General features: G+C 61.5%; 52 protein-coding genes and 5 tRNA genes (2 of these 57 running past the window's edge). 36 read left to right on the top strand and 21 right to left on the bottom strand.

The window, feature by feature from the left end:
• The 5 genes from ilvC to C266_RS14955 all read left to right on the top strand — a co-directional run.
• Window positions 1-400 carry the 3' end of a ketol-acid reductoisomerase gene (gene ilvC, locus C266_RS14975; protein WP_010806090.1) on the top strand. It extends 617 nt beyond the left edge of the window, so the window shows 400 of its 1017 coding nt (coding positions 618-1017); its start codon lies beyond the left edge, outside the window; its stop codon occupies window positions 398-400.
• Between the two features lie 389 nt (window positions 401-789).
• Complete coding sequence (locus C266_RS14970) at window positions 790-1425, top strand: phosphatidylserine decarboxylase (protein ID WP_010806089.1); 636 nt, start codon at window positions 790-792, stop codon at window positions 1423-1425.
• 157 nt (window positions 1426-1582) lie between these two features.
• Entirely contained in the window at window positions 1583-2461 is an 879-nt protein-coding gene (locus C266_RS14965; protein ID WP_010806088.1) for a phosphatidylcholine/phosphatidylserine synthase, read from the top strand.
• 192 nt (window positions 2462-2653) lie between these two features.
• Window positions 2654-3139, top strand: a complete 486-nt coding sequence (lysM, locus tag C266_RS14960) for a peptidoglycan-binding protein LysM (protein WP_010806087.1) — start codon at window positions 2654-2656, stop codon at window positions 3137-3139.
• Between the two features lie 423 nt (window positions 3140-3562).
• The gene (locus C266_RS14955) at window positions 3563-5107 is read left to right on the top strand and encodes a 2-isopropylmalate synthase (RefSeq protein ID WP_010806086.1); all 1545 of its coding nucleotides are present in this window, start codon (window positions 3563-3565) and stop codon (window positions 5105-5107) included.
• 107 nt (window positions 5108-5214) lie between these two features.
• Here the strand turns inward: C266_RS14955 and C266_RS14950 are convergent, their stop codons facing one another.
• A complete protein-coding gene (locus tag C266_RS14950) occupies window positions 5215-5718 on the bottom strand; it encodes a hypothetical protein (protein WP_036663201.1) in 504 nt (167 codons plus the stop codon).
• Window positions 5719-5939: 221 nt separating this feature from the next.
• Here C266_RS14950 and C266_RS14945 point away from each other — a divergent pair, with 221 nt between their 5' ends.
• The 7 genes from C266_RS14945 (at window position 5940) to C266_RS14915 (ending at window position 11090) form a co-directional block, all read left to right on the top strand.
• Window positions 5940-7214: a branched-chain amino acid ABC transporter substrate-binding protein gene (locus C266_RS14945; protein ID WP_051126346.1), complete on the top strand. Its 1275-nt coding sequence runs from the start codon at window positions 5940-5942 to the stop codon at window positions 7212-7214.
• A gap of 294 nt (window positions 7215-7508) precedes the next feature.
• The gene (gene rpsO / locus C266_RS14940) at window positions 7509-7778 is read left to right on the top strand and encodes a 30S ribosomal protein S15 (RefSeq protein WP_010806083.1); all 270 of its coding nucleotides are present in this window, start codon (window positions 7509-7511) and stop codon (window positions 7776-7778) included.
• A gap of 303 nt (window positions 7779-8081) precedes the next feature.
• Window positions 8082-10238 (top strand): polyribonucleotide nucleotidyltransferase, encoded by a 2157-nt coding sequence (pnp, locus tag C266_RS14935; RefSeq protein ID WP_036663129.1) that lies wholly within the window; start codon window positions 8082-8084, stop codon window positions 10236-10238.
• Window positions 10239-10423: 185 nt separating this feature from the next.
• Window positions 10424-10499 (top strand) — tRNA-Ala (locus tag C266_RS14930).
• A 164-nt stretch (window positions 10500-10663) separates the two neighbouring features.
• Window positions 10664-10739, top strand: a tRNA-Glu gene (locus tag C266_RS14925).
• A 98-nt stretch (window positions 10740-10837) separates the two neighbouring features.
• Window positions 10838-10914 (top strand) — tRNA-Asp (locus C266_RS14920).
• Between the two features lie 99 nt (window positions 10915-11013).
• Window positions 11014-11090, top strand: a tRNA-Asp gene (locus C266_RS14915).
• Window positions 11091-11330: 240 nt separating this feature from the next.
• On the opposite strand, the gene gudD is transcribed toward C266_RS14915, so the two are convergent.
• The 11 genes from gudD to wrbA all read right to left on the bottom strand — a co-directional run bounded on the left by gudD (window position 11331) and on the right by wrbA (window position 23632).
• The gene (gudD, locus tag C266_RS14910) at window positions 11331-12659 is read right to left on the bottom strand and encodes a glucarate dehydratase (RefSeq protein ID WP_010806081.1); all 1329 of its coding nucleotides are present in this window, start codon (window positions 12657-12659) and stop codon (window positions 11331-11333) included.
• A gap of 233 nt (window positions 12660-12892) precedes the next feature.
• Entirely contained in the window at window positions 12893-14245 is a 1353-nt protein-coding gene (locus tag C266_RS14905) for an MATE family efflux transporter (RefSeq protein WP_010806080.1), read from the bottom strand.
• A gap of 12 nt (window positions 14246-14257) precedes the next feature.
• The gene (locus C266_RS14900; protein WP_010806079.1) at window positions 14258-15988 is read right to left on the bottom strand and encodes a glycosyltransferase family 39 protein; all 1731 of its coding nucleotides are present in this window, start codon (window positions 15986-15988) and stop codon (window positions 14258-14260) included.
• A gap of 307 nt (window positions 15989-16295) precedes the next feature.
• A complete protein-coding gene (locus C266_RS14895) occupies window positions 16296-16562 on the bottom strand; it encodes a type B 50S ribosomal protein L31 (RefSeq protein ID WP_010806078.1) in 267 nt (88 codons plus the stop codon).
• 185 nt (window positions 16563-16747) lie between these two features.
• Window positions 16748-17599 (bottom strand): zinc-dependent peptidase, encoded by an 852-nt coding sequence (locus tag C266_RS14890; RefSeq protein ID WP_051126344.1) that lies wholly within the window; start codon window positions 17597-17599, stop codon window positions 16748-16750.
• Window positions 17600-17674: 75 nt separating this feature from the next.
• Complete coding sequence (locus tag C266_RS14885) at window positions 17675-19252, bottom strand: MFS transporter (RefSeq protein WP_010806076.1); 1578 nt, start codon at window positions 19250-19252, stop codon at window positions 17675-17677.
• Window positions 19253-19291: 39 nt separating this feature from the next.
• Window positions 19292-19813, bottom strand: coding sequence for a MerR family transcriptional regulator (locus C266_RS14880; protein WP_010806075.1), 522 nt, complete (start codon window positions 19811-19813; stop codon window positions 19292-19294).
• A gap of 201 nt (window positions 19814-20014) precedes the next feature.
• The gene (locus tag C266_RS14875) at window positions 20015-20395 is read right to left on the bottom strand and encodes a hypothetical protein (protein ID WP_010806074.1); all 381 of its coding nucleotides are present in this window, start codon (window positions 20393-20395) and stop codon (window positions 20015-20017) included.
• A 631-nt stretch (window positions 20396-21026) separates the two neighbouring features.
• On the bottom strand, window positions 21027-22448 hold the full coding sequence (locus C266_RS14870) for an FAD-binding oxidoreductase (RefSeq protein WP_010806073.1): 1422 nt from the start codon (window positions 22446-22448) through the stop codon (window positions 21027-21029).
• Window positions 22449-22517: 69 nt separating this feature from the next.
• Window positions 22518-22976 (bottom strand): DUF2069 domain-containing protein, encoded by a 459-nt coding sequence (locus C266_RS14865; protein WP_010806072.1) that lies wholly within the window; start codon window positions 22974-22976, stop codon window positions 22518-22520.
• A 68-nt stretch (window positions 22977-23044) separates the two neighbouring features.
• Entirely contained in the window at window positions 23045-23632 is a 588-nt protein-coding gene (gene wrbA, locus C266_RS14860) for an NAD(P)H:quinone oxidoreductase (RefSeq protein WP_010806071.1), read from the bottom strand.
• Window positions 23633-23788: 156 nt separating this feature from the next.
• On the opposite strand from wrbA, the gene C266_RS14855 reads away from it, so the two are divergent.
• On the top strand, window positions 23789-25150 hold the full coding sequence (locus C266_RS14855; protein WP_010806070.1) for a YihY family inner membrane protein: 1362 nt from the start codon (window positions 23789-23791) through the stop codon (window positions 25148-25150).
• Here the strand turns inward: C266_RS14855 and C266_RS14850 are convergent.
• Genes C266_RS14850 through C266_RS14840 form a run of 3 tightly spaced genes read right to left on the bottom strand, consistent with a single transcriptional unit; the run spans window position 25140 to window position 27615 of the window.
• Window positions 25140-25463 carry a DUF962 domain-containing protein gene (locus C266_RS14850; RefSeq protein ID WP_010806069.1) on the bottom strand — a complete coding sequence of 108 codons (324 nt, stop codon included), beginning with the start codon at window positions 25461-25463 and terminating at the stop codon, window positions 25140-25142. The genes C266_RS14855 and C266_RS14850 overlap by 11 nt on opposite strands.
• A 32-nt stretch (window positions 25464-25495) precedes the next feature.
• Window positions 25496-26311: an alpha/beta fold hydrolase gene (locus C266_RS14845; RefSeq protein ID WP_010806068.1), complete on the bottom strand. Its 816-nt coding sequence runs from the start codon at window positions 26309-26311 to the stop codon at window positions 25496-25498.
• On the bottom strand, window positions 26308-27615 hold the full coding sequence (locus C266_RS14840; RefSeq protein ID WP_010806067.1) for an O-acetylhomoserine aminocarboxypropyltransferase: 1308 nt from the start codon (window positions 27613-27615) through the stop codon (window positions 26308-26310). Before C266_RS14840 ends, C266_RS14845 begins: the two co-directional genes overlap by 4 nt.
• Before the next feature lie 401 nt (window positions 27616-28016).
• On the opposite strand from C266_RS14840, the gene C266_RS14835 reads away from it, so the two are divergent.
• The 3 genes from C266_RS14835 to aroC all read left to right on the top strand — a co-directional run bounded on the left by C266_RS14835 (window position 28017) and on the right by aroC (window position 31667).
• A complete protein-coding gene (locus tag C266_RS14835) occupies window positions 28017-28472 on the top strand; it encodes a CBS domain-containing protein (protein WP_010806066.1) in 456 nt (151 codons plus the stop codon).
• Window positions 28469-30388, top strand: a complete 1920-nt coding sequence (locus tag C266_RS14830; RefSeq protein WP_010806065.1) for an MFS transporter — start codon at window positions 28469-28471, stop codon at window positions 30386-30388. Before C266_RS14835 ends, C266_RS14830 begins: the two co-directional genes overlap by 4 nt.
• A 175-nt stretch (window positions 30389-30563) precedes the next feature.
• A complete protein-coding gene (gene aroC, locus C266_RS14825) occupies window positions 30564-31667 on the top strand; it encodes a chorismate synthase (protein ID WP_010806064.1) in 1104 nt (367 codons plus the stop codon).
• A gap of 96 nt (window positions 31668-31763) precedes the next feature.
• On the opposite strand, the gene C266_RS14820 is transcribed toward aroC, so the two are convergent.
• Window positions 31764-32078, bottom strand: coding sequence for an MliC family protein (locus C266_RS14820; RefSeq protein WP_010806063.1), 315 nt, complete (start codon window positions 32076-32078; stop codon window positions 31764-31766).
• Window positions 32079-32205: 127 nt separating this feature from the next.
• A complete protein-coding gene (locus C266_RS14815) occupies window positions 32206-33876 on the bottom strand; it encodes an electron transfer flavoprotein-ubiquinone oxidoreductase (RefSeq protein ID WP_036663117.1) in 1671 nt (556 codons plus the stop codon).
• 179 nt (window positions 33877-34055) lie between these two features.
• Here C266_RS14815 and C266_RS14810 point away from each other — a divergent pair, with 179 nt between their 5' ends.
• The 3 genes from C266_RS14810 (at window position 34056) to C266_RS14800 (ending at window position 36668) form a co-directional block, all read left to right on the top strand.
• Window positions 34056-34832 carry an SDR family oxidoreductase gene (locus C266_RS14810; protein WP_010806061.1) on the top strand — a complete coding sequence of 259 codons (777 nt, stop codon included), beginning with the start codon at window positions 34056-34058 and terminating at the stop codon, window positions 34830-34832.
• Between the two features lie 178 nt (window positions 34833-35010).
• A complete protein-coding gene (gene dctP, locus C266_RS14805; protein WP_010806060.1) occupies window positions 35011-36075 on the top strand; it encodes a TRAP transporter substrate-binding protein DctP in 1065 nt (354 codons plus the stop codon).
• A gap of 179 nt (window positions 36076-36254) precedes the next feature.
• A complete protein-coding gene (locus C266_RS14800) occupies window positions 36255-36668 on the top strand; it encodes a thioesterase family protein (RefSeq protein WP_256380705.1) in 414 nt (137 codons plus the stop codon).
• 60 nt (window positions 36669-36728) lie between these two features.
• On the opposite strand, the gene C266_RS14795 is transcribed toward C266_RS14800, so the two are convergent.
• Entirely contained in the window at window positions 36729-37274 is a 546-nt protein-coding gene (locus C266_RS14795) for a PAS and helix-turn-helix domain-containing protein (protein ID WP_010806058.1), read from the bottom strand.
• A gap of 231 nt (window positions 37275-37505) precedes the next feature.
• On the opposite strand from C266_RS14795, the gene C266_RS14790 reads away from it, so the two are divergent.
• Together C266_RS14790 and C266_RS14785 are read left to right on the top strand one after the other, a co-directional pair.
• Window positions 37506-38204, top strand: coding sequence for a CoA transferase subunit A (locus C266_RS14790; RefSeq protein ID WP_010806057.1), 699 nt, complete (start codon window positions 37506-37508; stop codon window positions 38202-38204).
• 23 nt (window positions 38205-38227) lie between these two features.
• Window positions 38228-38866 (top strand): CoA transferase subunit B, encoded by a 639-nt coding sequence (locus tag C266_RS14785; RefSeq protein WP_010806056.1) that lies wholly within the window; start codon window positions 38228-38230, stop codon window positions 38864-38866.
• 203 nt (window positions 38867-39069) lie between these two features.
• Here C266_RS14785 and C266_RS14780 read toward each other — a convergent pair whose 3' ends face one another.
• Window positions 39070-39861: a 3-hydroxybutyrate dehydrogenase gene (locus C266_RS14780; RefSeq protein WP_010806055.1), complete on the bottom strand. Its 792-nt coding sequence runs from the start codon at window positions 39859-39861 to the stop codon at window positions 39070-39072.
• Window positions 39862-40024: 163 nt separating this feature from the next.
• On the opposite strand from C266_RS14780, the gene C266_RS14775 reads away from it, so the two are divergent.
• The 15 genes from C266_RS14775 (at window position 40025) to C266_RS14705 (ending at window position 57178) form a co-directional block, all read left to right on the top strand.
• A complete protein-coding gene (locus C266_RS14775; protein WP_036663114.1) occupies window positions 40025-40903 on the top strand; it encodes an alpha/beta fold hydrolase in 879 nt (292 codons plus the stop codon).
• Between the two features lie 65 nt (window positions 40904-40968).
• A complete protein-coding gene (locus C266_RS14770) occupies window positions 40969-41325 on the top strand; it encodes a RidA family protein (protein WP_010806053.1) in 357 nt (118 codons plus the stop codon).
• A gap of 47 nt (window positions 41326-41372) precedes the next feature.
• On the top strand, window positions 41373-43670 hold the full coding sequence (locus tag C266_RS14765; RefSeq protein ID WP_010806052.1) for a bifunctional (p)ppGpp synthetase/guanosine-3',5'-bis(diphosphate) 3'-pyrophosphohydrolase: 2298 nt from the start codon (window positions 41373-41375) through the stop codon (window positions 43668-43670).
• A 188-nt stretch (window positions 43671-43858) separates the two neighbouring features.
• A tRNA-Val gene (locus tag C266_RS14760) sits at window positions 43859-43935 on the top strand.
• 237 nt (window positions 43936-44172) lie between these two features.
• The gene (gene thrS / locus C266_RS14755; RefSeq protein ID WP_010806051.1) at window positions 44173-46080 is read left to right on the top strand and encodes a threonine--tRNA ligase; all 1908 of its coding nucleotides are present in this window, start codon (window positions 44173-44175) and stop codon (window positions 46078-46080) included.
• A 52-nt stretch (window positions 46081-46132) separates the two neighbouring features.
• Window positions 46133-46651, top strand: coding sequence for a translation initiation factor IF-3 (gene infC / locus C266_RS14750; protein WP_072633239.1), 519 nt, complete (start codon window positions 46133-46135; stop codon window positions 46649-46651).
• 176 nt (window positions 46652-46827) lie between these two features.
• Complete coding sequence (gene rpmI / locus C266_RS14745) at window positions 46828-47025, top strand: 50S ribosomal protein L35 (RefSeq protein ID WP_010806049.1); 198 nt, start codon at window positions 46828-46830, stop codon at window positions 47023-47025.
• Between the two features lie 25 nt (window positions 47026-47050).
• Window positions 47051-47410, top strand: coding sequence for a 50S ribosomal protein L20 (gene rplT, locus C266_RS14740; RefSeq protein WP_010806048.1), 360 nt, complete (start codon window positions 47051-47053; stop codon window positions 47408-47410).
• A gap of 127 nt (window positions 47411-47537) precedes the next feature.
• On the top strand, window positions 47538-48551 hold the full coding sequence (pheS, locus tag C266_RS14735) for a phenylalanine--tRNA ligase subunit alpha (protein WP_010806047.1): 1014 nt from the start codon (window positions 47538-47540) through the stop codon (window positions 48549-48551).
• Window positions 48552-48637: 86 nt separating this feature from the next.
• The gene (gene pheT, locus C266_RS14730) at window positions 48638-51076 is read left to right on the top strand and encodes a phenylalanine--tRNA ligase subunit beta (protein ID WP_010806046.1); all 2439 of its coding nucleotides are present in this window, start codon (window positions 48638-48640) and stop codon (window positions 51074-51076) included.
• A 64-nt stretch (window positions 51077-51140) separates the two neighbouring features.
• Window positions 51141-51533, top strand: coding sequence for an integration host factor subunit alpha (locus C266_RS14725; protein WP_036663111.1), 393 nt, complete (start codon window positions 51141-51143; stop codon window positions 51531-51533).
• A gap of 79 nt (window positions 51534-51612) precedes the next feature.
• A complete protein-coding gene (locus C266_RS14720) occupies window positions 51613-52005 on the top strand; it encodes a MerR family transcriptional regulator (RefSeq protein ID WP_010806044.1) in 393 nt (130 codons plus the stop codon).
• A 383-nt stretch (window positions 52006-52388) separates the two neighbouring features.
• On the top strand, window positions 52389-54659 hold the full coding sequence (locus C266_RS14715; RefSeq protein ID WP_010806043.1) for an EAL domain-containing protein: 2271 nt from the start codon (window positions 52389-52391) through the stop codon (window positions 54657-54659).
• 463 nt (window positions 54660-55122) lie between these two features.
• The gene (locus C266_RS14710; protein ID WP_010806042.1) at window positions 55123-56706 is read left to right on the top strand and encodes a sensor domain-containing diguanylate cyclase; all 1584 of its coding nucleotides are present in this window, start codon (window positions 55123-55125) and stop codon (window positions 56704-56706) included.
• A 229-nt stretch (window positions 56707-56935) separates the two neighbouring features.
• Window positions 56936-57178, top strand: a complete 243-nt coding sequence (locus C266_RS14705) for a hypothetical protein (RefSeq protein WP_246189778.1) — start codon at window positions 56936-56938, stop codon at window positions 57176-57178.
• A gap of 80 nt (window positions 57179-57258) precedes the next feature.
• On the opposite strand, the gene C266_RS14700 is transcribed toward C266_RS14705, so the two are convergent.
• Together C266_RS14700 and C266_RS14695 are read right to left on the bottom strand one after the other, a co-directional pair.
• Entirely contained in the window at window positions 57259-57453 is a 195-nt protein-coding gene (locus C266_RS14700) for a rubredoxin (RefSeq protein WP_010806040.1), read from the bottom strand.
• Between the two features lie 191 nt (window positions 57454-57644).
• On the bottom strand, window positions 57645-57671 hold the end of the coding sequence (locus C266_RS14695; RefSeq protein WP_010806039.1) for a hypothetical protein. It continues 282 nt past the right edge of the window; 27 of the gene's 309 nt are visible here — the last part of the coding sequence; its start codon lies beyond the right edge, outside the window; the stop codon is at window positions 57645-57647.

Raw genomic sequence — 57671 nt, 5'->3', positions numbered from 1 at the left:
CAAGGCCGGTTTCGAAACGCTGGTCGAAGCCGGCTACGCGCCGGAAATGGCCTACTTCGAGTGCCTGCACGAACTCAAGCTGATCGTCGACCTGATCTACGAAGGCGGCATCGCCAACATGAACTACTCGATCTCGAACAACGCCGAGTATGGTGAGTACGTCACCGGCCCGCGCGTCGTGACGGAAGAGACGAAGAAGGCGATGAAGCAGTGCCTGACCGACATCCAGACCGGCGAGTATGCCAAGTCGTTCATCCTGGAAAACAAAGCTGGCGCCCCGACCCTGATCTCGCGTCGCCGTATCACGGCTGAACACCAGATCGAGCAAGTCGGCGGCAAGCTGCGCGCGATGATGCCGTGGATCGCCAAGAACAAGCTGGTCGACCAGTCGAAGAACTAAGCACGATGCCCGTATGATGCGTACGCCCAAGCGTGTCCGGGCGTACGCATCGCCGGCGGGCGGTATCGCGGGGTGAGCGCCTAGCGTGCGTCACATGCGCCAAGCGCGTCATTTCGTGAGCCGTTGCTCTGGGCCGTCCGTTTTGCCGTAGCCGTCGCTACGGCAAGGCGGGCGGCTTTTTTCATGGTGGAGCCGAATCGAATCGGCCGCGCGCCGGGGGAATTGCCGGGCACTGTGGCCTGCTTTGCCTTTGTGACGCGAACGTGTCGGTTGGGGAAAATGTGTCGCCGTGCCGCGCGCATTGCTACAATGCCGCCACGCCACGGTTTGGCCCGAAGCAGGTCGACCCGCTTACTTAACCGTTTTACCAAGGACGCGAGTTCAATCGCATGAATTATCCTCACCCGATCATTGCCCGCGAGGGCTGGCCCTTCCTGGGCATCGCCGTCGCCGTCGCGCTCGTCGTGCATTTCATGGCCGGCGTGTTTTGGGCCGCGCCGTTCTGGGTGATTGCCCTGTTTGTTCTGCAGTTTTTCCGCGATCCGCCGCGTCAGGTGCCGCAACAGGCAGGCGCCGTGCTCTCGCCGGCCGATGGCCGTATCGTGGCGATCGAAACCACGCAGGACCCCTACGCAGGTCGTGAAGCGCTGAAGATCAGCGTGTTCATGAACGTCTTCAATGTTCACTCGAATCGCGCCCCGGTTGACGGCACGGTGACCAAGGTGGAATATTTCCCCGGGCGCTTTTTTAACGCCGACCTCGACAAGGCATCGCTCGAGAACGAACGTAACGCTCTGGTGATTGACGTGGGTGGCCAGATCGTGACGAGCGTACAGGTCGCCGGGCTCATCGCGCGCCGCATCCTGTGCTACGTGAAGCCGGGCGATACGCTCTCGCGCGGTCAGCGTTATGGTTTCATCCGTTTCGGCTCACGTGTCGACGTGTACCTGCCGCTGGGCTCGCGCCCGCGTGTGGCGATCGGCGACAAGGTGTCGGCCACCTCGACGATTCTCGCCGAGCTGTAAGGCGAGCCGTACCTCGAACTTCGGCCGCGAGCCGCGGTGCGACCTCAGGTCGTGCGTCGCGGAGCCGCGGCCTGCAACTGCTTTCGCTTCTCACGTTCCAATAGCGGTGATCCGTCGCGGGTTCGCCCGCAGTCTCAGCATCGTCAAGGAGGTATAGATGCCGGAAAACCATCGCGGCCGCTTGCGCAACAACGTCAGGCATCTCTCGCCATTCGGCCGTCACAAGAATCCATCCGCAGAGCCATCGATGAACGAAGACCACGACCCGGGTGTGGAGGACGATCTGCCGGTGCGTCCGCGCAACCGCGGTATCTATCTGCTACCGAATGCTTTTACGACGGCCGCGCTGTTCTGCGGCTTCTTCGCGATCGTGCAGGCGATGAATGACCGCTTCGAGCAGGCCGCCATCGCCATCTTCTTCGCCATGGTGCTCGATGGCATGGATGGGCGCGTGGCGCGCATGACCAACACGCAGAGCGCATTCGGTGAGCAATACGATTCGCTCTCTGACATGACCTCGTTCGGCGTTGCGCCGGCGCTGGTGATGTACGAATGGATTCTGCACGAGATCGGCAAGTGGGGCTGGCTCGCGGCGTTCGTCTACGTGGCGGGTGCAGCGCTGCGGCTCGCGCGCTTCAATACGAATATCGGCGTGGTCGACAAGCGCTTCTTCCAGGGGCTGGCGAGCCCGGCTGCGGCGGCGCTCATCGCAGGCTTCGTGTGGATCACGATCGACAACAAGCTGCCGGTGAACGTCTTCTGGATGCCCTGGGTGGCATTTGGCCTGACGATCTACGCGGGCATGTCGATGGTGTCGAATGCACCGTTCTACAGCGGCAAGGCGCTCGACGTGCGCCAGCGTGTGTCGTTTGGCGTGGTACTGCTCTTCATGGTTGGCTTCATTCTGGTGTCGTCCGATCCGCCGCTGGTGCTCTTCGGGCTGTTCTGCCTGTATAGCATTTCCGGCTACGTGCTCTGGGGATTCCGCTTCCTCAAGGGCCGCCGGCAGCGCATTTTCGGTGAAGTCGACGAATAAGTGAGCGGATACAGGGGCGTCTCGGTACGCCCCTTGTCACATCTGTCTGTCAGTGTTGCCGGGAGAGTGTGCACGGCGATGCTGTAGTCTTGCGAATGCAGGCTCGACGTCCCCCCTTGGCCCGGACGTATCATGGCAAATTTGGCCGGTTCCGGCGCCATTTCCACTGTTCTACGTGACGAAGGAGAAATCATGGGCATTCTGGACTTCGTGAAAGAAGCAGGCGAAGCGCTGTTGGGCAACAAGGCGCAGGCCGCCGAGGCCCCCGCACCGGGCCCCGATGCGGACGACGCCAACCGTAAGGCTGCCGACGCCATCGAGAACTACATCAAGGCGCAGAATCTGGACGCCACCGGTCTGACGGTGACCTTCGACGGCGCGTCGCGCACGGTGACCGTATTCGGCGTGGCCGCCGATCAGGCGACCAAGGAAAAGATACTGCTGTGCTGCGGCAACGTGAAGGGCGTCGAGAAGGTGGACGACAAGATGTCGGTGTCGACGGCTTCGGCCGAGGCGACGTTCCACACCGTCGAGAAGGGCGATACGCTGTCGGCCATCTCGAAAAAGGTCTACGGCGACGCCAATAAGTACAATGCCATCTTCGAGGCCAACAAGCCAATGCTCTCCAGCCCGGACAAGATCTATCCGGGGCAGGTGTTACGCATTCCGCCGGCCTGATCCGGTGCTTGTCTCGTGATTCCGAGCCCGGCCCCGCGCCGGGCTGTTTCATGGGGGCGGCCGGTGCAGCGCCTGCGCCTGTGCACGCCCGTCTGCACGCGGCTCACGGCCCGCGCCGCGCGTTGCGAAATCACCCGATTGCGACTATATTGGCGCTCATGATTTCAGGCGTCATCCCGGCTTCGGGCCTTCCTCTCGCACCGCCAACGCTATGCCGCTATGCAGTTTGCGGCCATGCCTGCACGCGCGTCGCGCGCTGATTCCCTCCCGGTAGTTGCCCGCCCGTACGACGATCCTCTGCCTTTGTGGCTTGTGCCATGACGCAATGCCGCTGGCGCAAGGGCGTTCTTCGGCATGCGGATACGCCCCCCAAAGACATCAAGAACAAACTGAACCCCTACAAGATCCCCACAGGAGAAAGTCATGGCCGATAAGCTGATCATTTTCGATACCACCTTGCGCGACGGTGAACAGTCGCCGGGCGCGTCGATGACGCGCGATGAGAAGATTCGCATCGCCCGACAACTGGAGCGTCTGCGCGTGGATGTCATCGAAGCGGGCTTCGCCGCCAGCTCGAACGGTGACTTCGAAGCCATTCAGGCCATCGCCGGCATCGTCAAGGACAGCACGGTGTGCTCGCTCGCCCGTGCGAACGATCGTGATATTGCCCGTGCCGCCGAAGCGCTCAAGGGCGCGAATTCGTCGCGTATTCACACGTTCATCGCCACGTCGCCGCTTCACATGGAGAAGAAGCTGCGCATGAGCCCCGATCAGGTGTTCGAACAGGCGAAGCTCGCGGTGCGCTACGCCCGTCAGTTCACGGACAACATCGAATTCTCGCCGGAAGACGGAAGCCGCTCGGATCTGGATTTCCTGTGCCGCGTGCTCGAAGCCGTCATCAATGAAGGCGCGACGACCATCAACGTGGCCGATACCGTCGGCTATGGCGTGCCGGAGCTCTACGGGCAACTCGTGCGCACGCTGCGCGAGCGCGTGCCGAATTCGGACAAGGCTGTCTGGTCGGTCCACTGCCACAACGACCTCGGCATGGCCGTGGCCAATTCGCTGGCGGGGGTGAAGTTGGGCGGTGCGCGTCAGATCGAGTGCACGATCAACGGTCTTGGCGAGCGCGCCGGCAATACGTCGCTCGAAGAAGTGGTGATGGCGCTCAAGACACGTAAGGATTACTTCGGTCTGGAACTCGGCATCGATACGACGCAGATTGTGCCGGCCTCGAAACTCGTCTCGCAGATTACCGGCTTCAATGTGCAGCCGAACAAGGCGGTGGTGGGGGCGAACGCATTTGCTCACGCCTCGGGCATCCACCAGGACGGCGTGCTCAAGGCGCGCGACACCTACGAGATCATGCGCGCGGAAGATGTGGGCTGGACCGCGAACAAGATCGTGCTCGGCAAGCTCTCTGGCCGCAACGCGTTCAAGCAGCGTTTGCAGGAGCTGGGCATCGAGATGGAGTCGGAGCAGGATGTGAACGCCGCGTTCACGCGCTTCAAGGAATTGGCCGACCAGAAGTCCGAAATCTTCGATGAAGACATTCTGGCCATCGTCTCGAACGAAGCGCAGGCCGAGCGTGGCGAGCATTTCTATCTTGTGTCGATGGCACAGCACTCCGAGACGGGTGAACGCCCGAGCGCCCGCGTGGTCTTCACCGCGCAGGGCAAGGAGTTGGTCGGCGAGGCCGACGGCAACGGCCCGGTCGATGCCGTGCTCAACGCCATCGAGTCGCAGGTGCAAAGCGGTGCCGAACAACTGCTGTACTCGGTCAACGCCATTACGACCGGCACCCAATCGCAAGGCGAGGTGACGGTACGCCTGTCGAAGGCGGGTCGGATCGTGAACGGCGTCGGCACGGACCCGGATATCGTGGCGGCGTCGGCCAAGGCGTATCTGTCGGCGCTCAACAAACTGTACTCGAAGGCCGAGAAGCTCAACCCGCAGCTCACGCCGTGAGGGATGGGTTGCGGCTATCGCGTTGATGGCCGAGCTATTTGACAAAACGCCCGCATCCGGAAGTCCGGCATGCGGGCGTTTTGTTTTGCGCAGCGCCTGATGTGCGATCAGAACAAGTTGTTGTCGCGCTTCTCGTGCAGCGGGTCGGGGCTGATCTGCGTGGTTTTGACAATGCCCTCGGCGTCGAAATAGAAGTTCATCAGAGAGAACCAGACATCGTCCTGCTTGAAGCGATACGACCAGACTTCGCGTTTCATGAGCGGAAAGTACGACGTCTCGACCGGCTCGCCGAAGTGATGCAGGATGTCGGTCTTCGTCCACTTGTCGATTTCGACCTTATTGAATTCCTGCGTCGAGAGCACTTGCGTGGTGCCCAGTAGACGGCCCTGCGCATCGAAGTCCGCAGCGATGGTCTCTTCGCCGAACGGCTTGGTGGGGTAGAGCCAGCGGGTGACGCCAGGGGCGAGCGGGTAGACCTCCCTGGGCTTGCCCAGTTGGGCCTGGACTTCGGCCTGCGACGCGCTCGGTGGTAGTTGCTGCCACGGGGGCGTGAAACAGGCGGTCAGCGACAGGGTGAGTGCGCCAGCCGCGAGCCAGCGCAGGGCGGCGATGGGGCGCAGGGCGCCTGAGAGGACGGCGGATGATTTCGGGCGTGCGATGCGCGCGCGTGCCTGGGGCAAATGCTTCATGGGTGGCCTCGCGTCAGTGGAAAAAGGCCGCAGGGCGGCATGCCGATAGCATACCGCTGTGCGCCGCATCGTGGGGCGTCTCGGCTTGCCGCATGGGGGGGCGGGACGTTATGATTCGCGCCGAGACAGTCAATGGGGCCTCGATGAAAGTTCAAGTCTTGCTGGTGCGCTCGTGCGCGGTTTTGTGCGCCGTCGGCCTGTTGGCAGCGGCCAGTCTTGTGCACGCGGCGCCGCCGATCCGCCTCGCGCTCATCGAAGGGATGAGCGGGCCTTTCGGCAACGCTGGCGCCATGGTCGAGCGCAATCTGCGCTTTGCGATCGATCGCGTGAACGCACGTGGCGGGGTGAAGTTGCGCGATGGCGCGCATCCGCTGGAGTTGACGGTGTTCGACAGCAAGGGGGCCGTGGAAGAGAGCCTGGTGCAGCTCAAGGCCGCAGGCGATCTTGGTATTCCGTTCGTCTTGCAGGGCAATAGTTCGGCGGTCGCATCGGCGTTGATCGACGCGGTCAACAAGCGAAACGCCCGCGAGCCGGGACAGCGCATGCTGTTCTTCAATTACTCGGCCGTCGATACGGCACTCACCAACGAGCAGTGCAGCTTCTGGCATTTCGCGTTCGACGCCAATGCCGCCATGCGCATGCAGGCCCTGACCGAAGCGATCAAAGACGACGCGAGCATTCAGAAGGTCTATCTGCTGAATCAGGATTACAGCTTTGGCCGGCAGGTCGCCGGGCTTTCCCGTCAGATGATCGGCGCGAAACGTCCGGACGTGCAGATTGTGGGCGAGCAGTTCAGCCCGGTTGGGCGCGTGAAGGATTTCACGCCCTATCTCGCGCGAATTCGCGCCGCAGGCGCCGACACGGTCGTGACGGGGAGCTGGGGCAACGATCTGACGCTGCTCGTCAAGGCCGCGCGCGAGCAGGGGATGGAACTCAAATTCTATACGTTCTACGGCAATGCGCTTGGCGCGCCGGCGGCGTTGGGCGAGGCGGGCGTGGGGCGGGTGTATGCCGTGGCCGAATGGCATCCGAACGTGGGTGGCGAGGCGTCGGACGCGTTCTACAAGGCATTTCGCGCGCGCTATCCCGAGGCGCGCGACGACTATGCGCTACTGCGCATGAGCGTGATGATCGACATGATTGCCGCTGCACTGGAGCAAGCGGGAACGACCGATGTGACGATGGTGGCGCGTGCGCTCGAGAATCGCCGGGTTCGCGAGGCGCCGGCGGACGCCTGGATGCGCCCGAACGATCACCAGATGATCGAACCGCTGTATGTCTCCGTCATGCGCCGTGCGGGAGAGCCGGGTGTGAAGTTCGACAACGAAGGTTCGGGCTTCGGGTTCAAGACGGTAATGGAGTTGCCCGCGAGCAAGGTGTCGCTGCCCAGTACCTGCCGGATGGCTCGCCAGCGCTGATACGGCAGCGAGGAGGAAGGTGTTGGAGGGCGCTTACGTTGATTTGTCGCAATTTTTAGGATAATCGGCCAGGATTTTTGCGATTATTCAGGGAATGTCCCGGTTTTCGACGCCCGAATCCGGCGGTCAGGCCCGTCCGAAGCGGCGAGACGTGGAAAAATGTGGCGTCTGGATACCAACTCCCGTATAATCGCGCACTTGCAGTTTTGTTTATGCGTGGCAATGCCGCGCATGTTTTTGTAAGTTCACGGCACGGCCTTTCTTCCGTGACCGCATGTCTCCAAAGGAAATGAAATGACTGTTGAAACCACCAAGAAGTCGGACGTCGTGGCGCAATTCGCCCGGGCCGCCAACGACACCGGATCGCCCGAAGTGCAAGTTGCGCTGCTGACCACGCGCATCAACGAACTGACGCCGCACTTCAAGGCACACATGAAGGATCACCACAGCCGCCGCGGTCTGCTGCGCATGGTGAGCCGCCGCCGCAAGCTGCTCGATTACCTGAAGGGCAAGGATGCGGACCGCTACCGCGCCCTGATCGAGAAGCTGGGCCTGCGTAAGTAAGCGATTACGATTACGACGAGATGCCTGTATCAGCGTGCTGATGCAGGCATTTTGTTTTTGGGCACTGCCTGACGGATGTCATGAGGACGTCTTTCAGGCCGTCAACCCGGCAGTTGCGCCGGGTGCTCGGTTTACGGGGCCTCGTCGGCAAGCAGGGCTTGTGTCATTCCAGGGTCGCCTCTGACACGCACGGCAACGCGCCGAGCAACGCTGGAATGGCATAACACTCCCCCCTGTAAGGCGTCGGGATCACCCCGGCAGCGATATCGCGCCGCTGCTGCATTCGCGCGATTCGATATAGGAGTGCAAATGTTCAATAAAGTCGTGAAGTCTTTCCAATGGGGACAAAACACGGTTCGCATGGAGACCGGTGAGATTGCCCGTCAGGCATCCGGCGCTGTGCTCGTCGATATGGACGATACCGTCGTGCTCGCCACGGTTGTTGGTGCCAAGAAGGCCAAGGCAGGTCAGGATTTCTTCCCGCTGACCGTCGACTATCTGGAAAAGACTTACGCCGCCGGCAAGATCCCGGGTGGCTTCTTCAAGCGTGAAGGCCGTCCGTCGGAGAACGAAACGCTGACGTCACGCCTGATCGACCGTCCGATTCGCCCGCTCTTCCCGGAAGGCTTCTACAACGAAGTCCAGGTCGTGGTGCAGGTTGTCTCGCTGAACCCGGAAGTGCCGGCCGATATTCCGGCCCTGATTGGTGCTTCGGCCGCGCTGGCCATCTCGGGTCTGCCGTTCAACGGCCCGGTCGGTGCTGCACGCGTTGCCTACGTCGACAGCCAGTATGTGCTCAACCCGTCGCGCGAGCAGATCGCCAAGTCGAAGCTCGACCTGGTTGTCGCCGGTACGGAACAAGCCGTGCTGATGGTCGAGTCGGAAGCGCAGGAACTGCCGGAAGACGTGATGCTGGGCGCTGTGGTGTTCGGTCACGAGCAAATGCAAACGGCCATCAACGCCATTCACGACCTCGTGCGTGACGGCGGCAAGGCCGAGTGGGATTGGGCCCCGGCGGCCAAGAACGACGCACTGATCGCACAAGTAACCGAACTGGCCGAAGGCCCGCTGCGCGCCGCTTACCAGACGCGTGAAAAGCAAGCGCGTACGCAGCAACTGCGTGCCGTGAGCAGCGACGTCATCGCCAAGCTGGGCGAAGCCGCCACCGCCAAGGGCGAAGTGGCTCCGGACGACATCGAAGTCGGCAACATGTTGTTCGATCTGGAAGCCAAGATCGTGCGTAGCCAGATTCTCGCGGGCGAGCCGCGTATCGACGGCCGCGACACGCGCACGGTGCGCCCGATCTCGATTCGCACCGGCGTGCTGCCGCGTGCCCACGGTTCGGCGCTGTTCACGCGCGGCGAAACGCAGGCACTCGTGGTGGCCACGTTGGGCACCAAGAGCGACGAGCAGATCATCGACGCGCTGCAAGGCGAGTACCGCGATCGCTTCATGCTTCACTACAACTTCCCGCCGTTCTCGACGGGTGAAACGGGGCGCGTGGGTTCGCCCAAGCGTCGCGAAATCGGTCACGGCCGTCTGGCCAAGCGCGCGCTCGTGGCGTGCCTGCCGGGTGCAGACGATTTCGGCTACACCGTGCGTGTCGTGTCGGAAATCACCGAGTCGAACGGTTCGTCCTCGATGGCATCGGTGTGCGGCGGTAGTCTCGCCATGATGGACGCGGGTGTGCCGCTGACCTCGCCGGTTGCCGGTATCGCTATGGGCCTGATCCTCGACGGCAACAAGTTCGCCGTGCTGACCGACATTCTCGGCGACGAAGATCACCTGGGCGATATGGACTTCAAGGTGGCCGGTACGTCGAATGGCGTGACCGCGCTGCAGATGGACATCAAGATCCAGGGCATCACGAAGGAAATCATGCAGGTCGCCCTGGCACAAGCCAAGGAAGGCCGTTTGCACATCCTCGCCAAGATGACGGAAGCCCAGTCGGGCGTGCGTACGGAGCTGTCGGAATTCGCGCCGCGCATGGTCACCATCAAGATCAACCCGGAAAAGATCCGTGACGTGATCGGTAAGGGTGGTTCGGTGATCCGCGCGCTCACGGAAGAAACCGGCACGAGCATCGATATTTCGGACGACGGCGTGGTGACGATCGCCAGCCCGAGCGCTGAAGGTATTGCCGAAGCGAAGCGTCGCATCGAGTTGATTACGGTGGAAGTCGAAGTCGGTCAGGTGTACGACGGTACCGTGCTGAAGCTGCTCGAGTTCGGTGCGATCGTTTCGGTGCTGCCGGGCAAGGATGGTCTGCTGCACATCTCTGAAATCGCCAACGAGCGCATCAAGGACATCAACGAGTACCTGAAGGAAGGTCAGTTGGTGCGCGTGAAGGTGATTCAGCAGGACGACAAGGGCCGTCTGCGCCTGTCGCACAAGGCACTCACCGACGAAGAAAAGCAGGGTGGCCCGGTGCTGGTCAAGCGCGAAGGCGAAGCCCAGTAATTCGGGTATGGGTACGATGCCCGGCGGCGTGTCTTGTGCACGCCGCTAAGCAAAGGAAAAACGGCGGCTCTCTGGAGACGCCGTTTTTTTATTCATCGCACGGATTTGCAAAATAATGCGGAAAAAATGCGAGAAGGGTATTTACAGGAAATGGGTTTGTCATTAGAATCTCATTTCGCTGTTCGGGGGGTATAGCTCAGCTGGGAGAGCGCTTGCATGGCATGCAAGAGGTCAGCGGTTCGATCCCGCTTACCTCCACCACGGATTCAGAAGCTTGAATTTCAAGTTGCGTCGGACGAGCAAGATTCTTGCAAAAACGCCGCAAAAAACTTGAAAATAAAGCTTCACAAGCGAAGAAATGTTGTTTAGAATAGCGTTCTTCGCGAATTGCAGTAAAGCGAAACAGACAAAGTTTTGACGATTTTGTCCCCTTCGTCTAGAGGCCTAGGACATCACCCTTTCACGGTGAGTACAGGGGTTCGAATCCCCTAGGGGACGCCAGAATTGGTGCCGGTAGCGAGTCGGTGTCAGTTTGAAAATGCCAAGCAGTTGGTGGCGTAAAGCCCGCTGAAAGTCAGGCGGGTTTTTTTGTCGGTTTTGGAGCGGTAGTTCAGTTGGTTAGAATACCGGCCTGTCACGCCGGGGGTCGCGGGTTCGAGCCCCGTCCGCTCCGCCAAAACCTACGAAGTTCGGGAGTCTGCGCGTGAAAACGCGGCGATGCCGAACAACAAGCAGGAAAGCAAAGTGAGTGACATCACGATGCTGTAGCAAGTTTGGAGCGGTAGTTCAGTTGGTTAGAATACCGGCCTGTCACGCCGGGGGTCGCGGGTTCGAGCCCCGTCCGCTCCGCCAAACGAAGAAAGCCCAGGCTGATGCCTGGGCTTTTTTTATCTCTCGACGCTCCTGTTTCGAAGCCTCGCAGCGAGGTATTCCGGAGCGCGCCGATGTGTGATCTTCCCCGGTAATGTTGTCTTCGCAATGCATGCGGGTTTTTTGCGTTGTTTTGAAAAAATCCGCAATTCAGGCGCATTGTCTTGTGTCGACGACAGGGTGAGGTGGACTTTCAGGCCGCGACACCCTGACGCCATTCGGTCAGCGCACGAGGCAGGGCCGCTTCGGATCGAATTTCCAGTCAGGAACGAGATACTGCATGGCGACGCTGTCGTCGCGCGCACCAAGGCCGTGCTCGAGGTACAGGGCGTGGGCGGCTTCCACTGCATCCATATCGAGTGTGACTCCGAGACCCGGCGCAGTCGGCACTTGAACGTTGCCGCCGACGATTTGCAGCGGGTGCTTCGTGAGGTGCTGGCCGTCTTGCCAGATCCAGTGCGTGTCGATGGCGGTGATCTTGCCGGGGGCGGCAGCCGCGACATGTGTGAACATCGCGAGCGAGACGTCAAAGTGATTGTTCGAGTGCGATCCCCATGTCAGGCCCCAGTCGTGACACATCTGCGCGACGCGCACCGCCCCCTGCATCGTCCAGAAGTGCGGGTCGGCCAACGGAATGTCCACAGACTGCAACTGAATCGCGTGGCCCATCTGACGCCAGTCCGTTGCAATCATGTTGGTCGCCGTCGGCAAGCCCGTTGCGCGACGGAATTCCGCCATGACTTCGCGACCGGAATAGCCATTCTCGGCGCCGCATGGATCTTCGGCGTACGCGAGCACGTCGTGCTTGTCGCGGCATAGGCGCACCGCTTCGGCCAGCGACCACGCGCCATTCGGATCGAGCGTCACACGTGCCTGCGGGAAGCGCTTGGCGAGCGCGGTGACCGCTTCGATTTCCGCGTCGCCATCGAGCACACCGCCCTTGAGTTTGAAGTCCTGGAAGCCATAGCGAGCGTGAGCGGCCTCTGCGAGACGTACGACTGCCTCGGGCGTCATGGCGACTTCCGTTCGCACGCGTTCCCAGTCGTCGCGCGCGGCGCGATTATCGGCGTAGGGGAGGTCGGTGGCGCATCGATCGCCGATGAAGAACAGATAGCCCAGCATGGCGACTTCGCTGCGCTGCTGTCCTTCACCCAGCAGTGCGGCCACCGGCACCTCAAGGTGTTGGCCCAGCAGGTCGAGCAGCGCTGCTTCGAGCGCCGTTACGGCGTGGATCGTCGTGCGCAGGTCGAACGTCTGCAAGCCGCGCCCACCTGAATCGCGATCGGCGAAGACGCGACGTGTCTGACCAAGCATCGCCTGAATGTTCGCGACCGACTGACCGACCACATAGGGACGTGCGTCTTCGAGCGTTTGGCGGATAGCTTCGCCGCCGGGTACCTCGCCCACACCGGTGTGACCGGCACTGTCCTGAAGCAGGATCAGGTTGCGCGTGAAGAAGGGGCCGTGTGCGCCGCTCAGGTTCAGCAGCATGCTGTCGCGGCCGGCGACGGGGACGACGCGCAGATCGGTGACGATGGGGGTTCGGCTCATGGCGGGTAGACGTTGATCAGACCAAAGGGAATGGAGCGTTGCGACGTACGATCTTGTTGTATGTCGTCAGACAACATTCTATGGAAAGTTGACCGGAATGCCTTTGCGGGTTTACCCGTTTTCGCCATGATGGCTGGAATTGGCCGGTCGGAATACGGAATGCTGCCGGAATTTTCGTTCGCGACAATCATTGCCATGTTGTCGTACAACGAATGGATTCGCCGGCTACGGCGTCATTGGACTTTGACCCGGACCACCCAATGCAGATAGAGAAGCAAGCCTACAGCGGCGATGGCGATACTTGCAGTGTTGGCGAACCAGAAGCCTGCCGCGCCATACAGCCACTCGGGCGTAAGACCGCCGACGTCGAAGCCCAACACATATCCACCCCCCAGGCCAACGCCCCAGAGCGATACGGCGTAGATGAGAGTCGGGATGACCGCCACCTTCCACGCGCGCAGCACGAAGACGGCATTCACTTGCAGGGCGTCGAATACGTGGTAGAGCGCGACGATGGCCAGCAAGGGCGTGGCAACCACCGCGACCTGCGGATCGGCCGTATAGGCAGCGAGAATCAGCGGGCGGCAGAACCACATGAGGGCAGCCAGTATCAGGCCCAACGTGCCGGCAAACTCCACACCCCGGCGTCCGATCAGGCGTGCCAGCGGGAAGTCGCGCGAACCGATGGCCTGCGCGGTGAGTGTCGCCGTCGCAATGGCAATCGACATGGGCAGCATGTACATGAGGGCGCCGAGGTTTGCGGCGATCTGATGGCCGGCCAGCGTTACGTCGCCCAGTCGGGCAATGAAGATCGCCATGAACGAGTACGCCGTCACTTCGATCAGATAGCTCAACCCCATCGGCACACCCAGCTTGAGCAGTGCGCGAATGGCCTGCCAGTGCGGCCAGCAGAAGCGGGAGAAGATACCGAACTCGCGCAGCTTCGCGTGACGTGCCATCAGCGTGAGTCCCAGTGCACACGACACCCAGTTGATAGCGGTCGTGGCGATGGCGCAGCCGGTGCTGCCGAGGACTGGAATGCCGAGTCGCTCGACGCCGTATATCAGCACTAGATTTAGCGGCACTTTCAGCACCAGCCCCGTCACCTGAATAATCATGACGATGCGAGGCTGTGCCACGGCCGTGGACAGCGAGGAATACACGCGAAAGAGCAGGGCGGCGGGCAGCCCGAACGCGAGAATCTGAAGATAGGCGCTCGCGCGGGCTTCGAGTTCGGGTGTCGCTTCGGAGAGTTGCAGAATGAACTGCGGATGCGACAACAACAGAAAGCCCGGTGCCGAGAGGAACAGGGCGAGCCAAAACGCCTGCCGGACTTCCTCGCCAATGGCTTCACGCTCCCCTGCACCGAAGAGTTGCGCGGCAATCGGAGACAGGGCGACGAGAATGCCCATCAGGCCGACATACACGGTGATGTAGATCGACCCGCCGAGCGCGAGCGATGCGAGATCGAACGCCGATGCACGACCGACCATGGCCGTGTCCATCACCCCGAAGGCGATGACGGCCAACTGGCCGATCAGAACTGGCCAGGCCAGCCCGGCAATGCGCTTGATGTCATGCCACATGGCGCTATGTGATTAGCGCGGACGTGTGGCGCGGCGCCACGGACGCTCTTGCAAAACGTAGAGGCGGAAACGCTCGTCGCGGTCGGCCGCGCGGCGGCCCTCCCAGAGTTGACGCCATTCATACGGCGCGAGCGACAGCGGTTCGCTGTAATCCTGGGAGTCCTGGCGCAGCAGCACATCGCAATCGTCGTTGGCCGAGCCGAAGCGCATCTTGCCGAAGTAGGCGAACGAGGCGAGCTGAGCGTCGCCGACGCGCGCGGTGCGAATGCAGGTGTAATCCGCCGGCAGATGCGCGGCGATTTGTGCTGCCACGTCGCGGTACGTTCTGCCATAGTTCACGACGGGCAGCCACAGCGTCATGAGCAGCACCCACATGAGCGTGGTTCCCCCCGACGAGAGCACCACGCTGCGCCACAGTACTTTCGGGCTACGCGATACGCGCCATGCCACCAGCGCTACCCAGGCACCCGTCACGAGCAGAGCGCTAAACAACGTGATCCAACTGAATTCGGGTTGGAAGCCGGGAACTAGGCGTCGAAGGTTGCGCGCCGTGGATGCCGGAAACCCCGTGATACCTGCCAGCCAGACGATCCAGACGAAGCCGGCCAGCACGGTGAACGACAGCACGGCGAACCAGTCGATGGCGTTGACCGTGCCGCGCTTGAGTGTGGGCAGGCCGAACGCGGCGATGATCGACAGAGGAGGCAGGGCGAGCATGAAGAGCTGGTTGCCCTGATGAGCCTGGAGCACGATCAGCACGAGAATCGCGATCGTGAAGGCCAGTGCGATCGCGATGTGCGGTGCGCGTCGCAGACCGCGCCATGAGTGCAGCGACCACGCAGCGAGCGGCCATGCGGGCCAGGCGAACAACGCGAGGTTCTTGGCGATATAGCTAAGCGAGTGGAGTGTCGGGCCACTGAACGCGTCTACGCCGATATCCGCCCACTCGCCGAGCCAGGGGCGGGCGCCGTCGGCAAATTTGAGTGCGGCGAGCGGCCACGTGCACGCGACGAGTAGCGTTATCGGCGTGGAGACCAGTAGCAGCATGCGCAGGGGCAGGGCGCGACACACCAAGGCGGTGACAACGCCAGCGATCCAGAGCGAGAGCGTCATCAGCGGCGACGACGCGAGCGCCATGCCACCCAGCGCGAGACCGAACCACACGGCGCCCTGGCGCGGCTTGTCGAGGCTGCGCACGAGGCCGTAGATGGCCATCGAGATGAGCGTGAGCTGACCCACTGCCGACGTCGTTTCGTGCCCGCGCTCAGTCAGCCCGAAGCAGGCGAGCAGAATCAGCAGTGCGCCGTCGGCGAGGGTGCGGCCGTAGTCGCGCGGCTCGGGTTCGCCGCCGAACGCGTATTTAAAGGGTTGCACTTCCGGGCGGCGACCGAGCAGGTAGGTGCCGTACCAGATGAACGTGCAGGTCATGTAGAAGCACAGACCGGTGACGATGCGCGCGGCATCGGGCGCGTCAAGCCATGAGAAAGTGCGAATGGCGAGCGCGCCGAGCCACGAGACGAGCGGGCCGCTGTCGTAGATGGGTTTCCCGGCGATATTCGGCAGCAACCAGTCGGACAACTGACCGTGCGCCATCGTCCACATGACGCCGAAACCGGCGGCGTCTTCGTTCTTCCACGGGTCGCGACCGAACAACCCCGCCAGCACATAGATGACACAAATGGCGATCAGCAGCGAACGCGGTAGCGCACTGGTGGCAGAGGCGGTAATGCGAACTCGTTTCATAGGCCGGACGACAGAGCCGGCACAGCGGCCGGATCGGGAAGACTCAGGGGGCGAGCCGGAACTGGCTCGGGGATGAAATCTGGGGTGAAGCTCGGAGTTACGCTACAGGAGCACTCGGGGACACCGCAAAAGCCGACAGTATGACAGTAACCGGTGCCGCGGCGCAGGCCAGACCCAACAAAAAAGGGCAGCCTGAGCTGCCCCTTTCCGATGCTTTTCACAACGCTGGGGTGTTGCCCCTGATGTGCTGGCCCGCCAGTGCTTGCCGGGCCCCGCATCGCGTCGTCTGGCGCGTCGCCGATGAAACTCAGGCGATCTTGCCGCCGGCGCGGTTGCCGAACTTCTGGCGGAACTTGTCGACACGGCCGGCCGTGTCCATGATGCGCTGTTCGCCGGTGTAGAAGTTGTGCGAAGCCGACGACGTTTCGATCTTCACGAGCGGGTAGGTCTTGCCATCCTTCTCGGCGGTTTCCTTGGTGTGGATCGTCGAGCGGGTGATGAATTCGAAGTCGACGCCGGGCGTCATGTCGCGGAACAGGACTTCGCGGTAATCCGGGTGGATGCCTTCTTTCATGATGTACCTTGGGTTAAGTCGGTAGCCAGTCTGCGCGGGAGGACGTTGCCTGGGTTGATTGCCCCAGGAGGCGTCCCGTTGGCCCGCTAACGCCGTCACTGTCATGCGACTGGGAAGGCGTCAACCACTTTCCGGGTGAGTAAAACGCGCATTATGCCATGAAAACAGTGACTTTCGCAAAGTTTTCATGGGGTTGCGGCTGGCGCGGGCGACATGCCGGCAATGGCTTCGCCGCCGCTGCCGGGTGCCGCCGCCGGATCTTGCAGGAAATAACGCGAAAACAGCGTATACAGGGCCGGATATTCGTCGCGGAAAGCCTCCGGGGCGACGAAGAACGCCTCGGCGCAAACAGCGAAGAATTCCGATTCGTGCTCGGTGGCATACGGGTCGAGAAGCGAGGTCGAGGCGAAGGCGTCCCAGCGATCGTCGGGAACGTTGGCCACATGGTGACAGAACTCCTCATAGGCAGGGTCGAAGACATTGCACCAGACTTCCGGTGTCAGGTCGCCATGCAGGCGCCGCAGCATCGGCGGCACGCCGTCCGCATCGCCGGCTTCCATATCGATTTTGTGAACGAACTCATGGATCACGACGTTGTACGCCAGCACGTCGCGCGCCTGAACATCTTGCCACGACAGGACCACGGGGCCGCCCTCCCATGCTTCGCCGCTCGCTTCCTGTTCGACGTCGTGCACGACCCCCGCTTCGTCCTGCACGGTCTTGCGAATGAGGAATTCGCCCGGATACAGCACGATGCCGGTCCACCCGCGATACAACGCACTCGGGAGATTGAGAATCGGCAGGCACGCTTGCGCCGCAACCGATACGCACATCGCTTCGGTCAGCGGCAGATCATGCGCAGTCGAAAAGTGCTTGCTGGCCAGAAAGTCGGTTGCGAGTTCGCGGAGCTTGCCTAGTTCGGCCGGGCTGCGACGCGCGAGGAACGGTAGTGCATTCACGACCTCGAGCCAGAGGGCGTCGTCGATGGCCGTGCGCGCGGGAGAACGCCGGAGGCGGGCAAGCAGGGTCTTGAGCATGACGAAAGTGGCCGGAAATTTGACGCCGCAGCGACGGATCGCGCGGTGCATTCGTGCATCAATGGCGCATCGATTCTAATTTAGCTGCTTTTGAATTGCCGCAAAAATTGCACCGCACAGCGCAACGATGGCGACGAAGTGAAAGTCGTCGATAAACGACAGGAACGACGCTTGTCGCTGAATCATTTGGGCAATCTGGGCGAGTGCGGCCCCATGTGCCTGCGAGGCGGCCACGCCGGCGTGGGTGAGCGCATTGGCAAGCGAGTCGAGCGTCTGAGTGAAGACCGGATTGAACGGATTGGCCATTTCCGTCAGGCGAGTGCGATGCAGCGCTTCCCGATGCTGGTCGAACGCCACGATGGTCGACACGGCGAACGAGCCGGAAAGCTGACGCAGAATGTTCTTCAACCGGTAGCCGTGCGCGAAGCTCTCGTGATCGAAGGTGCGAAAGGTCAGGTTGGCCACCGGCAGCACGGTGAAGATGCCAAACACGGCCTTGAGCGCGAGCACGCCATAGAGTTGTGACTGACCGGCATCGGGCGGCATGGCGCCGAGCCACAGGTTGGTGGCGATCGTCATCGCGAAACCACTCACGATCAACAACTTCTTGTGCGTGATGAATTTGGCGACGCGGAAGTACACCAGCAGCAGAAATACGGTGAGCAGCGCGGAGTCACCGAGCAATTGGCCGGTGCGCTCGACCGTGAAGCCGAGCCCTTGCTCGAGCATGTGCGGCATCAGATAGCTTTGCGTGTTTGCCAGATAGTAGTAGGCCACGTACAACACCAGTCCGACCTGAAACTCACGCCGGCGCAACGATTGCAGGCGGATGAGCGGTTCCGGATGTTGCCACTGGTGATAGCCGAACCACACGAGGGCGCCCACGCCTGCGACCGTCAACAGTGGCAGCCAAGGTGTTTGCAGCCACTGCGAGTAGCGCATCTCCTGGAGCACGACCTGAAATGCACCCATGGCGAGTGCGAAGGCCATGAACGGTGCAAACGGGTAATTGCCGCCAGTGACGCGATCGCGCAGGCGGCCCACGTCGGGTACGGAGAGCCACGTAAGCCCCGCGAGCAGCACGGCGGGCGGTGCGGTGCACAGGAACAGCGTGCGCCAGGTGTAATCGGAGACGAGCAGTCCGCCGACGAGCGGCGCGGCGGCCGAGCCGGTGAACAGCAGCAGGGCGAACGTTTGCACAGTCTTGCCGCGGTGTTCCGCCGGCATGCTCACTTGCGCGAGAATGCGGCAGGAACTCATCCAGCTTCCCGCGCAAAAGCCCTGACACGCCCGGGCGATCACGAGCTGCGTCACGCTTTCGCTCGTTCCCGCGAGGATGGCGCCGCAAGCATAGAGCAGCAACGACGCCGTCAGATACCGGCGATAGCCGATGCGCTCGACGAACCACTGCTGTTTGAGGATGGCGAGGACCGATGCAATGCCGTAGGCGGTCGTCATCCACACGAATTCTTTGGGCGAGGCGTCGACGCCGCCCGCAACGTAGACGGCAAAATACACCAGCAGCGCGTTCTCGAAGAACTCCAGCCCCGGGATCAGGCCGAGGGCGTAACGGTAGGCCTCGATGCGCATCGGCCGCAGCGGGTTGGATGGCGGCGAGGCAGCGGAACCGGTCGGCGGGGCGGCAGATGTCATGACGAGCGACGGGGGCGATGTGCGTCGGCGGGCGAGGTGTCAGGTAGACGAATGCTTGCGGATTCGCGCGGCGCGCTCCGCCAGCAGTTCGTCCGCAGACACGCCGCTAAGGCGCTGCTCGATGTATTGCAGGTCGTGCGCGATCTGTGCTTCGAGCTTTTCCGCTTCGCGCAATTCGCGGCGCACTTGCGCCGTGCGTTCGCGTAACGTGCCGAGCTGCGAGTGAAGGGCGTCACGAACGACTTGCAGATCTTCCTCGTTCATGCGCGATTTGCCCGATTCGACCAGACGCATCGGGCGCTTGAGCATCTCAGTGATCGCGGCGATCGAGAAGCCGAGCGAGCGCATGCGCAGAATTCGCCCGAACGTTGCGAGATCCGCCTGGGTGTACATGCGGTAGCGTCCGCCGCTGCGTGCCGGCACAACGAGATTGAGTTCCTCGTAATATTTCAGCGTGCGCGCCGTCACGCCAAGCGCGGCGGCGGCCTGACCGACGGTCAGCAGATGCGTGTCGTCAGACGGTGTTTCCGTCGATGACTGGGGCGCGAGATCTGTGGGCATGGGCTTGCCTCCGATCGGAAGATGAACGGAATGCTAGCACAACCTGTACGTGAACGTATAGGTGTGAGTCAGCGTCGCCACAAAGCCGCTTGTTGCGGGGGACGGAAATGCATCGGCCCGGCCGGCGCTGACGCGTGAACGTCTTTGCCGGCCGGGCCGAAATCTGTAGCGGTTCGGTTTGAGCGACAGAACTGCGGAGCGTTAGCGTGTCGCCATATTCGGCGCAGTCTCCCAGCGAATGGCGCGCACGCCCGGCGTATCGCCAAGCGTCGAGACAAGGTGAACGAGCGCCGCGCGGCGGCTGCGCTCGCAACGCAGCACATAGTCGAGTTCCAACAGATAGCCTCCCGAGCGTTCGAGGCGGGACGTCGTCTCCGGTGTGATTTTCTGGGCGCGAAGGGCGTGGCGCACCTTGGCGTCGACGGTGTCTGCCTTCGACGCGAGCGTGAGCACGACAAGCCGGTATTGCGGCGACGCGAGTCCGTTAGCCTTCGTGACGAGGGCGTTCGATGCGCTCGAGGCGGGCGTTAGCCGGGCACGGGCGCGATCGAACAGTGTAGGGATAAGCATGTGCAGCGTCATGGTGTCCTCCTGAATCAAGGGCCTGAGACGGTGGATGCCGGGGCTTGGCGATGCATTGCAATGCGCGCAGACCTCGCGGTCCGTCAGGACGCACGAAGCGCGCGGCGCGCACGACCATGCATGAATTCGACGCAAGCGTCGGCAGGCTTTGCACGCTGTTGGCTGCCGGTGAATCGACGCTGAGCCAAACAGATGTGCCAAACGTGCCATGTTCAGGATGTGCGAACACATCCATCCATCGCTGAACTGCGGTCAGGGGTGCGGAAAACGAGATCGTCTCGTGAGGTCGCCGATGGCTGCGAGGCCATCGGGAATCGATGCGATCAATGCACTACCGCTGCGGCATAAAGACCGGCAGCGGCAGTCGGTGACGACTGCGGGTTACCGGGCTAACGCCTCGCCGGACATTGCCGACGCTTGCGTGCTACTAGAGCAACTGCCCACGGAAAACTCCGTCGTAATTGGAAAGATGACAGTTTAGTGATTTGAGGCGCATCTGTAAAGAAAATGACGGGATTTCGCGGTGTTTTGTCGCGAAATTGACGATATTTCTTCCGATTTTGATATTTTTTTGTGATTTTTCGGTAATTGTCGCCTCGCGCCAGCGAGCGAGGACGGCAACCGACGGTATTCAGTCGGGCAGCACCTTGCCCGGATTCATCAGTCCGAGCGGGTCGAAGGCGGTTTTGAGCGTACGCATCAATGCCAGTTCGATGGGGGACTTGTACTTTGCCGAGGCGTCGCGCTTGAGTTGTCCGAGGCCATGCTCTGCGCTGATGCTGCCGTGATGGGCATGCACGCTGTCGTGAACTGCTGCAGTCACGGCCGACTGGTATTGACCAAGGAACGCAGCGGGATCGATGTCTTCGGGCGCCATCACGTTGTAATGCAGATTTCCGTCGCCCAGATGGCCGAAGGTGACCATGCGCGCGCCGGGTGCAAGGCGTTGAACGAGTGGATCGGTGGCGTCGAGAAATGCGGGCACCTGAGACACCGGCACAGCGATGTCGTGCTTGATGTTGAGCCCGGTCGCCGACTGGGCGAGCGGAATGCTCTCTCTCAGGTGCCAGAGCGCGTTCGATTGAGCGAGGCTGTTCGCGACGATGGCGTCTCGAACGATGCCCTGGTCGACGGCGGCGCTGAGCAAGCGCTCGAGCAAATCGCGGGCATGGGCCTCGCTCTCGTTGTCGGAGAGTTCGAGCAGCACGGCTTGTGTATAGCGATGCGTGAACGGGTAGCGTTGCTGCGGGAAGACCTGGGCCACGAGCCGGAGGCAAAAGTCCGACATCAACTCGAAGCCCGTGAGCAATGGGCCTGCCATGCGTTGCGCCAGATTGAGCAGCGCCAGGGCCTGCGCCGGGCTGTCCAGCGCGGCGAGCGCCGTCATACGAGCGGCGGGTTGCGCGAAGAGCTTGAGCGTTGCCGCCGTAATCAGCCCGAGTGTGCCCTCCGCGCCGATGAACAGGTCGCGAAGGTCGTATCCGGTGTTGTCTTTCCGCAGCCCGCGAAGACCGTCCCAAAGCTCACCTTGTGGTGTAACCACTTCCAGGCCGAGGCACAGTTCGCGTGCGTTGCCGTAGCGCAAGACGGCGGTGCCGCCCGCATTCGTCGCAAGATTGCCGCCGATAGTGCAACTTCCTTCTGCCGCGAGGCTCAACGGGAAAAGCCGCTGCGCCGCCGCTGCTGCCGCCTGCACGTTGGCGAGGAGGCAGCCCGCTTCGGCGGTCAAAGTCATGTTATCGGCGTCCACCTGCCGGATGCGGTCGAGACGGCGCAGACTGATGACCACCTGGCGCCCGCTCGCGTCGGGGGTCGCGCCGCCGGCGAGGCCTGTATTGCCGCCTTGCGGCACCATCGGCACGCCGTGCGCGACGCACAGACGCACGAGTGCGGCGACCTGCGCGGCATCGGCAGGGCGCAGCACAGCCAGTGCATGCCCTGTATAGCGTTTGCGTTGATCGACGAGGTAGGCGTCGGTGTCGGCGCTCTCGAGCAGAACGTGGTCGCGGCCCAGCAGGTCGCGGCATGCGGTGAGGAAGGGGGCGTTAATCATGGCTGAGGGGCTTCGCACCAATCATGCGGTTTGCGATATTGCACCGCGTGGCGCCGGTGAGGCGCAGGGCTATCGTGCTGCCGCGGCACGGGCTTTCGCCGCCCGTTTGAAGGGCCGCAGATAAAAGATCGTCGAGAAGAAAAATACGGCGGACAGTGCCGTTTCGATCCATGCGAGCGAGGCCGACGGACCCGTATCCGTCATGCCGCGCACCACGCCTTCCGCGAGAAACAGCAGGATGAACATGCTCGACCACTGCAGCGTATACAGGTTGCCGCGCAATACGCCGCGTAGCGGCAACAGCAGAAGCAGCGCTTTGAGGACCAGCCAGGAGCCGCCAGGACGCAGCGGCGCGAGCCACAATTCCCACGCAACCGACAGCGCGATCAACGCCAGCAGACTTGCAATGCTCAGTCGACGCAGCCCCTGCGCGGCGTGTGGCGCGGCAGGCCTGGCGAGCGTCTGGGGCGGCGCGCTCGTGTTGCGGGCGTTGGCGCCTGGGGGCAGGTCGGGCGGAGTGGCAGTCATGGGCTTGTCTCGTGGGCCGGAACTACTGCGAAGACGCGGACTCGATGCGGACGGCGCGGCGTAAGCGCTTATTCTGCCAGCTTGGTGGCCGCGCGTGCGAGTCGCGCGCCGAGTGCCGACGCCAACTGACGCTCGTCGGCGGAGAGCGGGTTGCCGTCATGGGCGAAATGCGTGGCACCGTAAGGCGAGCCGCCAGTGCGTGTGCTCGATAGCGCGGGCTCCGTATAGGGCAGGCCCATCAGCAACATGCCGTGGTGCAGCAGCGGAATCATCATCGATAACAGTGTGCTTTCCTGGCCGCCGTGCAGGCTGGCGCTGGACGTGAAAACGCACGCGGGTTTCCCGGCAAGTGCCCCCGAGAGCCATTGCGGCGTGGTGCCGTCGAGAAAGTACTTCAGTGCGGCGGCCATGTTGCCGAAGCGCGTGGGTGACCCGAGGGCGAGTCCTGCGCACTCTTCGAGATCGCGCAATTCGACGTAAGGAGGACCACTGTCCGGAATATCCGAAGCGCTGGCTTCGCACACGGTCGACACGGCGGGGACGGTTCGCACTCGTGCCTGTGCGCCGGGCACACTGTCGATGCCGGCTGCGATGCACTGTGCGAGCTGTGCGGTGGTGCCGTGACGGCTGTAGTACAGGACGAGGATTTCAGTCATGAAGTCGAATTGGCTGAGGCAAGGAGGCAAACCTGTCTGAGCCTCGGGTCTTGGGTGAAAAGCAGGCGAAAAGTGCGGGTATTATAGGGCGTTCCTATTGGCGTTACGGTTCGGGCGAGCGCCTGCCGTGCCAACCTTCTCATTCAGGAGCCCGATTTGCTCAAACTGTCCCGCATCAACTGGAATAACGTTCGCCAACTGCTGAGATACGCGCTTGCGCGGGCTCAGGACGACCGGATTCCGCAAGTTGCGGGCAGTCTGACGTTCACCTCGATCCTGTCGATCGTACCGCTATTCGCCGTGACGTTCGCGCTGTTTACAGCCTTCCCGATTTTCAATTCGTTTCGCGATGCCTTGCAGGGGTTCCTGCTCGAGCATCTGATGCCCGAGAGCGTCAACGCACAGATATTCAACTACCTGAACCAGTTTGCATCGAAGGCAAAAAGCCTGACCGCGTTCGGTCTGATTGGCTTGCTGGTGACGGCGGTGCTTACGTTGATGACAGTGGAATCGGCATTCAATGTGATCTGGCGCGTGCCGCGTCCGCGAGCACTGGCACAGCGTCTGCTCATTTACTGGAGTCTGCTCACGCTCGGTCCGTTGCTGTTCGGGGTGAGCTTGTCGATCAGTTCCTATGTGTTCACGCAGTCGATGTCGTTGGTCAGTACACTGCCGCCGGCCGTGGCATCGCTGCTCAGCTTGATTCCGCTTGCGCTGACCAGCCTGGCCTTCATGCTGATGTATCTCTACATGCCGAATTGCAAGGTGGACTGGCGCGATGCGTTGGTCGGCGGGGTTGTGGCGGCGCTGGCGTTCGATCTGACAAAGCGCGGCTTCGGCATGTACATCCGGCAGTTCCCGACTTATACGGCGGTGTATGGCGCATTTGCCGCAGTGCCGATCTTCCTGCTGTGGATTTATCTGTCGTGGCTGGTGGCGTTGCTGGGTGCAACGATCACTGCGGTCCTGCCCGCGCTGCGTCTCGGCCATTTTCAATATCCCCGGTTTCCGGGCAGCGATCTGCTCGATGGCCTGACGCTCATTCATCTGCTCAATCTTGATCGCGAAAATGGCGGTGGCGGCCGCACGATGGCGCAACTGGCGAACACCATGCGAACAAGCCTCGATCACGCCAGCGATTTGCTCACCCGGCTCGAACGCATGGGGTGGGTGGGCCGGCTGACGATGCAGTCGTCGGCTGAACGTTGGCTGCTGCTCGCGAACCCGCGCACGACGACACTGGCGCCGCTGGTCGCGCAACTGGCGCTCAACGTCGACGAGTTGGCTCGGCAAATGGAGCGCCATGCACTCGACGGCGCCCACGTCGCCGAGATACTGCGCGAAGGCAAATGGGACGTACCGCTCGTCGACGCGTTACCGCGTGCCGTCACGATCGACGACGACGGCATCGACCCGCCGGTCGAAAGGGAGTCAGGCCGTCATCAGGAGGGCCAAGCGGGGCCGGCGAGGCATGAAGGGCATGAGGGGCCGGAGGGGCACCAGAGCGCTAGAGCTTGATGCGGCCCAGGCAGATATCCCGAAACATGACCCAGTCGCCCATCAAACTGTAAAGCGGATGGCGAAACGTGGCGGGCCGGTTTTTCTCGAAGAAGAAGTGGCCCACCCACGCGAACGCGTAGCCGCACACTACCGCAGCGAGCAGCCACCACGGGTTGCCTGTCACGGCGAACGTCACCAGAAAGCCAATCACTCCCCATGAGCCGACGAAATGCAGGCGGCGGCAAATCGGGTTCCGGTGCTCTCCGAGATAGAACGGATAAAAGTCCGAAAACCGGTGAAACCGCGGTGCGGCATCGTGCGTATCCGGCATGACAAGCCTCCTCGTTAGCGAAGGTGACGCGCTCAGTGTCGCATGAATCGCACGAGGGCATCGAGCAGGGCGTCCGGCTGCTCCGTCATGATCGCGTGCCCCGCATTGACGATCTCTACTGTGACCGGCGCCCCCGCTTCGCGCAGGGCGTCCAACAGCGCTTGTGCCGCGCGCGGTGGCGTCATCTGATCGTGTTGTCCCAGCACGGCGAGTACAGGACACGTGACCCGTGCGGCCGTCTCCGTCCCCTTATCGTAGCGGTTGCACGCTTCGAAGTCGGTGAGAAACACTTTGGCGGGATTACGCTGCGACACCCGCTCCATCAACCGCTGATTGCCGCCCCACGTCCAGAAGCCTGGGCCGGGCGCCGAGGGCTTGGCGGCGAGTGTGCTGTGCGACCACGCGTTGACAAGGGCAATGGCCTCGGGCTCACGCTCGGCGGCCGCTTCGAGCAGGGCGTCGGAGACCTTCATCGGATAAGCGGTGCCCACCAGGGCAATGCGCGACACGCGTTCGGCATGACGTGCGGCGGCGTCTAGCGCAATCAGCGATCCCATGCTGTGCCCGACCCATGCGGCGTTACCGACGCCAGTGGCGTCGAGCACGGCAACCACCCAATCGGCCATTTCGCCAATCGTCTTCAACGGGGCGCCCGTGCTGCGGTGATGGCCGGGCAGATCCAGCGCGAGCACGTTCATGCCGTGATGCGCAAGGTATCGGCTCTGTAACCCCCAGACGCTGTGATCATGCTGCGCGCCATGCAGAAAAACGACCGTTGGTTGCCCAGGATCGATCGACTTCCCGGCGGTGTAGGCATAGACGTTCTTGCCTGCGATGTCGAGGTTCATCGGGCTTGCCCCTTGGCTGAGGATTTGACGGCCGCTTTCAGGCCACGCTTGAGGTCTTGAATCAGGTCGTCGGGGTCTTCCAGGCCGATCGACAGGCGTACGGTGCCCTCCCCGATACCGGCCGCAGCGAGTGCTGCCGGGTCCATGCGGAAATGCGTGGTGGAAGCGGGGTGAATGACGAGCGAGCGTGCGTCGCCGACGTTGGCCAAATGCGAGAAGAGTTTCAGAGACTCGATGAAGCGGCGTCCCGCCGCACGGTCTCCGTTCAGATTGAAGCTGAATATGGCGCCCGCACCGCGTGGCAGCAGACGTTTGGCCAATGCGTAATCGGGGTGTGATGGCAGTTCGGGGTAGGCCACGCTCGCCACGGCCTCGTGCCCCGCGAGGAACGCCACCACACGACGCGCATTGTCCACATGCCGCGCCATGCGTAGCGGTAGCGTTTCGATGCCTTGCAGCAGTTGCCAGGCCGCCTGTGGATGCAGGCACGCACCAAAGTCACGCAAGCCCTCGCGCCGCGCGCGCAACAGGAAGGGAGCGACGGAATTCTCTTCCGCGAAAACCATGCCGTGGAATCCGTCATACGGCTCGGTCAACTCGGGGAATTTACCGCTTCTCTCGAAATCGAACGTGCCGCCGTCGATCAGAATGCCGCCGATGGTCGTGCCGTGACCGCCGAGAAACTTGGTGGCGGAGTGATACACGAGATCGGCGCCGTGATCGAATGGCCGGATCAGCCAGGGCGTTGTGAACGTGCTATCGACCAGCAAGGGCACGCCGGCATCATGAGCGATCTGGGCGACTTGAGGAATGTCGAGGACGTCGAGCCCCGGATTGCCGAGCGTCTCACCGAAGAACAGCCGGGTTTCGGGGCGCACGGCGGCGCGCCACCCATCCAGATCGCCAGGGCGGACAAACGTGGTCTCGATGCCGAAACGGCGCAGCGTGTAATGCAGCAGATTGTGCGAGCCACCATACAGCGCGCCTGATGCCACGATGTGCGAGCCTGCTCCCATCAGCGTGGCAATGGCAAGGTGCAGCGCGGCCTGGCCGCTCGCCGTCGAGATGGCGCCGGCGCCATTTTCCAGCGCGGCCATGCGCTCTTCGAAAACGGCATTCGTCGGATTGGAAATGCGCGAATAGACATGCCCGGCACGTTCCATATTGAAGAGGGCGGCCGCCTGATCGGTATCGGAGAACACGAACGACGTGGTCTGATAGATCGGGGTGGCCCGCGCTCCCGTGACCGGGTCGGGGGCAGCCCCGGCGTGCAGGGCGAGTGTGTCGAAGTGCGGTGCAGACATGTCGGAGAAGGCCTCGCAGTTGGCTTGACGTTGACTTGGCGCTGACTCGTGATGCGGACTTTACGTATACGGCAATGCTAGCACCACCTTCGTGCGCACTGACAGGCTTTGCAACCCTCGTCAGGCAAATGACGGTGTTGTCCGATGCGGGAGGCACGGCAATGTCCGAGCGCTGGCAAGGAATCGGCCGAAAACCCGCGTCACACGGACATGTGCGCGTCTTACGCCTTTCCTTTTCAGGCGCTTTCCGATAGCATCCTTTGAACATGTTCTAATAACTATTTGCGCGGAGACAACGGCGTGAGCGCCAGCGTTCCGTCTCGCAAGCCGAAGTCTGGCAATACGTCCGGTGGCAGCGTTCCGCCACGATTGCCCGAGTATCACAACGAGGAGTGTGTGCCATGCGTGTGTCTGACATCCTGCAAGTAAAGGGCAACACCCTTTTCACCGTGACCCCGGAGACGTCGCTGGCCGATGCCGTCGACGCGATGGCGGAACACGACATCGGCTCGCTCGTCGTGATGGAGTACGGCGATCTCGTGGGCATGCTCACGTTCCGCGAGATCATCAATACGATCAGCAAGAACGGCGGTACCGTGGGCGGCTCCACGATTCGCAAGGTCATGGACGATCATCCGCTCACCTGTACCCCGGAGACGGATGTGAACGAAGTGCGGCGCATGATGCTCGAGCGTCACGCACGCTATTTGCCGGTCATGGACAACCGCACGCTCATGGGTGTGATTTCCTTCTACGATGTGGCACGGGCGGTCGTCGAGGAGCAATCCTTCGAGAACCGCATGCTCAAGGCCTACATTCGTGACTGGCCGGCCGAGGAAGCGGAAAACGCGAAGTGAGTGAGGCCAGCCAGCGCGGGGCACGCGGCGAGGGCCACCAATCACGTCTGCTGAAAGAACGACGCTTTGCGCCGTTCTTCTGGACGCAGTTTCTGGGCGCGATGAACGACAACGTGTTCAAGATCGCGTTCACGTCGCTTGTCACCTACCACGCCTCCCTCTTTGAGAACGTCGACGGCAAGACTGCGGCATTCCTGATTTCGGCCATCTTCATCGCGCCATTTCTCCTGTTTTCTGCGACCAGCGGCCAGATTGCCGACAAGTGGGACAAGGCGCGCCTGATCCGCTTCGTCAAGACACTCGAGATTGCCATCATGGCTGTCGGTGCGGCCGGTTTCATCTGGGCGAGCGCGCCATTGCTGTTCGTCTGCACATTCCTGATGGGGCTGCACTCCACACTCTTCGGGCCGGTGAAGTATGCGTATCTGCCGCAGCATCTCGCCAATCACGAATTGGTCGGCGGTAACGGCCTGGTTGAAATGGGCACGTTTGTGGCGATTCTGATCGGCACGATCATCGGTGGCGAGATTGCGGGAGGTGGAGCAGGTTCGCTGCCGTGGCTCGGTGGTGTCTGCCTTGGGTTGGCGTTGTTGGGGCGGCTGGCATCAACGTGGGTGCCGCAGACGCCTGCTGCCCAGCCGGACCTGCGTATCAACTGGAACCCGTTTACCGAGACGTGGAGGAATCTGCGCATCGCGCGCACCGACCGAGCCGTGTTCCAGAGCCTGCTCGGCATCTCCTGGCTTTGGTTCCTCGGGGCAACCTTTCTCGCGTCTTTTTTCAACTTCGCGCATGACGTGCTGGGTGCCGACCCGGATGTCGTCACCTTGCTGCTTGCCATGTTCTCCGTCGGGATCGGCGTCGGCTCGCTGCTCTGCGAGCGGCTCTCGTCCGGCAAGGTGGAAATCGGACTGGTGCCCTTCGGCTCGATCGGCATGACCGTGTTTGCGGTTGATCTGTACTTTGCCAGCCGGGGAGGAGCCGGTGGGGCTGCACTCCAGACGGTCGGGCAGTTCGTCTCGCAGCCGGCACATTGGCGAATTCTGGCCGATCTGTTCCTGCTGGCGATGTTCGGTGGTTTCTATAGCGTGCCGCTGTATGCGCTAATTCAGAGCCGCAGCAAACCGTCGCACCGCGCGCGCATCATTGCCGCGAACAATATTCTCAACGCGTTGTTCATGATCGTGTCCGCGCTCATGGCGATGGCGCTCACGAGAGCCGGATTCACCATCGATCAGTTGTATCTCGTTACCGGCATTCTCAATGCGCTGGTCGCGGTCTATCTCTACACGTTGCTTCCGGAATTCCTGATCCGCTTCGTGATGTGGATGCTGTTGCACACCCTCTACCGTATCGATGTCAAAGGGGCCGACCAGATTCCGGATGAGGGCCCGTGCGTGCTGGTCTGCAATCACGTGAGCTTCGCCGACGCCGTGGTCATCGGTGCGTCGATCCGGCGACCGGTTCGTTTTGTGATGGACCATCGGATTTTCCGTATCCCGGTGTTGTCGTGGTTCTTCCGAACGGTGGGAGCAATTCCGATTGCGCCTGCACACGAGGACGCAGGGGGGCTCAATAAGGCCTACGAGCAGATCGCAAAGGCATTGGCGGCGGGCGAGGTCGTTTGTATCTTCCCCGAGGGGAAACTCACGGCGTCGGGTGACGTGCAGGTGTTCCGTCAGGGCGTGCAGCGCATTATCGAGCGTAGCCCCGTGCCGGTCGTGCCGATGGCGCTGCGTGGGTTGTGGGGCAGTTTCTTCTCACGGCACGGCGGTGCGGCGATGACGCGTCCGTTCAAGCGCGGCATTCTGAACCGACTGGAGCTCGTCATTGGGGCACCGGTGGCACCGGCCCAAGCTACGCCGGAAGCCCTGCGCGAAAAGGTGCTCAAGCTTCGCGGCCCGTGGCCGGTCTGACGGACGCCTGGAGAAACGCGTCGCGTCGATCGGATTTCTCTCAGAGGGCGTCAGAATGGCGCCCAAGATGCCGCTATTCGGGCCTTTGACGTCACGGTGTGCTGCACAGGGCGGCGCGGTCCGGAGGGATCGCTGGCATAATAGGGCCTCCGCCTCATCCGAACCTGATCCCCGTATGTCTGGCAATACGCTTGGAACCCTGTTTACCGTCACCACTTTTGGCGAATCGCATGGCCCGGCCATTGGCTGTGTCATCGATGGCTGCCCGCCGGGAATGGCGCTCACGGAAGCCGACATTCAGGTGGAGCTGGATCGCCGCCGCCCTGGCACGTCGCGCCATGTCACGCAGCGTAACGAACCGGACGCCGTCGAGATCCTCTCGGGAGTGTTCGAAGGTGTCACGACGGGCACGCCGATCGCGCTGCTCATCCGTAATACCGATCAGCGCAGCAAAGACTACGGCAACATTGCCCAGACGTTCCGTCCCGGACATGCCGATTACACCTATCTGCAAAAGTACGGCGTTCGCGATTATCGCGGAGGTGGCCGCTCGTCGGCACGCCTGACGGCACCGGTCGTGGCCGCGGGCGCGGTCGCCAAGAAGTGGCTGGCTGAACGGTATGGCGTACAGGTGCGCGGCTGCATGACACAGATCGGTGACGTCGAAATACCACAGACCGATTGGTCGCAGGTGTCGCAAAACTCGTTTTTCGCGGCTAACGCGGAAGTTGTTCCGCAACTTGAAACCTATATGGATGATCTTCGCAAAGCCGGAGATTCCGTCGGGGCCAAGCTGCGTATCGTGGCGACGGGCGTTCCGGTTGGGCTGGGCGAGCCGCTGTTCGACCGTCTGGACGCGGATATTGCTCACGCGATGATGGGGTTGAACGCCGTCAAGGGCGTTGAGATCGGGGCGGGTTTCCGTAGCGTTACGCAGAAGGGATCGGAGCACGGCGACGAACTGACCTCCGAAGGCTTCGTCGGGAACAACGCCGGCGGCATTCTGGGGGGTATTTCCACTGGGCAGGACATCGACGTCTCGATCGTGGTCAAGCCCACATCGAGCATTCGTACGCCGCGTCGTTCGATCGATGTCACGGGGCAACCGTCGACGGTGGAGACTTTCGGTCGTCATGACCCGTGCGTGGGCATTCGCGCAACGCCGATTGCCGAAGCGTTGCTGGCGCTCGTGCTGATCGATCATGCCCTGCGCCACCGAGCCCAGTGCGGCGATGTGCAGGTCAACACGCCAGTCATCGCGGCACGCGCGCCGGAGTGAAGATGCTGGACTGGCGGTAAGCGAGGCTCCCGCTGGGGCGCAGCCAATTGCAGGAACGCAAAACGCCAGACGAGTTGTCTGGCGTTTTTTTATGCCCTACGCCTTGCATTGCGTGATCGGGTGTTCACCTCTGGCTGTGTAGAGCGTACCTTCCGGTCCCTTGCTCCACCAGATGAGGGTGGGGCCGACGTGCTTTTCCCCGCTTGCGGCCCGTGCCGGCTTGAGCACCTCGCGCTTGCCCATCCAGTACAGCGTAACGTTGCCGCCGAGGTTGTTATCGTCATAGACGACTAGCGCGACGTGCGCGTTATCGCACAGGTAGGCCACTGACTTGGCTTGCACCGCGCCGCAAGTGAGTGCGAGGGTGCCCGTCAGCGCGACACCCGACAGCCATACGGAAGTTCTCGACATCGTGCCTCCTTACCAATGACGTTGATTCGAATCCGACGTGAGCGCGATTCAGCGGGCAGGTTGCGCAACAGCGTGTCACGGGCAGTCTGCAAACAAAAACCGCCGGACGAACCGGCGGCAATCGACATCACATATTCGGGTAGTTCGGCCCGCCACCGCCTTCCGGTGTTACCCACACGATATTCTGCGTCGGGTCCTTGATGTCGCAGGTCTTGCAGTGCACGCAGTTCTGCGCGTTGATTTGCAGACGCTCGGAGTCGTCGTCGTTCTTCACGAACTCATACACACCCGCCGGGCAATAACGCTGCTCCGGACCCGCGTATTCGGCCAGATTGATACCGACCGGCACGCTGGGGTCCTTGAGCGTCAAGTGTGCCGGCTGGTTCTCTTCGTGGTTGGTGTTCGAGATGAAGACCGACGACAGACGGTCGAAGGTGAGCTTGCCATCCGGCTTCGGATAGACGATCGGCTGGCATTGCGCTGCCGGCAGCAGACATTCGTGATCGGCCTTCTTGCGGTGGATCGTCCACGGCATCTTGCCGCCGAGCAGCTTCTGTTCGATGCCCGTCATGAGCGTGGCAACGGTCAGGCCCTTCTTGAACCACTGCTTGAAGTTGCGCGCCTTGTTCAGTTCTTCGTGCAGCCACGATTGCTCGAACGCCGCCGGGTAAGCCACAAGCTCGTCACGCTGACGCTCAGCGGCCAGCGCGTCGAAAGCAGCGTCGGCGGCCATCATGCCGCTCTTGATGGCGGCGTGACTGCCCTTGATGCGGCTCACGTTGAGGAAACCCGCCTCGCAGCCGACCAGCGCGCCGCCCTTGAAGACGAGTTTCGGCAGCGCCAGCAGCCCGCCCGCCGTGATGGCACGTGCGCCGTATGAGACACGCTTGCCACCTTCGAGGAAGTGGCGAATCGACGGATGCGTCTTGTAGCGCTGAAACTCCTCGAACGGCGACAGATACGGATTGCTGTAGTCGAGACCGACGATAAAACCTACCGCGACCTGATGGTTCGGCAAGTGATAGAGGAACGAGCCGCCGTAGGTTTGGGAATTGAGCGGCCAGCCGGCCGTGTGGATCACGAGGCCTTCCTTGTGCTTGGCCGGATCGATTTCCCACAGTTCCTTGATGCCCAGGCCGTAAGCCTGAGGATCGCGACCATCGTCGAGGTTGAACTTGCGCATTAACTGGCGGCCGAGACTTCCGCGCGCGCCTTCCGAAAAGATCGTGTACTTCGCGTGCAGCTCCATGCCGAGTTGGAAGTTCTCGGTCGGCTCGCCGTCCTTGCCAACGCCCATGTTGCCGGTCGCCACGCCCATGACTGCGCCATTTTCGTCGTACAGAATCTCTGCGGCGGGAAAGCCCGGGAAGATTTCGACGCCCAGCGCCTCGGCCTGCTGACCAAGCCAGCGCACGACATTGCCCAGGCTGATGACGTAGTTTCCGTGATTCTGGAAGCAGGCCGGCAGCAGCCACGACGGGGTGGGGGTTGCGCCCGTCTCGTTCAGGAACAGGAAGCGATCTTCGACGACGGGGGTGTCGAGCGGCGCGCCGAGTTCCTTCCAGTTCGGAATCAGTTCGGTCAGTGCGCGCGGGTCCATGACAGCGCCCGACAGAATGTGGGCGCCGATCTCCGAGCCTTTTTCCAGCACGCAAACGGAGATTTCCTTGCCTGCTTCCTGCGCACGTTGCTTCAAACGGATAGCCGTGGACAGGCCGGCCGGACCGCCGCCAACGACGACGACGTCATATTCCATCGACTCCCTCGGGCCGTACTGCTCAAGCAGCTTGGGATCCATTGATGCTCCTGTTATAAACGTTAGAATTCGTGGGTGCGGCCATTTTCCGGGAATGGAGAACACCTCGCAACCGCATATTAATAGCACGATCGTTCGGTTTGGTAGGTGGGAAGCTCTAGCGGCGGGCCTTGGGGCGGTGCCGCTTTTCAATAGGTGTGCGGGCTTGAGGGGAGACGACGATGGGGCGTTCGCTGAATCTGGAAGGCAAAGTGGCGATGGTGACCGGGGCATCGAGCGGACTCGGCATGCAGTTTGCCAAGGTGCTCGCGCAGGCCGGGGCCAAGGTCGTGCTTGCCAGCCGCCGTGTGGAGCGGCTCAAGGAGTTGCGCGCGGAGATCGAGTCGCAGGGCGGTGCTGCGCACGTCGTTCCGCTGGACGTCACCGACTACGACAGCATTCGTGCTGGCGTAGCGCATGCCGAGACCGAGGCGGGCGCTATCGATATTCTCATCAACAACTCGGGGGTTTCGGCTCAACAACGGCTGGTCGACGTCACGCCTCAGGAATACGACTACGTCCTCGGCACAAACACCCGAGGGACCTTCTTTGTGGCGCAGGAAGTCGCCAAGCGCATGATTCGGCGCGCCAAGGGCGATCCGCAGCGTCAGCACCGGATCATCAATGTGGCGTCGGTGGCGGGACAGCGGGCGATTTCCATGCTCGGCGTGTACTGCATCAGCAAAGCGGCGGTCATCCATATGACGCGCGCGATGGCGCTGGAATGGGGGCGCTTCAATATCAATGTGAACGCGCTATGTCCGGGTTATATCGACACCGAGATCAATCACGAGCATTGGCAGACCGAGGCCGGTCGCAAGCTGATTCAGATGCTGCCGCGTCAGCGCGTGGGCGAGCCGAGCGATCTTGATGGGTTGATTCTGCTTCTGGCCTCGGACGACTCCAGATTTATCAACGGCTCGATCATGACCGTCGACGATGGCCTGGCGATTGGCTGAACCTTGTCAGGACGAGTGTCGTGACGATTCGGGCGATTGCGCAGGCCGGGTGCAATGCGGCAATCCGGGAATGTCCGAGGCAGTCAGCCTCGTGAGCACGAGCGCATAATTTGCCGATGCTCACGGGGTCGAGAAGGGCGTCGCACTGACGTCGTACCCCGATCATCTTGGGGACACCATGCGTAATCAAGGCTGGCGGGGGCTCGTCGGAGTCGCGCTTGCCCTCGCCGTCATCGCACTGCCTGTGGCCGCGCAACCTTATAAAGCCGAATACTCGCTGTCGATCGTGCCCGATGCCGGCACCCCTTGGGGCAAGGGCACGCAGCTGTGGGCAGACATGGTGCGCGAGCGGACTCGCGGACGCATCAACATACGGCTACACACGGGCGCTACGCTCGTCGGTGGCGATCAGACACGCGAGTTCACGGCGTTGCGCCAGGGCGTCATCGACATGGCGGTCGGCTCGACGATCAACTGGTCTTCGGCCATCCCCGAATTCAACGTCTTTTCGCTGCCATTTCTGTTGCGTGGCTATCGGTCGCTCGATGCGCTCACTCAGGGTGACGTAGGGCGTGAGCTGTTCCGCCGTGTGGAAGAGCAGGGTGTGGTGCCGCTGGCATGGGGGGAGAACGGTTTCCGGCAACTGAGCAATTCGCGCCGCCCGATCCGCACGCCCGAAGACATGCGCGGTTTGCGCTTCCGTGTGGTCGGGTCATTGCTGTTCAACGACATTTTCACGGCGTTGGGGGCGGTGCCGACCCAGATGACGTGGAGCGAGGCCATTCGGGCGATACGCGCGCGCAAGATCGACGGTCAGGAAAATCCGCTGACGATCTACAACAATGTGCGACTCGATACGTTGGGGCAACGCTACATCACGGTATGGGATTACGTGGCCGATCCCATCGTGTTTGTGGTCAACCGGCAGGTCTGGGATAGCTGGTCGCCACAGGATCGCGACATCGTTCGCGATGCAGCGATGGAGGCTGCACGCTTCGAGGTGACGTTGGCACGAGAAGACCTTCTGAACACCGGGCGCGGTACATGGGAGGATCTGGAGGCGCGCGGCGTGAAGGTTACGCGACTCACGCCTGAGCAGCGTCAGCGCTTCGCCGAAGCGACGCGCGCCGTCTATATGAAATGGAAGGTGCTTGTCGGCCGCGATTTGGTCGAGAAGGCGGAGGCTGCGGTCAAAGACGACACCACAGTCAGCAAGCCGCACGATATTGGCGTGCGCAAGTAGTTGTGCGTTGCTTCGGAAACCTCCGAGGCAATGCTCTCACGTCATTCCGAAAAGGCCGCCGTTTCGGGCAAATCGTGGCGTCTTGCTGCACGCCTATCCATCCGAAGCGCTACACTTTATCCCCATGACGCCCTGTCATCGCACGACAGGGCGTTGATTTTCAATATGGGGAATTTGCAGTGTCATCAGAATACAAAGAAGTCTTTCGTATGCGCATGCCCATTCGCTGGGGCGACATGGATGCCTTCGGGCATGTCAACAATACCGTGTACTTCCGGTACATGGAGCAGGTGCGTATCTCGTGGCTGGAAACCCTGAATATCGCGTCCGAAGAAAGCTCGACGGGGGAGGGGCCGGTCATTATCAATGCGAATATGACGTTCCTGCGCCAGTTGCGCTATCCGGGCGATATCGATTGCCGCATGTTTGTGGGCGCACCGGGGCGAAGCAGTGTCGACACGCGTTTCGAGTTGCGCCGCGCCGATACGCCTGATGTGGTGGTTGCCGAGGGCGGTGCGAAGATCGTCTGGGTGAACTACAAGGAAGAGAAATCGGTGCCGCTGCCGGAAGCGGTGCGAGGGCTGATGGCGTGAGATCGGTCCGGAGGGCGTAACGATGCGCGGAGTTCGGCACCTCGCACGCCCTCACTCAGGTCAGTTTCCGAGCAGACGCTGCACGAGTTCCGTCGCCGTGCCCGCGCCGTACTTCTGCATCAGACGCGCACGATAGATGTCGACGGTTCGCGGGCTGATGTCGAGAATCTTGCCGATTTGTTTGCTGGTCTTGCCTTGCACGAGTTGCGCCGCGATTTCGCGCTCGCGGGCCGTCAGCGCTACGGCGACGCGGCGTGTGGCTGACATGTCCTCGAAGGTCCAGAGACCGGCGGCGTGGGGGTCTTGAACGTCGAGCGATCGGCCCGTCACGTGGCACCAGAACAGTTCGCCGTTGGCGCGACGCATGATGCGCTCGTCGGCGTAGACGCCTTGCGTGCTCATGATCGGTGGAATACGCTCGCCAATGCGCTCGAACTCTTTCGGTGACGGATAAAGCACCTGGAACGACTGGCCGATGAGGGTTTCGTGTTCGTAGCCGAAGATCTTGCCAAGTTGACGATTGCAGTCCTCGATGATGCGCTGGCGAGAAATGACCAAGCCGACTGGCGCGATGTGAAAAGCTGTCTGATAGTCGAACGTCGGCATGGGGGCGGTGCAAGTCCGGTCGGGCCGCGTGCCGGTGCAACACCAGTATGGCTGCGGCTCGATGCGCGGAAAGATATGTAATTTCACGTATTGTGCCCCATTTGCACGCCACCGTAAGCTCTATGGTCGCATGAGGTGCGTTGCCCCGGCGATTCGCGAGGTGGCGCAAGCCTCGCAACGCGCAAGAGCGCGACATAATTTCAATTCTCAACCGAGGGAAAGGGACAAACGATGAACAAGGTATACGCCAGCGCCAAGGAGGCGCTTGCCGGTGTCGTCGCGGACGGGCAAACGCTCGCCGTTGGTGGCTTCGGCCTGTGTGGCATTCCGGAGGCCCTGATCGCCGCGCTGCGCGACTCGGGCGTGAAGGGGCTCACCTGTATCAGCAACAACGCCGGGGTGGACGGTTTTGGTCTGGGGCTGCTGCTCGAGACGCGTCAGATCAAGAAAATGATTTCCTCGTACGTTGGCGAGAACAAGGAGTTCGAGCGCCAGTATCTGGCCGGAGAACTCGAACTCGAATTCACGCCGCAGGGCACGCTGGCTGAAAAGCTGCGCGCCGGCGGTGCGGGTATTCCGGCGTTCTTCACGAAGACCGGTGTGGGTACCGTGGTTGCCGAAGGCAAGGAAACGCGCGAATTCGACGGCGAGACATACGTCATGGAGCGCTCGCTGCGCGCCGATGTCGCGCTTGTGAAGGCTGCCAAGGCCGATCGTGCCGGTAACCTCGTGTTCAATCGCACCGCCCGCAACTTCAATCCGATGGCCGCCATGGCTGGCAAGATCACGATCGTTGAAGTCGAAGAGCTGGTCGATACCGGTTCGATCGACCCGGACGACGTGCACCTGCCCGGTATCTTCGTTCAGCGCATCGTGCTGAATGCACATCCGGAAAAACGCATCGAACAACGCACGGTACGTGCCAAGTAAGCGCCGAGATCAAGGAGATAACCATGGCATGGAATCGTGAAGAAATGGCTGCGCGTGCGGCGCGCGAGCTGGAAGACGGCTTTTACGTGAACCTCGGAATCGGTTTGCCCACATTGGTGGCGAACCATGTACCCGAAGGCATGGAGGTCTGGCTGCAATCGGAGAACGGCCTGCTCGGTATCGGACCGTTCCCGACGGAAGACGAAGTCGACGCCGATATGATCAACGCAGGCAAGCAGACGGTCACGACGCTGCCGGGCTCGTCGATTTTCTCGTCGGCAGACTCGTTCGCGATGATCCGCGGCGGCCACATCAATCTTGCGATCCTCGGCGCGATGCAGGTCAGCGAGAAGGGCGATCTTGCGAACTGGATGATTCCGGGCAAGATGATCAAGGGCATGGGCGGCGCAATGGATCTGGTTGCCGGTGTCGGTCGCGTGGTCGTGCTCATGGAGCATGTGGCCAAGGGCGACACTCACAAGATCCTCAAGGCCTGTGATTTGCCACTCACCGGCGTTGGCGTGGTCAATCGCATCATTACCGACCTCGGTGTGATCGACGTGACGCCGGATGGCCTGAAAGTTGTCGAACTGGCGCAGGGCGTGACGAAGGAAGAAATTTCGCAGAAGACCGGGGCACCGCTCGACACGAGCGCTGTCTGACGCTTTGGCGGTGTGCCTATCATGTCATCGTGCCTGTCGCATTCAGGCGTGGCGCTTTGATAAGCCGCTTTGCTGAGGGTTACCGTGGCCGTTGAGCCCGGTGATCGGTGGAAGGCAAAACGGGCGGGGAAATTTCCCGCCCGTTTTGTTCTTGTGGCGTCGGCAAGCCTTCTGAAATGCCTGAGTCCCGGCGCTTGCCGTGATTACTGTGCGACCCAGCCGCCATCCATGTTCCATGCCACGCCGCGCACCTGCGAGCCGGCGTCGCTGCACAGAAAAACGGCCAGTGCGCCAAGTTGTTCTGGCGTCACGAACTCGCCGGAAGGCTGCTTTTCGCCCAACAGCGAGCGTTTCGCTTCGTCGCCGGAAAGATGCTCGCGCGCCGCGCGATCGTCGATTTGCTTCTGTACAAGCGGTGTGAGCACGAAGCCCGGGCAGATGGCATTGGCCGTCACCCCCGACTGCGCGTTTTCCAGTGCGGTGACTTTCGTCAGGCCGACGATGCCGTGTTTGGCCGCGACGTACGCCGATTTGCCGGCCGAACCCACGAGTCCGTGTACCGAGGCGATGTTGATGATCCGTCCCCAGTTGCGCTGTCGCATGCCGGGCAAGGCAAGCCGCGTGGTGTGAAATGCCGACGTCAGGTTGATCGCGATGATCGCATTCCATTTGTCCGTCGGAAAATCCTGAATCTCCGCTACGTGCTGAATCCCCGCGTTGTTGACCAGAATGTCGACGCCGCCGAAATCCGATTCGGCATATTGCATCATCGCTTCGATCTCGCTGGCACGGCTCATGTCGGCACCGTGATACCCGACCTGGGTGCCCGTGCGGCCAGCCCTCGCCACGGCGTCGGCAATGGCCTTGCTCGCGGCGTTGGCGTCGCCGAAACCGTTCGTGATGACGTTGGCTCCCTGTACCGCGAGCGCCTGAGCCATGCCCAGACCTATGCCACTGGTCGAGCCGGTTACGAGGGCGATTTTTCCTTTCAGCATTGCATCGTCTCCGTGCGGATGAAGGGTAAGGGATTTATCCGATGTCGATGAGCGTGTCCGCGAACTGCGGTTGGATGCGTCTCATGAGTCGCCTCATTCTAGCTCACGCTTCCTGGCAGGCGCGGTAGAATTCGGGTCTGGAAACCGATCCGATGAGTCTGCCATGTCGAGCCACGTGCCACGTCTGTCGAACGTTCAATGTCTGAGTCCGTCTGGATTGCATCGGATGGCCTACACGGAATGGGGTGACTCTGAAAATCCACGCGTGCTGGTGTGCGTGCACGGACTCACGCGATGCGGTCGCGATTTTGACACGCTGGCGAAGGCACTCGCGAACGACTACCGTGTCATATGTCCGGATGTGGTCGGGCGCGGGCAGTCGTCGTGGCTGGCGAATCCAGCCGGTTATGTCGTGCCACAGTATGTCTCCGACATGGTGACGTTGATTGCGCGGCTCGGTGTGTCTTCGGTGGACTGGTTCGGCACGTCGATGGGCGGCCTGATCGGCATGGGGCTTGCAGGCATGCCGGATACGCCAATTCGCAGCTTGTTGCTCAACGATGTGGGGCCGCATATCGACGCTCCTGCGCTTGCTCGCATCGGTCAGTATGTCGGGATACCGAAGCGATTCGCTTCGTTGGACGAGGGCGCGGATTACCTCTGGTCGATCTCTTCGGCATTTGGGCCACACGCGCGCGAGGAGTGGCTTGCGCTGTGCGAGCCACTGCTCAAGGCCGAGGGTGACGGCTATGTATTGCGCTACGATCCGTCGATTGGGGCCGCATTTTCGGGGGTTCCGCCAGACGCCATCGCGGCGGGCGAAGCGATACTCTGGGCGTCGCTTGCGGCGTTTTCTGGGCGTACGCTGGTCGTGCGCGGCGAGCAGTCGGATTTGCTCTCTCGCACAACGCTCGAACAAATGCTGGCGCACGCGCAACACGCGCGCGCCGTGGAAATCGCCGGTGTGGGGCACGCGCCGACGTTTGTGCATGCGGATCAGATCGAGATCGCCCGCCGATTTTTTGACGGATACGCGGACTGACGCTCGCCTGATGGCGCTGTGCAGGGGCGGTCCGAAGTTTAGAAGAACACGAGGAGTTTTACATCATGGCAGTACAACGTTTCTACGTCGAAAAGCGCTGGTCGGACATGGCCGTGCATAACGGCACCGTTTATCTGGCCGGGCAGACGCCCGATGATCGTTCGCAGGACATGGCGGGTCAGACGCGTCAGGTGCTCGCGCATATCGACCGTCTGCTCGCGGAAGCGAACAGCGACAAGTCGTTGATTCTCTCCTGCCAGATCTACATTTCGGACATGAAGTATTTTGGTGAAATGAATCAGGTGTGGGATGAGTGGGTGCCGGCCGGCAATGCACCTCCGCGTGCCACGGTGCAGGCGTTGCTCGCCGACCCTGCCATGCTCGTTGAAATCGTGGTCGTGGCGGCTCAGCGCGAAAGCTGAGGGCTCGACCCGCATCATCAGGGGCGCTTGTCGCCCCGTGCTCCGACATGAACCAACATCAAGCACCGACATCCGCAGGCACTCATTCAACAACGGCGCCCGGTGCTACAAATCCGGTAACGGGTGGGGGCGAGGCACAACTGCCCGCCACGCTGGCCGATGCGCTCGCGTTTGCCGAGAAGCTATGCGCGGCACACGTCCTTTCGTCGGGCGAGCCGATCATGGCGCATGCGCGCGGCATGCTCGCGATTCTCGATACGCTTCGCGTGGATGAGGCGACACATCAGGCGGCGGCGTTGTTTTCGGCCGCCGAGTTTCTGCCGGATGCGCAAACCACGTTGACCCAGACCTTCGGTGCAGAAGTCACCGCGCTCGTGATCGACGTGCGCAAGCTGCAACGGCTCTCCGGCGCGGGTTCGCGCGCTGCTCAGGCCATGCCCTCCGACGGGCGCGATCGCGACGCCTCGGCCGAGCGCAAGTCGCAGGTCGAAGGGTTGCGCAAGATGCTGCTCGCGTTCGCGCAGGACATCCGCGTTGTGATGATCCGCCTGGCATCGCGTCTGCAATCGCTGCGCTGGTATGCGGCGCAGAAGAAGGCCCCGCCTGAGGACATGCCGCACGAGGTGCTCGAGATCTACGCGCCGCTCGCGAACCGCCTGGGTATCTGGCAACTGAAGTGGGAACTCGAAGACCTCGCGTTCCGCTTTCTCGAGCCGGTCACGTACAAGCAGATTGCCAAGCTGCTCGAAGAAAAGCGGGTCGAGCGCCAGACGTTCATCGAGGGGGCAATCCAGCGTCTTCAGGACGAATTGGCGCGCGCGGGCGTGAAGGCCGAGGTGTCCGGGCGACCGAAGCATATCTACAGCATCTGGAAGAAGATGCGCGGCAAAGCGGTCGATTTTGCCGAGCTGTACGACGTGAGAGCGTTTCGCGTGATCGTCGACGACATCAAGGATTGCTACACGGTGTTGGGCATCGTCCATAACCTGTGGCAGCCGATTCCGAAAGAGTTCGACGATTACATCTCGCGTCCGAAGCCCAACGGTTACAAGTCGCTGCATACCGTGGTGATCGGTGACGACGGGCGGGCGTTCGAAGTGCAGATCCGAACACACGAAATGCACCACTTTGCCGAGTACGGCATTGCAGCCCATTGGCGTTACAAGGAGGCCGGGCAGCGAGGTTACGGCGGCGCGTTCTCGGCGAACGAGGCCTACGACGAGAAGATCGCGTGGCTGCGTCAGCTGCTGGCGTGGAAGGACGACGTGGCCGATACGGTCGGCGCGGAAGGTGCCGTACAGCCTTGGGAGCAACTCAAGCGTGCGACGATCGACGACCACATCTATGTGCTGACGCCGCAGGCACGCGTGATCTCGCTGCCGCAAGGTTCGACGCCGATCGATTTCGCCTATCACCTGCACTCGGAACTGGGGCATCGCTGTCGTGGCGCGCGTGTCGACGGTGCCATGGTGCCGCTCAATACGCCGCTGCACAACGGACAGACGGTCGAGATCGTGACGGTCAAACAAGGCGGTCCGTCGCGCGACTGGCTCAACGCGCAGTTGGGGTATTTGCAGAGCCATCGGGCACGTCAGAAGGTGCGCCAGTGGTTCAATACCATCGACCTTGAGGAGACGATTGCTCAGGGGCGGGCGCTCATCGACAAGACGTTGCAGCGCGAAGGCAAGACGTCGGTCAATCTGGAGGAGCTGGCGACCCGCCTGGGATTCCGGACGCCGGACGATCTCTATGCGTCCATCGCCAAGGATGAATTCAGCCTGAGGCACGTCGAGCAGGCGCTTTCGGGCAATCTGCCGGGGCCGGAGCCTCGTGACGAGGACACGCTCGTCGCGAAGAAGAGTCTCGATACGAGCGTGACTCAGGGGGCCAAGAGCGGGGTGCTGGTGGTCGGCGTCGGCGCGTTGCTTACGCAATTGGCCAAGTGCTGCCGGCCGGCACCGCCCGACCCGATCGTGGGGTTCGTCACACGGGGCAAGGGCGTGTCGATCCACCGTCAGGATTGCGCGAGTTTTCAGTCCATGAAGGCGCGCGCGCCCGAACGAGTGATCCAGACTGCCTGGTCGGCCGATGTGCTCGAAGGGCGCGGCGTGGCGGCGTATCCGGTGGACATTCAGATCGAGGCATCGGACCGTCAAGGGCTGCTGCGTGATATTTCGGAAGTGTTCTCACGCGAGAAACTCAACGTCACGGGCGTCAGCACGCAGTCGCGAGGGGCTCAGGCGTTCATGCAGTTCACCGTGGAAGTGCGCGATGGCGGACAGTTGCAGCGGGCGCTTGCGCAACTCGCCGGGGTGGCAGGCGTGGTGTCGTCGCGTCGACGGTAAACGGATTTTGGCGGGATTGACGGCGGGCCGATGTCTGGTCGGTCAGGCGAGAAAACGAGTGGGCGAGGGAAGGGGATTGTGCGAGGGAATACGCGCAAACGCCTTGCCTGATGCGTTTTTTCTTCGGCAGGCACAATAATCGCTTGGCGGTCTGCGGAAACCTTGCTAGAATCTCGTTCTCTTGCAGTAGGCTCGTAGCTCAGCTGGTTAGAGCACCACCTTGACATGGTGGGGGTCGTTGGTTCGAGTCCAATCGAGCCTACCAACGAATTTGATGCATGACAGTCCGCGAGACCCCGCAGACACAGACGCTGGAAAAACACTCATGTTCATGATCGCCCGAACTTTCACAGTGGTGAAGGTGCGACGTTAAGTCGAGGGTGTTTTTCGTCTGGATGTAAGGAATGAAGAGACGGCCTCGACGATAGTCGAGGCCGTTTTTTTTCGTGGTTTGCCGCGTGGCGTTTGTCGCGCGTGACGTTTTTGCGCATGGGAGTGCGACATGATTTCGGTACGTTTGCCTGACGGTTCGCAACGCCAGTACGAAGCCCCTCTGACGGTGGCACAAGTCGCGGGTTCGATCGGCACGGGTCTGGCCAAGGCGGCCCTGGCGGGGCGTGTTGACGGCAAGCTCGTCGATACGTCTTATCTGATCGATCGCGACGTGAGTCTCGCCATCGTGACGGACAAGGACGGCGATGGCCTGGACATCATCCGCCACTCGACCGCCCACTTGCTGGCGTACGCCGTCAAGGAGCTGTTCCCCGAGGCGCAGGTCACGATCGGTCCGGTGATCGAGAATGGCTTTTACTACGACTTCTCGTTCCACCGCGCCTTCACGCCGGAAGACCTCGATGCCATCGAGAAGAAGATGCACGAACTGGCCAAGAAGGACGAGCCGGTAACGCGCGAAGTGCTTTCGCGCGACGACGCCGTGCGCCTGTTCATGTCGATGGGCGAGAAGTACAAGGCCGAAATCATCGAGTCGATTCCGGCAACGGACGAAATCGGTCTCTACCGCGAAGGTAAGTTCGTTGACCTCTGCCGTGGTCCGCACGTGCCGTCGACGGGCAAGCTCAAGGTTTTCAAGTTGATGAAGGTCGCCGGCGCATACTGGCGCGGCGACGCCAAGAACGAGCAGCTTCAGCGCATCTACGGCACGGCCTGGACGAAGAAGGAAGATCAGGACGCGTATCTGCACATGCTTGAAGAGGCGGAGAAGCGCGATCACCGCAAGCTCGGCCGTGCGCTGGACTTCTTCCACATGCAGGAAGAGGCGCCGGGGCTCGTCTTCTGGCACCCGAAGGGCTGGACGCTCTGGCAGCAAGTCGAGCAGTACATGCGCCGCGTCTATCGCAGCAACGGCTATCAGGAAGTGAAGGCCCCCCAGATTCTCGACCGCACGCTCTGGGAGAAGTCGGGGCACTGGGATAACTACAAGGACAACATGTTCACGACGGAATCGGAGAGCCGCGCCTACGCGCTCAAGCCGATGAACTGTCCGGGGCATGTGCTGATTTTCAACTCGGCGCTGCACAGCTACCGCGATCTGCCGCTTCGCTACGGCGAGTTCGGTCAATGCCACCGCAACGAGCCGTCGGGTGGTTTACACGGCCTGATGCGCGTGCGTGGCTTCACGCAGGACGACGGTCATATTTTCTGTACGGAAGACCAGATTCTCGACGAGTGCGTGAACTACACGGCGCTGCTGCACGCTGTGTACAAGGACTTCGGTTTCACGGACATGATTTACAAGGTCGCTACGCGTCCTGAACATCGTGTCGGGTCGGATGAGAATTGGGATAAGGCCGAATTTGCGCTGATGGAATCGCTGCGCCGTTCGAACTGCGAATTCGTCATCGCCGAGGGCGACGGGGCGTTTTACGGGCCGAAGATTGAATACACGCTCAAGGACGCGCTCGGCCGCCAATGGCAGTGCGGCACGATGCAGGTCGATTTCTCGATGCCCGAGCGCCTGGACGCCGAGTATGTGGCCGAAGATAACAGCCGCCGCCGCCCGGTCATGCTTCACCGCGCGATCCTGGGTTCGCTCGAGCGTTTTATCGGTATTCTGATCGAGCACCATGCTGGTGCAATGCCGGTCTGGCTCGCGCCGGAGCAGGTGATTGTGATGAATGTGTCCGAAAAAACGGCCGATTACGCTCAAGAAGTGACGAAAAAGTTGCAAGAACAAGGGCTTAGGGCTCGTAGCGATTTGCGCAACGAGAAAATTAGCTATAAAATACGCGAGCACTCCATGCAGAAAGTTCCCTATCTCGTCGTAGTGGGGGACAAGGAGCAGGAGGCGAATACGGTAGCCGTGCGTGCCCGTGGCGGCGTGGATCTGGGTGTGATGCCCGTTGACGCGCTCATCGAACGCCTTGCGCAGGATTGCGCGACGTTCCAATAACGCCTGTCGGACAGCGCGGCTAAATTTTTGACTTTTTTCGAGGATATGCAACATCGCTACCGATAAGTCGCATCGCATTAACGGCGAAATTACAGCGCCTGAAGTGCGTCTAAATGGCGTCGACAATGAGCCACTTGGCATTGTGAAACTGGCAGAGGCTTTCCGTCTGTCCGAAGAGGCTGATGTCGATCTGGTGGAAATTGCGCCGACCGCGAATCCGCCGGTTTGCCGTCTGATGGATTACGGCAAATTCAAGTACTCGGAACAGAAGAAAGCGCACGAGAACAAGCTGAAGCAGAAGGTTGTTCAGATCAAGGAAGTCAAATTCCGGCCTGGCACCGACGACGGCGACTACAACGTCAAGTTGCGCAATCTGAAGCGGTTCCTCGAAGACGGTGACAAGACCAAGATCACGCTGCGTTTCCGCGGTCGTGAGATGGCCCACCAGGAAATCGGCGCTCGTATGCTGGAACGTCTGAAGTCCGATCTCGAAGAGGTTGGTCAGCCGGAACAGATGCCGAAGATGGAAGGCCGTCAGATGATCATGGTCATCGCGCCGAAGAAGAAGTAATGCCGTGGCGGTGTCGAGCGACACCGCCGGGTGGTAAGGAATTGCCGTCATCGCCCGTAAGGGCGTGACAGCGATGCAGGGTGCAGTTAGGCCCTGAACACAAGTGATCCCGGGTTCTACAAGGGGCGCGATTTTGGCGTCACACCTGTGATCATGTTAAAAACTCGGAGTTTTTCATGCCTAAGATGAAAACCAAGAGCGGTGCCAAGAAGCGCTTTCGCGTGCGTCCTGGCGGTACCGTCAAGCGTGGTCAGGCCTTCAAGCGTCACATTCTGACGAAGAAGACCACCAAGAATAAGCGTCACCTGCGCGGTGCCGTCGGCGTTCATGAGTCTGATCTGAACTCCGTACGCGCAATGCTGCCCTTCGCTTAAACCCCGACTTAGATAGGAGAGAAACATGCCTCGAGTCAAACGTGGGGTCACCGCACGGGCCCGCCATAAGAAAGTCATCGCTGCAGCCAAGGGTTTCCGCGGCCGCCGCAATAACGTCTTCCGCATCGCCAAGCAAGCGGTCATGCGCGCTGGGCAATACGCCTATCGCGATCGCCGCAACAAGAAGCGCGTGTTCCGCGCTTTGTGGATTGCGCGTATCAATGCAGGTGTGCGTCAGCACGGTATGACTTACAGCGTGTTCATCGCTGGTCTGAAGAAGGCCTCGATCGAACTCGACCGCAAGGTGCTGTCCGACATGGCCATCAACGACAAGCCGGCGTTTGCCGCGATTGTCGCTCAGGTGAAAGCCGCCGTCGCAGCCTAAGCTGTAAATAGCGTATAGCGCGTTTTACCGCGCGCCATTCGCCAGGAGGGGGCTCTCATCGGAGCCCCCTTTTGTTTTTCGCTTGTCCATGCGGCCATCCCGACCGCCTAACTTGAGTCTGTAGCATATGGATCTGGAACTTATCGTCAGCGAAGCGCAGCGTGCGTTCGCCGCCGCTCCCGACGCCGCCGCGCTGGAAAACGAGAAAGCCCGCTTTCTCGGCAAGACCGGCCAACTGACCGAGTTGCTCAAAGGCCTCGGCAAGCTCGATCCCGAAGCGCGCAAGAGCGAAGGCGCACGGATCAATGCGGCCAAGCAACAGATCGAAGGCGCCCTGCAGGCGCGCCGCCAGGCCATGGCCGATGCGCTGCTCGACGCGCGCCTGTCCGCCGAGGCCATCGACGTCACGTTGCCCGGCCGAGGCCTGGGTGCTGGCAGCCTGCATCCCGTGCTCAATACCTGGGAGCGCGTTGAGCAAATTTTCCGTTCCATTGGTTTTGACGTGGCCGACGGCCCCGAAATCGAAACCGATTGGTTCAACTTCACTGCATTGAACAGCCCGGAGAACCATCCGGCGCGCTCGATGCAGGACACCTTCTACGTCGATGGTAACGACGATGCCGGCAAGCCGCTGCTGCTGCGCACGCACACGAGCCCGATGCAGGTGCGCTACGCGCGCATGAACAAGCCGCCCATCAAGGTGATCGCGCCGGGGCGCACGTATCGCGTCGACTCCGATGCTACGCACTCGCCGATGTTCCATCAGGTCGAGGGTTTGTGGATTGCCGAAGACATCAGCTTCGCCGACCTGAAGGGCGTGTACACCGATTTCCTGCGCAAGTTCTTCGAACGCGACGACATTCAGGTGCGTTTCCGTCCGTCGTACTTCCCGTTCACGGAGCCGTCGGCCGAAATCGACATGCAGTTCGAAACCGGCAAGAACGCCGGCAAGTGGCTGGAAATCTCGGGCTCGGGGCAGGTGCATCCGACAGTGGTGCGCAATATGGGGCTCGACCCGGAGCGTTACATCGGCTTTGCTTTCGGCTCGGGGCTTGAGCGTCTGACGATGCTGCGCTACGGCGTTCAGGATCTGCGCCTGTTCTACGAGAACGACCTGCGCTTCCTGCGCCAATTCATGTAATCGATGCCGATGGCCCCGGGCTGGCGCGCGAAGCCGCTGCCACCGGGCTTTCGGAAGTGAAGACTTAACTGCGAGCGAACTGATCCATGCAATTCTCTGAATCGTGGCTGCGTACCCTGGTCGACCCGGATTTGTCGACGGACGCGTTGGCGCATGCCCTGACGATGTCCGGGCTCGAAGTCGAGGAAACCGACCCGGTCGCCCCGCCTTTTACAGGTGTGGTGGTGGCTAAGGTGCTCGAAGTCGCCCGTCATCCGGATGCTGATCGTCTGAATGTTTGTCAGGTCGACGCCGGCACTGGCGAGACGCTCACCATCGTGTGCGGCGCGCCGAACGTGGCACCTGGCATCAAGGTACCGTGTGCGACCGTTGGCGCTGCGTTGCCCCCGGCCGAAGCCGGCGGTGCGCCGTTCCAGATCAAGATCGGCAAGTTGCGCGGTGTGCAGAGTTTCGGCATGCTGTGCTCGGCACGTGAGCTGAAGCTCTCGGAAGACCACGCCGGCCTGATGATTCTGCCGGAAGATGCGCCGGTCGGCATGAACATCCGCGAGTATCTCGATCTGGACGACACGGTATTTGTCGTCAAGCTCACGCCGAACAAGGCGGATTGTCTGTCGTTGCTCGGTATCGCCCGTGAAGTCGCCGCGATCACCGGCGCACCGCTCAAGGATCTGCCGGGGCAGGGCGCGCAGGTGGCAACGATCGCCGATACGTTGCCGGTACGTATCAGTTCGCCGGAAGGCTGCGGACGTTTCGGTGGCCGCATCATTCGTCACGTGAACGCTGCCGCTGCGTCGCCGCGCTGGATGGTGGAGCGCCTTGAGCGCGCCGGCCAGCGCAGCATTTCCGCGTTGGTCGATATCACCAACTACGTGATGCTCGAACTGGGGCAACCGCTGCACGTCTACGATCTGAACCGTCTGCAAGGCGGGATCGACGTGCGCTTCGGCCGTGCGGGCGAGACGCTCAAGTTGCTCAATGAACAGACCGTGACGCTCGACGAGAGCGTGCTCGCCATTACCGACGCCAGCGGCCCGATCGGCCTTGCCGGCATCATGGGCGGCGACTCGACCAAGGCGGGTCTGGAAACGCAGAATATCTTCCTCGAAGGTGCGTTTTTCTTCCCGCAGGCGATTCAGGGCCGTGCGCGCAAGTACAACTTCACCAGCGACGCGTCGCATCGTTTCGAGCGTGGCGTCGACTTCGCAGGCAACGTGCGTGCGCTTGAGCGCGCCACGCAACTGGTGCTCGAGATCTGCGGTGGCCAGGCGGGGCCGCTTGAAGATCAGGTCGCGAAGTTGCCCGAGCGCCAGCCGGTGAAGATGCGTGTCGCGCGTGCCATCAAGATTCTGGGCGTGCCGGTCTCCGAGCAGGAGATGAGCGCCATTTTCACGCGTCTCGGTCTGCCGTTCACCTTGCAAGACGGTGTGTTCGACGTCACGCCGCCGTCGTATCGCTTCGACATCGAGATCGAAGAAGATCTGATCGAAGAAATTGCGCGCATTTACGGTTTTGATCGTATTCCGGCCAATCCGCCGGTTGCTGCGAGCGCCATGCGTCCGACGCAGGAAGGCCGTCGTTCGCAACATGCCGTGCGCCATGCCGTGGCCGCGCGCGATTACCACGAGACGGTCGGCTTCAGCTTTGTCGATGTCGAGTGGGAAGCGGACTTCGCCGGTAACGACAACCCCATCAAGCTGCTCAATCCGATCGCCAGTCACCTCGCGGTGATGCGCTCGACGCTCATCGGTAGCCTGATCGCGACTACCCGCTACAACCTGAATCGCAAGGCATCGCGCGTTCGTGTGTTTGAAATCGGCCGCACGTACCATCGTGACAGCACGGTGGCCTCGGGTGAACTGAGCGTTGGCGGTTACCGTCAGCCGGTCACGGTGGCGGCGCTGGCGTACGGTCCGGTGCTCGAAGAGCAATGGGGTGCTGCAACGCGTCAGGTCGACTTCTTCGACGTGAAGGGCGATCTCGAGGCGCTGTTGTCGCCGCGTACGGCGCGCTTTGTGAAGGCTGAGCACCCGGCGTTGCACCCGGGACGCAGTGCGGCGATCGAGGTCGGCGGCAAGCGCGTCGGATTCATTGGCGAGTTGCACCCGCGTTGGCAGCAGAAGTACGATTTGCCGCAGGCGCCGGTGCTATTCGAGATCGAGGCAGAGGCACTTTTCGTGCGTGATGTCGCGAGCTACGAGGACATCTCGAAGTTCCCGCCGGTCACGCGCGATATCGCACTCGTGGTCGATCAGGCGCAGCCGGTGCAAGGGCTGCTTGACGCCATGCTGGCCGCGCGTGACGACGATCCGGCATGCAGCGTGGTGCAATCGGTACGGTTGTTCGACGAGTTCCGGCCGAAGGCTGGCGCCGCGTCGGGCTCGCTTGGTGCGCAGGACAAAAGCGTGGCATTTCGTGTTACTCTGCAAGACCCCTCGGGTACGTTGCAGGACGAGACGGTCCAGGGCGCCATTAACGCACTGGTACAACGGGTAGAAGGGTTTGGCGCACGTTTGCGCGCCTGAAAACTCAGTAAAAGATCCGGTTGCGAGTAGACCATCGCACTGTCATCGCCATCGCGTGGGACGTATGAACGAAATGAATCCTGGTGAATTTGAAGCCATGCTCGCGGCGCAGCGCATCGCGCTGGGGCGCGGCGAAGTGAACGAGGTCTCGACCGAGGCGCCGACGCTGACCAAGGCCGAACTGGCCGAGTTGCTCTTCGAGCACGTTGGTCTGAACAAGCGTGAAGCGAAGGATATGGTCGAGGCGTTTTTCGAATCGATCCGCGACGCGCTTGAGTCGGGTGACAGCGTCAAACTGTCCGGCTTCGGTAACTTCCAGTTGCGCGACAAGCCGCAACGGCCAGGTCGGAATCCGAAAACCGGCGAGGCCATTCCGATTGCCGCACGTCGCGTCGTCACCTTCCACGCCAGCCAGAAGTTCAAGTCGATCGTCGAATCTGGCGCGGTGAGCAAGTAAATCCCGGCCGCCGCTTCTGTGGCGGCCGTTGGTTTTTTCGTCCGCAGTCTAACCGTCGTCCGATTCCGCCAACGCCGCGATGGATCACGTTGCCTTGCCGCCGATTCCCGCCAAGCGTTACTTCACCATTGGTGAGGTGAGCGAGCTGTGTGGTGTCAAGCCGCACGTACTGCGCTATTGGGAGCAGGAGTTCACGCAACTGCGCCCGGTCAAGCGGCGCGGTAACCGCCGTTACTACCAACACCATGAAGTCCTGCTGATCCGGCGTATCCGGGAGTTGCTCTATGAGCAGGGCTTTACCATCAATGGTGCCCGTAACCGCCTCGAAGCCGACTCGCCGCGTGGCGCTCGTGCGTCGGGCGGTGCTACCGCAGAAGGCGGCGCGCCAACGGCGGCCGAAGTCCACGCTGTGCTTGACGTTGCCGACTTACGCCGTAGACTTGAATCCCTCCTTGATCTGCTCAAGTCATGAGCACGTGGCACGTCGAAGACTGACGCGTCTCTTCTTTTTCAGCGTTTCCCGAGCCATTTGTCACTCCGCAAGGCGCCGCGGCCTGTCGGGCCATTTGGCAGGCCGGCCTCGTACCTCGGGATTCTCCTAATGCAGTGGGGGGCGAATTGTCCGTAATCCGAGATATGGCCCCGTTGGATGGGCAGGGCCGTGTTCGTCTGGCATGATGAGCGCGATACATCCCCCGGTTGAGGGGATGTCGAACGACTTCCGGGGGCGCTGCGCTTGCCTTACACTTGCCGAAAACGATGGCGTCCGTCAGTGACGCCCGCTGGATCCTATTGATAACCGGGCCAACATCGACCTTCTGCGCGGGGGCGCGAAGGCTGAAAGGATCTCGATCTATGGCGGAACCGAGCACGACGGGGGCACGGCGCTGGCGTTGGGCTACGTCCTATCGCGCAATTGGCGCGATTCTGATTTTCGGTTTCCTGATTCTGGTCCTCGTCTGGACCGCTGTGCTTTGGCGCATCTCGATCGAGCACAATGCCGTTCTGCGCGATACGGCCGCCTCGGCATCGACCGTGGCCACTGCGCTGGAGCAGCAGACGCTGCGTGCTATCCGTCAAGTCGATCAGATCACCCGGTTCGTGAAGTACGAGTACGAGCGACGTCGTGGCGGCTTTGATCTGACACGCACGCTGACCGAAGGGATCGTCACGGATCGTTTCATGGTGCTGGTCAGTGTGGCCGATGCCAAGGGCGACGTCATCGCGGCAACGATGCCCGGTAGCACCGGAGTGAACATTGCCGACCGGGAGCATTTCCGGGTGCATCTGGATACCGCGAGCGACGGCCTATACATCAGCCATCCGGTCTTCGGTCGCGTCTCGCACAAGTGGGTTCTCCAGTTCAGCCGGCGACTGAACAACCCCGACGGCAGCTTCGCAGGCGTGGTCGTCGTGTCGCAGGAGCCGAGTTACTTCACCGCCGATTTCTACACGAATGCCGTGCTCGGCCAATTCGGACAGATCGCCGTGATCGCCGATGACGGTGCGCTGCTCGCGCGCAGCACCGGTGCGAGCGTGGCGATTACCGGCATGGGGGAGTTGCCGCCTTTCGCGACTGAGCAACGTAACTCCGGCGTCCAGCGAGATCCCATCGACGGCATCGAGCGCATCGTGGCGTACCATCATCTGCGCGACTATCCGCTGGCGGTGCAAGTCGGCTTGTCGGTGGACGAGGGACTGGCCGAGTACCGGCACGTGGAGCGCGTGTATCTGACGATGGCGACTTTCGTGTCGGTCGCGCTCGTTGTGTTCTTCGCGCTCATTGCTTACCTAATGCAGCGACTCATCGGCCGCGACCAGCAACTCACGCGTCTGATTTCGTACGACGCGCTTACCGGACTTCCCAACCGCTATGCGTTGATGCAGTCGCTACGACGCGCATTGGCCGATCCCGATCGGGTCGGCAAGGTTGCGTTGCTTCACATCGATCTCGACAACTTCAAGAGCGTGAACGATACGTTGGGCCACGCGCAGGGCGATGAGATCATCCGCCAGGTGGCCGAGCGCTTCGCGCCACGCATGCCGCCGGGCGCCATGCTGTCCCGTTTTGCTGGCGATGAGTTCATGGTGTTGCTCGAAGATGACGATGCAGCGGTGCAAGCCGAACCCCTCGGCGAGATGCTGCTTGCCGCCCTCAAGGCGCCCATGGTGGCCGACGGCACGTCGTTTGCGCTGCACGCGAGTATTGGTGTGACGTTCTGGTCCAAGGCCGACGAGACCGAGGAGGATCTCATCAAGAAGGCGGATCTCGCCATGTACTCGGCGAAGGAAGCCGGCAAGAGCGTGGTGCGTGTCTATACACAGCAGATGACATACCAGGCCCATCAGCTTGTCGTGTGGGAGCGCCAGATGGAGCAGGCGCTGGCCAACGGCGAGTTCTTCCTCGCCTATCAGCCCGTCGTGGCGCTCGAGGCCGACTGCGTGCGCGGCGCGGAGGCATTGATTCGCTGGCGTCACCCGGAGCGCGGCGTGCTGAGCGCGGGCGAGTTCATCCCGTTGGCCGAGACGACCGGGCAGATCGTAGCGATCGGCGAGTTCGCGCTGACGCAGGCGTGCCGTCAACTGAAAGCATGGCGCGGCACGCCGATGGCGTCGCTGCGGCTTGCCGTGAATGTCTCGTCGGTGCAGTTCTGGCGCGGCGACATTGGTGAGCTTGTCGAGCGCCTCATGAAGGAATATGAGATTGAGCCGAATCGCCTTGAACTGGAAATCACCGAGTCGGTGATGATCAAGAATCCGGCGCTCGTGGAAATGAAGATCGAGCAATTCAAACGAGCGGGCGTGCGTATCGCGCTGGACGACTTTGGTACCGGCTACTCGTCGTTGTCCTATCTGACGCGCTTTCCTGTCGATACGCTCAAGGTCGATCGTTCTTTCGTGGAGTCGATTCCCGATTCGTCACGATCGTGTCTCATGATTTCGAACATCGTCAACATTGCGCGCTCGTTGGGCATCGAATTGATCGTCGAAGGTGTGGAAAACGAGCGGCAACTGGATTGGCTGCGCCATTTCGTGCCACTGTGCGCGCAGGGCTATTTGTTTTCCCGGCCGGTGGAAATCGAACTGCTCGATTCGGTAGTCTCCCGTTTCGGTATTTGCCAATGAAACGGTCGTAAACGAAAAGAATATATTCGGCTAATTAATAGATTAAATAGGCGCTCGCAATAAATCGACCGTCTGTCGGTTTTTCCTGCGGATTCATCGTCGGAGTGCTATAGAATTATCCGGTCTTCGCGATGATGTCCAACGGTGCGTGCGCATGGCTGCGCGCCGTAGCCAGCAACGCTCAGAGGTGAGGGCGGCAGGTTGTCAACAGCTTGCAATTGTCGGGGTGGACAATGCGAGGTAGCCAGGATCCGAGGGCTCGGGGCGCGACAAGCCAGGGATCCGGAACGAGGAAAAGAGTTCGACGCGCAAATCAGAATTGGCGGGAATTTGCCGGCACTAGAGATGCCAGTCGCGACCAGAGCTTCTGTCCGGGGAATAGACAGAGACGCGACTCGAAAGAGGTGGATGCTTTGCCAACGTAAGAAGTATAAGAATATTAGAACGAGCGTTTGATTTTCGGATGAGGATAAAGCATTGGCTTTATGCCGTCTGCGTCTCGGTCGGCGTGCTGGTCGCCTGCTGGGTTGCGGCGGACAGGACTGCCACGTCGTTGGTCGGCGACAAGCTCGCACAGAGTGTCGACGCCGCTCAAACGGTGGCCGACCGGGTCGCCGACGGCATGATTCACGCGATCAATACGGATCTGGCGATGGTGCGGGCCATTCCCTCAACATTGGCCGAGGTGGATCTGCTGCGTGATGTCCTGCGCCCGGCGCGCGGCGGCGTCGCAGACGCCGAGGTCGTGGCCCGTGCCAACGAATTTCTGAGGGGAGCTCAGGGATACTTTGGCGTCGATCGGGTTTGGGTGATCGACACGCGCGGCGTATGCGCGGCTGCGAGTAATTTCCGTGATACGCCGTCGCCCATCGGCCAGTCGGTGGCCGATATGCCGTACGTCACCAATGCGCTATTGGGCGCGCGTTTCGAGAGCTACGCCGCAGGCTGGGAGCCTCAGGCGCCCGGCCTGTATTTCAGCGCTCCCGTGTATCGCGATGGTGTTCTGATCGGTGTGGTGATGACCAAGATCGGACTCACGCGCCTGCGTCATTGGGTGGGCAGCGGCGAGTCGTTCGTTACCGACGGCAACGGCGTGGTCATCATGGCGAACGACCCGCGCTTCGAGAATCGCTTCATGCTGGACGGCAAGGTCGGGTCGCTGTCCGATGCCGAGCGTCTGGCGCTGTACCAGCGCAACGACTTCGCGCGCATGCCGATCTCGCAGTTCAAGCGAGCGCCTGGCCGCTCGAATGCCTGGGTGCCGCAGGACTTGCTCGACCGGATGTCGGAGTTCGACGAGTTCCGCAAGCCCTTTGTCATCACGTCGCGCCCAAGCTCGAGCAACGATCTGATCGTCTACGCCGTGGAACAGGTCGACGCCTGGGAAGCGCTTACCCGGCAGCACGCCAAAGACCTCGCGTTGTGTTTCCTGCTCTATCTGGGGGGTGTCGTTATCGTGGCGCTCGCCGGATGGACCTACTGGCGCGAGCGTGTGAAGCATCGCGAGACGCGCCTGTCGAACGAGGAGCTGCGCGCGGTGAACAACCAACTGGCGTTCGAAGCCAGTTACGACGAATTGACCGGAAGCCTCACGCGCCGTTACTTTTTCCATCGCTTCGATCAGTTACTGGAAGGGGTGCAACGCAAGCATGACCCGATGAGCCTCATCGTGGCCGATCTGGATCACTTCAAGTCGATCAACGACACCTACGGGCATGCCATTGGCGATCAGGTGCTGTGCCGTTTTGTGCTCGTGTGTTCGTCGACGCTGCGGGGTGACGATCTGATCGGTCGCATCGGTGGTGAGGAATTTGCGATTCTGCTTCCGGGAGCCAGCGAGCGCGATGCGCTACGCGTGGCGGACCGCATCCGCGAGCGCTGTAAGCGCGAATCGCTTGAGGGCAGCGAACCGCCGCTGCGCTTCTCGGCGAGTTTCGGCATTACCGAGTGGCAGGAAGGCGATTCGCCGATGAACATGATCGAGCGGGCCGACATGGCGTTGTATCGCGCCAAGCGTGCCGGTCGCGACCGCTGCTGGGTGTTCTGATTCGAGAGGTGAGGCCCCGGTGCCGGCCAAGAGCTGCCAGCGCGCGATATTCCATCGACGTTACCAATGTCACGTTTGGTAACCAAAGAAGGGCCACTTCACCGCGCATTTCATGGAAACTCGCTTGTCTAACGAGTCAGGCAGGCGCGGTGACGATCGATGACATGCCGAAGATCCGGCGTCAATCTCTCCGCGCGAGACTCGAATGACTCATGCGGGAGGTTTTATCGTGAAACGCTTACTTATGCTGGCCGGCGGCACGGCTGTCGTCGTGATGATGGCCGGTTGTGTTGCCGTGCCGTACGGCTCACCGGCGTACGGCTACTACGACAATTATGGCTATGCGCCGGGCTACGATGCGGGATACGCGCCCGGCTATGTCGTGCCCGCGCCGGTGGTCACCTTCGGCGTGTCGGGCGGCTACGACCGTGGCTGGCGCGGCCGAGGTCGGGGATGGGGCTGGCATCACTGATGCCGTGCCGGCGGCTTTGCCCGCAGCACGAGCGCCAAACCAGCTTGAACCCGGCATCAAACCTATCGCGGCTGTCAGACTCAGAACTCCGACAGCACGAAATCTTCCTTCGAAACGTCGCACTCGGGGCAGCGCCAGTCAGCGGGCACGTCGACCCATCGGGTGCCGGGGGCGAGGCCGTCATTCGGTGCGCCTTCGGCTTCGTTGTAGATCCAGCCGCAGATCAGGCAGATCCAGCTCTTGAATTCGATCGGGGTGTCCAGCGTGGTGGTCATGGTGTCGGATCAACAGGGAAAGCTTGGGCGACCCGCATTGTAAGGCACGTATCGGACAGCGTCCTGCTCGCGGGCGATGGTTCGCACGCAAAGTTAATCCAGATCAATTGACGGGAAGCTTTGTGGCGCGGAAGGGCGCCGCGGAAGAAAAAAAGGAGGGCGCGCGCCGGCGGAGACCGGCGCGACAGCTTTTACCAGTGAATCTGGTTGAGGAAGAT

The sequence above is a fragment of the Pandoraea sp. SD6-2 genome (genome assembly GCF_000389825.1).
Classification (GTDB): Bacteria; Pseudomonadota; Gammaproteobacteria; order Burkholderiales; family Burkholderiaceae; genus Pandoraea; species Pandoraea communis.
Note: the sequence above shows the minus strand (reverse complement) of the source record. Positions and strands in the feature narration are given on the sequence as shown.

What these genes read in the sequence shown, in the direction of transcription:
- C266_RS14865 (WP_010806072.1), bottom strand. Translation starts at nt 22,976, where the DNA reads ATGACTGCCACTCCGCCCGACCTGCCCCCAGGCGCCAACGCCCGCAAC.
- C266_RS14840 (WP_010806067.1), bottom strand. Translation starts at nt 27,615, where the DNA reads ATGTCTGCACCGCACTTCGACACACTCGCCCTGCACGCCGGGGCTGCC.
- C266_RS14890 (WP_051126344.1), bottom strand. Translation starts at nt 17,599, where the DNA reads ATGCTCAAGACCCTGCTTGCCCGCCTCCGGCGTTCTCCCGCGCGCACG.
- C266_RS14720 (WP_010806044.1), top strand. Translation starts at nt 51,613, where the DNA reads ATGGATCACGTTGCCTTGCCGCCGATTCCCGCCAAGCGTTACTTCACC.
- lysM (WP_010806087.1), top strand. Translation starts at nt 2,654, where the DNA reads ATGGGCATTCTGGACTTCGTGAAAGAAGCAGGCGAAGCGCTGTTGGGC.
- C266_RS14785 (WP_010806056.1), top strand. Translation starts at nt 38,228, where the DNA reads ATGGCATGGAATCGTGAAGAAATGGCTGCGCGTGCGGCGCGCGAGCTG.
- aroC (WP_010806064.1), top strand. Translation starts at nt 30,564, where the DNA reads ATGTCTGGCAATACGCTTGGAACCCTGTTTACCGTCACCACTTTTGGC.
- C266_RS14790 (WP_010806057.1), top strand. Translation starts at nt 37,506, where the DNA reads ATGAACAAGGTATACGCCAGCGCCAAGGAGGCGCTTGCCGGTGTCGTC.
- C266_RS14905 (WP_010806080.1), bottom strand. Translation starts at nt 14,245, where the DNA reads ATGTGGCATGACATCAAGCGCATTGCCGGGCTGGCCTGGCCAGTTCTG.
- C266_RS14700 (WP_010806040.1), bottom strand. Translation starts at nt 57,453, where the DNA reads ATGACCACCACGCTGGACACCCCGATCGAATTCAAGAGCTGGATCTGC.
- C266_RS14725 (WP_036663111.1), top strand. Translation starts at nt 51,141, where the DNA reads ATGAACGAAATGAATCCTGGTGAATTTGAAGCCATGCTCGCGGCGCAG.
- C266_RS14955 (WP_010806086.1), top strand. Translation starts at nt 3,563, where the DNA reads ATGGCCGATAAGCTGATCATTTTCGATACCACCTTGCGCGACGGTGAA.
- wrbA (WP_010806071.1), bottom strand. Translation starts at nt 23,632, where the DNA reads ATGACTGAAATCCTCGTCCTGTACTACAGCCGTCACGGCACCACCGCA.
- gudD (WP_010806081.1), bottom strand. Translation starts at nt 12,659, where the DNA reads ATGAGCCGAACCCCCATCGTCACCGATCTGCGCGTCGTCCCCGTCGCC.
- C266_RS14810 (WP_010806061.1), top strand. Translation starts at nt 34,056, where the DNA reads ATGGGGCGTTCGCTGAATCTGGAAGGCAAAGTGGCGATGGTGACCGGG.
- dctP (WP_010806060.1), top strand. Translation starts at nt 35,011, where the DNA reads ATGCGTAATCAAGGCTGGCGGGGGCTCGTCGGAGTCGCGCTTGCCCTC.
- C266_RS14835 (WP_010806066.1), top strand. Translation starts at nt 28,017, where the DNA reads ATGCGTGTGTCTGACATCCTGCAAGTAAAGGGCAACACCCTTTTCACC.
- C266_RS14780 (WP_010806055.1), bottom strand. Translation starts at nt 39,861, where the DNA reads ATGCTGAAAGGAAAAATCGCCCTCGTAACCGGCTCGACCAGTGGCATA.
- C266_RS14715 (WP_010806043.1), top strand. Translation starts at nt 52,389, where the DNA reads ATGGCGGAACCGAGCACGACGGGGGCACGGCGCTGGCGTTGGGCTACG.
- C266_RS14875 (WP_010806074.1), bottom strand. Translation starts at nt 20,395, where the DNA reads ATGACGCTGCACATGCTTATCCCTACACTGTTCGATCGCGCCCGTGCC.
- C266_RS14770 (WP_010806053.1), top strand. Translation starts at nt 40,969, where the DNA reads ATGGCAGTACAACGTTTCTACGTCGAAAAGCGCTGGTCGGACATGGCC.
- rpsO (WP_010806083.1), top strand. Translation starts at nt 7,509, where the DNA reads ATGACTGTTGAAACCACCAAGAAGTCGGACGTCGTGGCGCAATTCGCC.
- C266_RS14765 (WP_010806052.1), top strand. Translation starts at nt 41,373, where the DNA reads ATGAACCAACATCAAGCACCGACATCCGCAGGCACTCATTCAACAACG.
- C266_RS14845 (WP_010806068.1), bottom strand. Translation starts at nt 26,311, where the DNA reads ATGAACCTCGACATCGCAGGCAAGAACGTCTATGCCTACACCGCCGGG.
- C266_RS14885 (WP_010806076.1), bottom strand. Translation starts at nt 19,252, where the DNA reads ATGACATCTGCCGCCCCGCCGACCGGTTCCGCTGCCTCGCCGCCATCC.
- C266_RS14775 (WP_036663114.1), top strand. Translation starts at nt 40,025, where the DNA reads ATGTCGAGCCACGTGCCACGTCTGTCGAACGTTCAATGTCTGAGTCCG.
- rpmI (WP_010806049.1), top strand. Translation starts at nt 46,828, where the DNA reads ATGCCTAAGATGAAAACCAAGAGCGGTGCCAAGAAGCGCTTTCGCGTG.
- pheT (WP_010806046.1), top strand. Translation starts at nt 48,638, where the DNA reads ATGCAATTCTCTGAATCGTGGCTGCGTACCCTGGTCGACCCGGATTTG.
- C266_RS14820 (WP_010806063.1), bottom strand. Translation starts at nt 32,078, where the DNA reads ATGTCGAGAACTTCCGTATGGCTGTCGGGTGTCGCGCTGACGGGCACC.
- C266_RS14710 (WP_010806042.1), top strand. Translation starts at nt 55,123, where the DNA reads ATGAGGATAAAGCATTGGCTTTATGCCGTCTGCGTCTCGGTCGGCGTG.
- C266_RS14900 (WP_010806079.1), bottom strand. Translation starts at nt 15,988, where the DNA reads ATGAAACGAGTTCGCATTACCGCCTCTGCCACCAGTGCGCTACCGCGT.
- C266_RS14880 (WP_010806075.1), bottom strand. Translation starts at nt 19,813, where the DNA reads ATGCCCACAGATCTCGCGCCCCAGTCATCGACGGAAACACCGTCTGAC.
- C266_RS14850 (WP_010806069.1), bottom strand. Translation starts at nt 25,463, where the DNA reads ATGCCGGATACGCACGATGCCGCACCGCGGTTTCACCGGTTTTCGGAC.
- pheS (WP_010806047.1), top strand. Translation starts at nt 47,538, where the DNA reads ATGGATCTGGAACTTATCGTCAGCGAAGCGCAGCGTGCGTTCGCCGCC.
- C266_RS14815 (WP_036663117.1), bottom strand. Translation starts at nt 33,876, where the DNA reads ATGGATCCCAAGCTGCTTGAGCAGTACGGCCCGAGGGAGTCGATGGAA.
- rplT (WP_010806048.1), top strand. Translation starts at nt 47,051, where the DNA reads ATGCCTCGAGTCAAACGTGGGGTCACCGCACGGGCCCGCCATAAGAAA.
- C266_RS14965 (WP_010806088.1), top strand. Translation starts at nt 1,583, where the DNA reads ATGCCGGAAAACCATCGCGGCCGCTTGCGCAACAACGTCAGGCATCTC.
- C266_RS14970 (WP_010806089.1), top strand. Translation starts at nt 790, where the DNA reads ATGAATTATCCTCACCCGATCATTGCCCGCGAGGGCTGGCCCTTCCTG.
- C266_RS14895 (WP_010806078.1), bottom strand. Translation starts at nt 16,562, where the DNA reads ATGAAAGAAGGCATCCACCCGGATTACCGCGAAGTCCTGTTCCGCGAC.
- C266_RS14795 (WP_010806058.1), bottom strand. Translation starts at nt 37,274, where the DNA reads ATGCCGACGTTCGACTATCAGACAGCTTTTCACATCGCGCCAGTCGGC.
- C266_RS14945 (WP_051126346.1), top strand. Translation starts at nt 5,940, where the DNA reads ATGAAAGTTCAAGTCTTGCTGGTGCGCTCGTGCGCGGTTTTGTGCGCC.
- C266_RS14870 (WP_010806073.1), bottom strand. Translation starts at nt 22,448, where the DNA reads ATGATTAACGCCCCCTTCCTCACCGCATGCCGCGACCTGCTGGGCCGC.
- thrS (WP_010806051.1), top strand. Translation starts at nt 44,173, where the DNA reads ATGATTTCGGTACGTTTGCCTGACGGTTCGCAACGCCAGTACGAAGCC.